General features: G+C 69.5%; 53 protein-coding genes, 1 pseudogene and 1 riboswitch (1 of these 55 only partly in view). Of the genes and pseudogenes, 39 read left to right on the top strand and 15 right to left on the bottom strand.

The features are described from left to right. The 10 genes in view from CEK66_RS10660 to CEK66_RS10615 are tightly spaced (at most 37 nt apart) and all read left to right on the top strand, a layout consistent with a single transcriptional unit that may run on beyond the window. Window positions 1–220, top strand: partial view of a sigma-70 family RNA polymerase sigma factor gene (locus tag CEK66_RS10660; RefSeq protein ID WP_017913785.1) — the 3' end only. 362 nt of this gene lie to the left of the window's left edge; the window shows 220 of its 582 coding nt (coding positions 363–582); its start codon lies beyond the left edge, outside the window; it ends in the stop codon at window positions 218–220. Next, entirely contained in the window at window positions 220–861 is a 642-nt protein-coding gene (locus CEK66_RS10655) for a zf-HC2 domain-containing protein (protein ID WP_150409100.1), read from the top strand. Before CEK66_RS10660 ends, CEK66_RS10655 begins: the two co-directional genes overlap by 1 nt. Next, on the top strand, window positions 858–2186 hold the full coding sequence (locus tag CEK66_RS10650; RefSeq protein WP_152236895.1) for a S8 family serine peptidase: 1329 nt from the start codon (window positions 858–860) through the stop codon (window positions 2184–2186). Before CEK66_RS10655 ends, CEK66_RS10650 begins: the two co-directional genes overlap by 4 nt. A gap of 8 nt (window positions 2187–2194) precedes the next feature. Further along, window positions 2195–3001: a heme ABC transporter permease gene (locus CEK66_RS10645; RefSeq protein WP_152236894.1), complete on the top strand. Its 807-nt coding sequence runs from the start codon at window positions 2195–2197 to the stop codon at window positions 2999–3001. Further along, entirely contained in the window at window positions 2998–3210 is a 213-nt protein-coding gene (ccmD, locus tag CEK66_RS10640; protein ID WP_152236893.1) for a heme exporter protein CcmD, read from the top strand. The genes CEK66_RS10645 and ccmD overlap by 4 nt, the downstream gene beginning before the upstream one ends. Then, window positions 3194–3673, top strand: a complete 480-nt coding sequence (ccmE, locus tag CEK66_RS10635; RefSeq protein ID WP_017914417.1) for a cytochrome c maturation protein CcmE — start codon at window positions 3194–3196, stop codon at window positions 3671–3673. The genes ccmD and ccmE overlap by 17 nt, the downstream gene beginning before the upstream one ends. 37 nt (window positions 3674–3710) lie before the next feature. After that, the gene (locus CEK66_RS10630) at window positions 3711–5681 is read left to right on the top strand and encodes a heme lyase CcmF/NrfE family subunit (RefSeq protein ID WP_152236892.1); all 1971 of its coding nucleotides are present in this window, start codon (window positions 3711–3713) and stop codon (window positions 5679–5681) included. Continuing rightward, window positions 5678–6220: a DsbE family thiol:disulfide interchange protein gene (locus CEK66_RS10625; protein ID WP_152236891.1), complete on the top strand. Its 543-nt coding sequence runs from the start codon at window positions 5678–5680 to the stop codon at window positions 6218–6220. The genes CEK66_RS10630 and CEK66_RS10625 overlap by 4 nt, the downstream gene beginning before the upstream one ends. After that, entirely contained in the window at window positions 6217–6687 is a 471-nt protein-coding gene (locus CEK66_RS10620) for a cytochrome c-type biogenesis protein (RefSeq protein WP_152236890.1), read from the top strand. The genes CEK66_RS10625 and CEK66_RS10620 overlap by 4 nt, the downstream gene beginning before the upstream one ends. After that, window positions 6684–7337 carry a tetratricopeptide repeat protein gene (locus CEK66_RS10615; protein ID WP_152236889.1) on the top strand — a complete coding sequence of 218 codons (654 nt, stop codon included), beginning with the start codon at window positions 6684–6686 and terminating at the stop codon, window positions 7335–7337. The genes CEK66_RS10620 and CEK66_RS10615 overlap by 4 nt, the downstream gene beginning before the upstream one ends. Before the next feature lie 37 nt (window positions 7338–7374). Here CEK66_RS10615 and CEK66_RS10610 read toward each other — a convergent pair whose 3' ends face one another. Further along, window positions 7375–7734: a response regulator gene (locus CEK66_RS10610; protein WP_152236888.1), complete on the bottom strand. Its 360-nt coding sequence runs from the start codon at window positions 7732–7734 to the stop codon at window positions 7375–7377. Window positions 7735–8049: 315 nt separating this feature from the next. On the opposite strand from CEK66_RS10610, the gene CEK66_RS10605 reads away from it, so the two are divergent. Genes CEK66_RS10605 through CEK66_RS10595 form a run of 3 tightly spaced genes read left to right on the top strand, consistent with a single transcriptional unit; the run spans window position 8050 to window position 10327 of the window. Beyond that, on the top strand, window positions 8050–8385 hold the full coding sequence (locus CEK66_RS10605) for a DUF3649 domain-containing protein (RefSeq protein ID WP_226977834.1): 336 nt from the start codon (window positions 8050–8052) through the stop codon (window positions 8383–8385). Next, window positions 8382–9998, top strand: coding sequence for a PepSY-associated TM helix domain-containing protein (locus tag CEK66_RS10600; protein WP_152236887.1), 1617 nt, complete (start codon window positions 8382–8384; stop codon window positions 9996–9998). The genes CEK66_RS10605 and CEK66_RS10600 overlap by 4 nt, the downstream gene beginning before the upstream one ends. After that, window positions 9995–10327 carry a DUF3325 domain-containing protein gene (locus tag CEK66_RS10595; RefSeq protein WP_152236886.1) on the top strand — a complete coding sequence of 111 codons (333 nt, stop codon included), beginning with the start codon at window positions 9995–9997 and terminating at the stop codon, window positions 10325–10327. Before CEK66_RS10600 ends, CEK66_RS10595 begins: the two co-directional genes overlap by 4 nt. A gap of 16 nt (window positions 10328–10343) precedes the next feature. On the opposite strand, the gene crcB is transcribed toward CEK66_RS10595, so the two are convergent. Then, on the bottom strand, window positions 10344–10763 hold the full coding sequence (crcB, locus tag CEK66_RS10590; protein ID WP_017909551.1) for a fluoride efflux transporter CrcB: 420 nt from the start codon (window positions 10761–10763) through the stop codon (window positions 10344–10346). Between the two features lie 110 nt (window positions 10764–10873). Further along, a riboswitch (Fluoride riboswitch) is annotated at window positions 10874–10943 on the bottom strand. 1 nt (window position 10944) lies between these two features. Continuing rightward, on the bottom strand, window positions 10945–12318 hold the full coding sequence (locus CEK66_RS10585; RefSeq protein ID WP_026144471.1) for a replication-associated recombination protein A: 1374 nt from the start codon (window positions 12316–12318) through the stop codon (window positions 10945–10947). Window positions 12319–12422: 104 nt separating this feature from the next. Here CEK66_RS10585 and dmeF point away from each other — a divergent pair, with 104 nt between their 5' ends. Continuing rightward, window positions 12423–13544: a CDF family Co(II)/Ni(II) efflux transporter DmeF gene (dmeF, locus tag CEK66_RS10580; RefSeq protein ID WP_152236885.1), complete on the top strand. Its 1122-nt coding sequence runs from the start codon at window positions 12423–12425 to the stop codon at window positions 13542–13544. A 51-nt stretch (window positions 13545–13595) separates the two neighbouring features. On the opposite strand, the gene lolA is transcribed toward dmeF, so the two are convergent. From lolA to CEK66_RS10565, 3 genes are all read right to left on the bottom strand, one after another. After that, window positions 13596–14222 carry an outer membrane lipoprotein chaperone LolA gene (gene lolA / locus CEK66_RS10575; RefSeq protein WP_152236884.1) on the bottom strand — a complete coding sequence of 209 codons (627 nt, stop codon included), beginning with the start codon at window positions 14220–14222 and terminating at the stop codon, window positions 13596–13598. A gap of 84 nt (window positions 14223–14306) precedes the next feature. Continuing rightward, window positions 14307–16106 carry a DUF3857 domain-containing transglutaminase family protein gene (locus tag CEK66_RS10570; protein WP_152236922.1) on the bottom strand — a complete coding sequence of 600 codons (1800 nt, stop codon included), beginning with the start codon at window positions 16104–16106 and terminating at the stop codon, window positions 14307–14309. 200 nt (window positions 16107–16306) lie between these two features. Next, the gene (locus tag CEK66_RS10565) at window positions 16307–18664 is read right to left on the bottom strand and encodes a DNA translocase FtsK (RefSeq protein ID WP_017913921.1); all 2358 of its coding nucleotides are present in this window, start codon (window positions 18662–18664) and stop codon (window positions 16307–16309) included. Window positions 18665–18951: 287 nt separating this feature from the next. Between CEK66_RS10565 and trxB the strand changes: the two genes are divergently transcribed. The 4 genes from trxB (at window position 18952) to infA (ending at window position 22230) form a co-directional block, all read left to right on the top strand. After that, a complete protein-coding gene (trxB, locus tag CEK66_RS10560) occupies window positions 18952–19920 on the top strand; it encodes a thioredoxin-disulfide reductase (RefSeq protein ID WP_010341722.1) in 969 nt (322 codons plus the stop codon). A gap of 114 nt (window positions 19921–20034) precedes the next feature. Then, on the top strand, window positions 20035–21159 hold the full coding sequence (locus tag CEK66_RS10555; RefSeq protein WP_152236883.1) for a GNAT family N-acetyltransferase: 1125 nt from the start codon (window positions 20035–20037) through the stop codon (window positions 21157–21159). A gap of 22 nt (window positions 21160–21181) precedes the next feature. Then, a complete protein-coding gene (aat, locus tag CEK66_RS10550; RefSeq protein WP_152236882.1) occupies window positions 21182–21919 on the top strand; it encodes a leucyl/phenylalanyl-tRNA--protein transferase in 738 nt (245 codons plus the stop codon). A 92-nt stretch (window positions 21920–22011) separates the two neighbouring features. After that, the gene (infA, locus tag CEK66_RS10545; protein ID WP_004425677.1) at window positions 22012–22230 is read left to right on the top strand and encodes a translation initiation factor IF-1; all 219 of its coding nucleotides are present in this window, start codon (window positions 22012–22014) and stop codon (window positions 22228–22230) included. 130 nt (window positions 22231–22360) lie between these two features. Here the strand turns inward: infA and clpA are convergent, their stop codons facing one another. Both clpA and clpS read right to left on the bottom strand, forming a co-directional pair. Next, window positions 22361–24643 (bottom strand): ATP-dependent Clp protease ATP-binding subunit ClpA, encoded by a 2283-nt coding sequence (gene clpA, locus CEK66_RS10540; RefSeq protein ID WP_017908259.1) that lies wholly within the window; start codon window positions 24641–24643, stop codon window positions 22361–22363. Between the two features lie 123 nt (window positions 24644–24766). Then, window positions 24767–25087 (bottom strand): ATP-dependent Clp protease adapter ClpS, encoded by a 321-nt coding sequence (gene clpS, locus CEK66_RS10535; protein ID WP_010341728.1) that lies wholly within the window; start codon window positions 25085–25087, stop codon window positions 24767–24769. A gap of 76 nt (window positions 25088–25163) precedes the next feature. Between clpS and CEK66_RS10530 the strand changes: the two genes are divergently transcribed. The 6 genes from CEK66_RS10530 (at window position 25164) to CEK66_RS10505 (ending at window position 29655) form a co-directional block, all read left to right on the top strand. Continuing rightward, window positions 25164–25667 carry a hypothetical protein gene (locus tag CEK66_RS10530; RefSeq protein WP_152236881.1) on the top strand — a complete coding sequence of 168 codons (504 nt, stop codon included), beginning with the start codon at window positions 25164–25166 and terminating at the stop codon, window positions 25665–25667. Further along, window positions 25667–26125, top strand: a complete 459-nt coding sequence (locus CEK66_RS10525) for an NUDIX hydrolase (protein ID WP_017908262.1) — start codon at window positions 25667–25669, stop codon at window positions 26123–26125. The genes CEK66_RS10530 and CEK66_RS10525 overlap by 1 nt, the downstream gene beginning before the upstream one ends. Next, entirely contained in the window at window positions 26122–27264 is a 1143-nt protein-coding gene (gene mnmA, locus CEK66_RS10520; protein ID WP_152236880.1) for a tRNA 2-thiouridine(34) synthase MnmA, read from the top strand. The genes CEK66_RS10525 and mnmA overlap by 4 nt, the downstream gene beginning before the upstream one ends. Next, on the top strand, window positions 27261–27875 hold the full coding sequence (gene hflD / locus CEK66_RS10515; RefSeq protein ID WP_017908264.1) for a high frequency lysogenization protein HflD: 615 nt from the start codon (window positions 27261–27263) through the stop codon (window positions 27873–27875). Before mnmA ends, hflD begins: the two co-directional genes overlap by 4 nt. A 159-nt stretch (window positions 27876–28034) precedes the next feature. Further along, window positions 28035–29225 carry a methyl-accepting chemotaxis protein gene (locus CEK66_RS10510; RefSeq protein ID WP_017908265.1) on the top strand — a complete coding sequence of 397 codons (1191 nt, stop codon included), beginning with the start codon at window positions 28035–28037 and terminating at the stop codon, window positions 29223–29225. Between the two features lie 130 nt (window positions 29226–29355). After that, window positions 29356–29655 (top strand): hypothetical protein, encoded by a 300-nt coding sequence (locus tag CEK66_RS10505; protein WP_017908266.1) that lies wholly within the window; start codon window positions 29356–29358, stop codon window positions 29653–29655. Between the two features lie 916 nt (window positions 29656–30571). On the opposite strand, the gene CEK66_RS10500 is transcribed toward CEK66_RS10505, so the two are convergent. The 3 genes from CEK66_RS10500 to CEK66_RS10490 form a co-directional block, all read right to left on the bottom strand. Beyond that, window positions 30572–31891, bottom strand: a complete 1320-nt coding sequence (locus tag CEK66_RS10500) for a nitrate/sulfonate/bicarbonate ABC transporter ATP-binding protein (protein ID WP_010341738.1) — start codon at window positions 31889–31891, stop codon at window positions 30572–30574. A 16-nt stretch (window positions 31892–31907) separates the two neighbouring features. After that, the gene (locus CEK66_RS10495; RefSeq protein ID WP_152236879.1) at window positions 31908–33665 is read right to left on the bottom strand and encodes an ABC transporter permease subunit; all 1758 of its coding nucleotides are present in this window, start codon (window positions 33663–33665) and stop codon (window positions 31908–31910) included. Between the two features lie 519 nt (window positions 33666–34184). After that, on the bottom strand, window positions 34185–36974 hold the full coding sequence (locus CEK66_RS10490) for a bifunctional diguanylate cyclase/phosphodiesterase (protein ID WP_026143349.1): 2790 nt from the start codon (window positions 36972–36974) through the stop codon (window positions 34185–34187). 163 nt (window positions 36975–37137) lie between these two features. Between CEK66_RS10490 and CEK66_RS10485 the strand changes: the two genes are divergently transcribed. Together CEK66_RS10485 and CEK66_RS10480 are read left to right on the top strand one after the other, a co-directional pair. Then, window positions 37138–39240, top strand: a complete 2103-nt coding sequence (locus CEK66_RS10485; RefSeq protein ID WP_226978571.1) for a PAS domain S-box protein — start codon at window positions 37138–37140, stop codon at window positions 39238–39240. Between the two features lie 4 nt (window positions 39241–39244). Beyond that, a complete protein-coding gene (locus CEK66_RS10480) occupies window positions 39245–40969 on the top strand; it encodes an EAL domain-containing protein (RefSeq protein ID WP_010341742.1) in 1725 nt (574 codons plus the stop codon). Window positions 40970–41127: 158 nt separating this feature from the next. On the opposite strand, the gene CEK66_RS10475 is transcribed toward CEK66_RS10480, so the two are convergent. From CEK66_RS10475 to flgA, 4 genes are all read right to left on the bottom strand, one after another. After that, window positions 41128–42351 (bottom strand): ATP-binding protein, encoded by a 1224-nt coding sequence (locus CEK66_RS10475; protein WP_017908564.1) that lies wholly within the window; start codon window positions 42349–42351, stop codon window positions 41128–41130. An 85-nt stretch (window positions 42352–42436) separates the two neighbouring features. Then, window positions 42437–42775 (bottom strand): flagella protein, encoded by a 339-nt coding sequence (locus CEK66_RS10470; RefSeq protein ID WP_026143350.1) that lies wholly within the window; start codon window positions 42773–42775, stop codon window positions 42437–42439. A gap of 2 nt (window positions 42776–42777) precedes the next feature. Next, window positions 42778–43095, bottom strand: a complete 318-nt coding sequence (gene flgM, locus CEK66_RS10465) for a flagellar biosynthesis anti-sigma factor FlgM (protein WP_026143351.1) — start codon at window positions 43093–43095, stop codon at window positions 42778–42780. A 66-nt stretch (window positions 43096–43161) separates the two neighbouring features. After that, window positions 43162–43806 carry a flagellar basal body P-ring formation chaperone FlgA gene (flgA, locus tag CEK66_RS10460; protein ID WP_148828688.1) on the bottom strand — a complete coding sequence of 215 codons (645 nt, stop codon included), beginning with the start codon at window positions 43804–43806 and terminating at the stop codon, window positions 43162–43164. Between the two features lie 113 nt (window positions 43807–43919). On the opposite strand from flgA, the gene CEK66_RS10455 reads away from it, so the two are divergent. The 13 genes and pseudogenes from CEK66_RS10455 to CEK66_RS20615 all read left to right on the top strand — a co-directional run. Then, entirely contained in the window at window positions 43920–44870 is a 951-nt protein-coding gene (locus tag CEK66_RS10455) for a chemotaxis protein (RefSeq protein WP_026143352.1), read from the top strand. A 172-nt stretch (window positions 44871–45042) separates the two neighbouring features. Then, window positions 45043–45441, top strand: coding sequence for a flagellar basal body rod protein FlgB (gene flgB / locus CEK66_RS10450; protein ID WP_152236878.1), 399 nt, complete (start codon window positions 45043–45045; stop codon window positions 45439–45441). Between the two features lie 2 nt (window positions 45442–45443). Further along, the gene (flgC, locus tag CEK66_RS10445; protein WP_017908570.1) at window positions 45444–45851 is read left to right on the top strand and encodes a flagellar basal body rod protein FlgC; all 408 of its coding nucleotides are present in this window, start codon (window positions 45444–45446) and stop codon (window positions 45849–45851) included. A gap of 41 nt (window positions 45852–45892) precedes the next feature. Beyond that, a complete protein-coding gene (locus tag CEK66_RS10440; RefSeq protein ID WP_017908571.1) occupies window positions 45893–46567 on the top strand; it encodes a flagellar hook capping FlgD N-terminal domain-containing protein in 675 nt (224 codons plus the stop codon). 29 nt (window positions 46568–46596) lie between these two features. Further along, a complete protein-coding gene (flgE, locus tag CEK66_RS10435) occupies window positions 46597–47820 on the top strand; it encodes a flagellar hook protein FlgE (protein WP_043091976.1) in 1224 nt (407 codons plus the stop codon). A 106-nt stretch (window positions 47821–47926) separates the two neighbouring features. Further along, window positions 47927–48682: a flagellar basal body rod protein FlgF gene (locus tag CEK66_RS10430; RefSeq protein ID WP_017908573.1), complete on the top strand. Its 756-nt coding sequence runs from the start codon at window positions 47927–47929 to the stop codon at window positions 48680–48682. 102 nt (window positions 48683–48784) lie between these two features. Beyond that, complete coding sequence (gene flgG / locus CEK66_RS10425) at window positions 48785–49570, top strand: flagellar basal-body rod protein FlgG (RefSeq protein WP_017908574.1); 786 nt, start codon at window positions 48785–48787, stop codon at window positions 49568–49570. A gap of 23 nt (window positions 49571–49593) precedes the next feature. Next, window positions 49594–50295 (top strand): flagellar basal body L-ring protein FlgH, encoded by a 702-nt coding sequence (flgH, locus tag CEK66_RS10420; protein WP_017908575.1) that lies wholly within the window; start codon window positions 49594–49596, stop codon window positions 50293–50295. 8 nt (window positions 50296–50303) lie between these two features. Then, window positions 50304–51422, top strand: a complete 1119-nt coding sequence (locus tag CEK66_RS10415; RefSeq protein ID WP_017912877.1) for a flagellar basal body P-ring protein FlgI — start codon at window positions 50304–50306, stop codon at window positions 51420–51422. A 1-nt stretch (window position 51423) separates the two neighbouring features. Beyond that, window positions 51424–52632: a flagellar assembly peptidoglycan hydrolase FlgJ gene (flgJ, locus tag CEK66_RS10410; protein WP_152236877.1), complete on the top strand. Its 1209-nt coding sequence runs from the start codon at window positions 51424–51426 to the stop codon at window positions 52630–52632. Between the two features lie 11 nt (window positions 52633–52643). Beyond that, entirely contained in the window at window positions 52644–54518 is a 1875-nt protein-coding gene (flgK, locus tag CEK66_RS10405; protein ID WP_152236876.1) for a flagellar hook-associated protein FlgK, read from the top strand. Next, the gene (gene flgL / locus CEK66_RS10400) at window positions 54515–55720 is read left to right on the top strand and encodes a flagellar hook-associated protein FlgL (protein WP_017914297.1); all 1206 of its coding nucleotides are present in this window, start codon (window positions 54515–54517) and stop codon (window positions 55718–55720) included. The genes flgK and flgL overlap by 4 nt, the downstream gene beginning before the upstream one ends. A 332-nt stretch (window positions 55721–56052) precedes the next feature. Beyond that, a pseudogene (locus CEK66_RS20615) lies at window positions 56053–56130 on the top strand (flagellin); the annotation flags it as partial.

The raw sequence follows: 56130 nt of genomic DNA, 5'->3' as shown, positions 1-56130 counted from the left end.
GCGCGACTGGCTGGGCAAGGGCCTGGAACGCCTGTCGGCAGACCAGCGCCTGGTGGTGGAACTGGTCTACGGCCTTGGCCACAAGCTGGAAGAGGTCGCCGCGATCATGCAGTGCCCGGTGGGCACCATCAAAGCCCGGTTGTTCCACGCCCGGGTCAAACTTCGCAACGTGTTGCCGGGATTGGCCGGCGATGCGTCCACGCTGACGGAGAGCGCGTGATGAAAACGGGCTTCAACGAGCCGGGCAACGAGTGCGCGCATGCCTGGGACCTGATGCCGTGGGTGCTGCAGGACAGCGCCACGGAAGCCGAAAACGAGTGGCTGGTCGCGCACCTGGCCAAATGCCGGCACTGCAGCGCCGAGTTCGCCCAGCAGAGCCGCCTGCGCATGGCCATGACCCTGCCCAGCGACGTGCCGGTGGACGCCGAGGCCGGGCTGCAGCGCCTGCTGCAGCGCCTGGACGCGCCGGTTCCGCAGGCGCCGCCGCAGCGCGGCCGCGCCAGCTGGACCACGCGGGCGCTGGTCGCCGCCGCGCTGCTGCAGGCGGTTGGCCTGGGCGTGCTGGGCATGCGCCTGTCCGCCGAGCACGAACGCAGCACCGCCTACCGCACCCTCAGCGATGCCGCGCAGCCGCTGGCGGCCGACGCGATCCGGGTGGTGCCGGACGCGCGCATGACCCTGGCCGACTGGGACGCGCTGTTGCGCAAGCTGCAGCTGCGGGTGATCGGCGGCCCCAACGCGGCCGGCGCCTACACCGTGGTGCCGACCCAGGCCGGGTCGCCGGCGCAGCCGCAGCGCAGCGTGCAGCAGTTGCGCGCCACCGCCGGCATCCGCCTGGCGGAGCCGATCGCCGCGCCATGAAGCTGCGTCTCGCCAGCCTGCTCCTCGCCTGCCTGGGCCTTGGCGCCTGCGCCCATGCCGCGCCGGCGGCCGTCGCCGATCCGGCGCCCGCCACGGACGCCAAGGCGCCCAGCCTGGATCCGTCGCCGGCGCTGGACAGCCAGCGCCAGATCGTCCTCGCCGTGGCCAACCCGATGGCCGCGCCGAGCCGCCACGCCGGCTCCAACCTGCTCGGCTACGCCTCCGCCCGCTACTACGGCGCCGGCACCCAGGCGGTCGCCACCCTGGACGCGCTGAACAAGCGCTACGGCCTGCGTCAGGTCGCCGGCTGGCCGATCAAGGCGCTGGGGCTGTACTGCGTGGTGCTGGAGCCGGCGCCGGGCAGCGACCGCGCCGCGCTGCTGGCGCAACTGGCCAAGGACGACCGGGTGGCGCTGTCGCAGCCGCTGCAGGACTTCGGCACCTATTCGACCGACAGCCAGGCTGCGGCCGCACCGGCGCAGCCGCTGCGCTACAACGATCCCTACGTGGACATGCAGCGCGGCTTCGCCGCCACCAACGCGGCCACCGCGCAGGCGCTGAGCCAGGGCCAGGGCGTGGACGTGGCGATCGTCGACACCGGCGTGGACACCGCGCACCCGGACCTGCGCGGGCGCCTGCGCAACACCCGCGACCTGGTCGCCGCCGACCCGGGCGCGTTCAATCGCGACCACCACGGCACCGAGGTCGCCGGCATCATCGCCGCCGGCAGCAACAACCACCAGGGCATCGTCGGCATCGCGCCGAAGGCGATGCTCGACGTGTACAAGGCCTGCTGGTATCCGCAGCGCCCCGGCGCCGGCGCCGGCTGCAACTCCTTCACCCTGGCCAAGGCGCTGGCGGCGATCGGCGACACCCGCACCCGCATCATCAATCTCAGCCTCGGCGGCCCGGCCGACCCGCTGCTGCGCAAGCTGCTGGAACAGCTGCTGCGCGAGGGCCGCATCGTGGTCGCGGCGATGCCGCCCAACGGCCGCCTGGACGGGTTTCCCGACGGCATTCCCGGGGTGATCGTGGTGCGCAGCAGTGCCGCCGCCCCGGCGCCGGCGGGCGTGCTCAGCGCGCCGGGCGAGGACATCCTCACCACCCAGCCCAACGGCGGCTACGACTTCACTTCCGGCTCGTCGATGGCCACTGCCCACGTCAGCGGCGTGGTCGCGCTATTGCTGGCGCTGGCGCCGCAACTGGACGCGCGCAGCGTGCACGACCTGCTGCTGCGCACCAGCCGCACGCGCGACGGCCTGCTGCAGGTCGACGCCGCCGCCGCGGTACAGGCGTTGCCGCGCAGCGCGCCCCTCGCCCGCTGAAGGCCACCATGCGTTCCTGGATCCCGCTCTGGTTGCACCGGCTCGGCGCGCCGCCGACCTTCTACCGCGCGGCCGGCGCCGTGCGCCCGTGGAGTCTGGCCGCGGCCTTGCTGCTCGGCGCCGTGGCGGGTTACGGCGGGCTGGTGCTGGCGCCGCCGGATTACCAGCAGCACGATGCCTACCGCATCATCTTCGTGCATGTGCCGTGCGCGTGGATGAGCTTGTTCGTCTACGCCGCGATGGGCCTGGCCGGCCTGGTCGCGCTGGTGTGGCGGGTGAAACTGGCCGAAATCGCCTGCATGGCCTCGGCGCCCATCGGCGCGGCCTTCACCTTCGTCACCCTGTGCACCGGCTCGCTGTGGGGCCGGCCGATGTGGGGCACCTGGTGGACCTGGGACGCGCGGCTGACCTCGGAACTGGTGCTGCTGTTCCTGTATCTGGGCGTGATCGGCCTGCACCGTGCCATCGACGATCCGCGCCAGGGCGCGCGCGCCGCCGCGCTGCTGGCGCTGGTCGGGCTGATCAACCTGCCGATCGTGCATTACTCGGTGGTGTGGTGGAACACCTTGCACCAGGGCTCGACGGTGCGCGTGCTCGGCCCGTCGACGATGCCGCTGTCGATGCTGTGGCCGCTGCTGACCGGCGTGGTCGCCAGCAAGTGCTACTACGTCGCCAGCCTGTGCGGGCGCATGCGCACCGACCTGCTGGCGCTGGAGCGCGGCAAGGCCTGGGTGCGTGCGATCGCGTTGCAGGCCGCGCCGGTGCCGGCGACGCCCGCCGATGTCGTGCCGCTGCCTGCGGAACACGCGGCATGAGCGGGTTCTGGGCGATGGGCGGCTACGCCGTCTACGTGTGGAGCGCGTACGCACTGGCCTTGCTGGTGCTGATTCTGGACAGCGTGCTGCCGCGCCGCCGCCAGCGCCGCCTGCTCGCCGGCATCCGTGCGCAAGTGGCGCGCGAACAGGCACGCCGTGCCCGCGGCAACGTTGCGACCAACGGAGCGCGCGATGCATCCCACCCGTAAGCGCCGCCTGCTGCTGGTGCTGCTGTTGCTCGGCGCCGCGGCGCTGGCCACCGGCCTGTTCGTGCTGGCCCTGCAGCACAACGTCAGCTACCTGTTCACGCCCAGCCAGGTGCAGGCCGGCGCGGCCAGGGACTACCGGGTGTTCCGGCTCGGCGGCATGGTCAAGGCCGGCTCGATCACGCGCAGCGCCGATGCGCTGCAGGTGCAGTTCACCGTGATCGACAAGGCCGGCGCCACCGCCGTGGCCTACACCGGCATCCTGCCCGACCTGTTCCGCGACAACCAGGCGGTGATCGCCACCGGCTCGATGCAGGGCGCGCGCTTCGTGGCCACCGAAGTGCTGGCCAAGCACGACGAGACCTACATGCCGCAGGAACTGAAGGACGCGATGGCGCAGGCGCATGCCGAGCGCGCCCACGTCGGCAACACCGCGGCGGCAGCTGCAGCGACGGCACGGCCATGAGGCCGAGCGCGCCACACCGCGCCGGGAACGACGCGCGATGAGCGCCGAACTCGGCCAGTGCGCGCTGATCCTGGCCCTGCTGCTGGCATTGGTGCAGGCCGTATTGCCGCTGCTCGGTGCCTGGCGCGGCCAGCGCGCCTGGATGGCGGTGGCGCGGCCGGCCGCCTACGCCCAGGCCGGCTTCGCCTGGCTGGCCTTCGGCCTGCTCGGCTACGTGTTGCTGCAACTGGATTTCTCGGTGCGCTACGTCGCCGCCAACGCCAACCTGGCGCAGCCCTGGTACTACCGGCTGGCCGCGGTGTGGGGCGCGCACGAAGGCTCGCTGCTGCTGTGGATCGCCATCCTCAACCTGTGGACGGTGGCGCTGGCGCGCAGCGGCCGGCATTTGCCGGAGGCGTTCGCCGCGCGCGTACTCGGCGTGCTCGGGCTGATCTCCAGCGGCTTCCTGGCCTTCGTCCTGTTCACCTCCAATCCGTTCGTGCGGCTCTCACCGATGCCGCGCGACGGCAGCGAGCTCAATCCGGTGCTGCAGGACCCGGGCATGGTGCTGCATCCGCCGGTGCTGTACACCGGCTATGTCGGCTTCTCGGTGGCCTTCGCCTTCGCCATCGCCGCCCTGCTCGGCGGCGAGCAACAGCAGGCCTGGGTGCGCTGGGCGCGGCCGTGGACCAACGTCGCCTGGGGCTTCCTCAGCGCCGGCATCGTCGCCGGCAGCTGGTGGGCCTATGCCGAGCTGGGCTGGGGCGGCTGGTGGTTCTGGGACCCGGTGGAGAACGCCAGCTTCATGCCCTGGCTGGTCGGCGCCGCGCTGATCCACACCCAGGCGGTCACCGAGAAACGCGGCGCGCTCGGCGCCTGGACCCTGCTGCTGTCGATCCTGGCGTTCTCGCTGTCGTTGCTGGGTACTTTTCTGGTGCGCTCGGGCGTGCTGACTTCGGTGCACGCCTTCGCCGCCGACCCGCGCCGCGGCCTGTACATCCTCGGCTTCCTGGTACTGGTGGTCGGCGGCTCGCTGCTGCTGTACGCGCTGCGTGCGCCGCGCCTGGCCGCCGGCAAGCCGTTCGCCGCGCTGTCGCGGGAGACCGCGATCCTGGTCGGCAATCTGATGCTCAGCGTGGCCGCGGCGATGGTGCTGCTGGGCACGCTGTTCCCGCTGCTCGGCGATGCGCTGCGGCTGGGCAAGATTTCAGTGGGGCCGCCCTACTTCGGCCTGCTGTTCCCGCTGCTGATGCTGCCGGTGGTGCTGCTGTTGCCGTTCGGTCCCTACCTGCGCTGGGGCCGCACCGAACCTGGCGCACTGCGCGCGGTGGCCGCGCGCGCCGGGCTGGCCGCACTGGCCTGCGCGCTGCTGGCGTGGCTGCTGAGCGCAGGCACGCTGCGCGCGGTGGCCGGCGTCGCCGCCGCGGCCTGGGTTGGCGTCGGCACTGCCCTTTATGCGCTGACCCGCTGGCGCAGCGCGCCGCGTGGCCGCCGCTTCCCCGCCGAACTGGCCGGCATGCTGCTGGCGCATGCCGGGGTCGCGGTGTTCGTGGCCGGTGTGCTGCTGTCGGACAGCCTGTCGGTGGAACGTGACGTGCGCCTGGATCCCGGCCAGAGCGCGCAGATCGGCGCGCACAGCTTTCGCTTCGATGGCGTGCAGTTGATCGATGGCCCCAACTGGAAGGCCGAACAAGGCACGGTGAGCGTGCTGCACGACGGCGCCGTCGTGGCGGTGCTGCACCCGCAGAAGCGTCTGTACAGCAGCGAACGCATCCAGACCGAGGCAGCGATCGACGCCGGCGTGCTGCGCGACCTGTATGTCGCGCTCGGCGAGCCGGTCGACGACCAGCACATCGAATACGGCTGGACCCTGCGCCTGTACGACAAGCCCTTCATCCGCTGGATCTGGGCCGGCGGCCTGCTGATGATGCTCGGCGGTTTCGTCAGCGCCGGCGCGCGCCGCTTGCGTGCGCAGCCGGCTGCGACAAGCGCTACCGCGCCGGCCGCGCTCGCCGGAGCCGCGCCATGAGCCGGCTGCTGCCGCTGGCCGCGTTCGCGCTGCTGGCCGCGCTATTCGGATTCGGCCTCTGGTGGAGCCGCAGCCACGACCCGCGCGAGGTCCCTTCGCCGCTGCTGGGCAAGCCGGTGCCGGCGTTCGCGCTGCCGCGCCTGGACCGCCCGGACCTGCGCAGCGGCAGCCAGGAACTGCGCGGCCGCCCGTATCTGCTCAACGTGTTCGGCAGTTGGTGCATGGCCTGCAGCGAGGAGCATCCGCTGCTTATTGCACAGGCCCGGCAACTGGGTGTGCCCCTGGTCGGCTACGCCTACCGCGACGCGCCGCACGACACCGCCGCCTGGCTGGCGGAGCGCGGCAATCCGTACGCGCTGGTGCTGGTGGACGCCGATGGCCAGCGGGCAATCGACCTGGGCGTGTACGGTGCGCCGGAAACCTTCCTGATCGATTCCGACGGCGTGGTCCGCTACAAGCACGTCGGCGTACTGACGCCGCAGGTGCTGGCCGACGAACTGCGTCCGGCGATTGCCGCGCTCGACGGAGCACGTCGATGAGCGTGCTGGTCGCACGGACGCGCAGGCGCACGCCGTGGTGGCGGCTGTTGGTGCTGCTGTGGCTATTGGGCGGTGCATTGCCGGCCTTCGCCCAGGCAGTGGACCCACTCCCGTTCAAGGACCGCGCGCAGGAACAGCGCTTCCAGCACCTGACCGCGCAGTTGCGCTGCCTGGTGTGCCAGAACGAGAACCTGGCCGACTCCGACGCGACGCTGGCGCGCGACCTGCGCCACCAGGTGTTCGCGCAACTGCAGGCCGGGCGCAGCGATGCGCAGATCAAGCAGTACATGGTCGATCGCTATTCGGCCTTCGTGCTGTACGACCCGCCGCTGGCGCCGGGCACCTGGCTGCTGTGGTTCGGGCCGGCGCTGTTGCTGCTGGGTGGTGCCGCGATGGTGCTGGCGACGCTGCGGCATCGCCGCCGCGCCCTTGGCGCCGTCACGACGGAAGCGGAGGACGCCTGGTGACGCCCGGCTTTCTGCTCTCCGCCGCCGCGATGCTGGGCATCGCCCTGTTCGCGGTGTTGCGCCCGTTGCTCGTCCAGCGTTCCGGCGCAGGTCGGCAACGCGGCGTCGCGCTGCTGCTTGCGCTGCTGCTGCCATTGCTGGGTGCCGGCCTGTACTGGCGCGTCGGCACACCTACGGCCCTGGCCGGCGTCCCGCTGCAACCGCTGCCGCCGCCCGCGCCGGACCAGACCGCGCAACTGCTGCAAGGCTGGCTGCAGCAGGCCTGGGATGCGCAACAGGCGCAGCGCCCGCACGAAGCGCAGCAGGCCTATGCGCAGGCGCTGCGGATCGCCCCGGACAACGTCGAGGCCCTGCTCGGCTGGGCCGAGACCGACATGGCGCAACGCGCCGATCTCACGGTGGGCAGCGCCGCACGCGCCATGCTCGACCGGGTGCTGGCGCAGCAGCCGGACAACCAGCGCGCCCTATGGATGCGTGGCATCGCCGCCTTCCAGCAGCAGCGCTATGCCGATGCAGCCGGCGACTGGCACCATCTGTCGACCTTGCTGCCGGCGTCGTCGCCACTGCGCGAGGCGGTGACGCAGAAGATCGCCGCTGCAGAAGCGATGGTCACCACGCCCGTCCCAGCGGCTAGCACCGAGCCGCGTTGAAATCGTCGCATCGACCGAATGGACGCCGGCGGTCCGTTCAAACGAAATAGTCCAGGGTCTGCTTCAACGTGTCCGCCGTGAACGGCCTGACGAGGTACGCGCTCACTCCGGCCTCGCGGATTGAGATAATTTTCTCGCTGCGATCGTCCATTACTAGCATCACGAACGGCGTGTCTTTCAGTCCTGCGTCGTAGCGAACCCACTGCAACAACTCTAGGCCGCTCATCGGCTCCGTATTTGCGTCGGCAATGACCAAATCAATCCGTTGCGCGCGCATTGCTGCCAGCGCTGCCTCGCCATCGCTCACTTCCACCACGTCCTCGTAGCCGAGCTGGCGCAATAGATGGCGAGTGATGCGCCGCATCGTTCGGTTTTCACCGACTATCAAAATTTTCATGACATGCACCCGTTTGGTAAATGGCGTTGTCGATGGTGCAGAAGTCCGGCGGACACCGCCATCGTCAACTGGCTGGTCGCCCGTGCATATGCGCCGCACGTGCGCATCAACGAGGCGCGATCACGGGACACGCAACGATGCATCCCTGCCCGGCGGCGTACCGCGACCTCTGTGTTGCCGCATTCGCTACCGGGACGGTGTTCACTCCACATTTGCGCCGCAATAATAAGAATGAGTATCATTAACAAACTGCCATCCACCACCGTCGCCACGCGCTGCCTCGCTGCCCAGCCGGTGCCTTTACCACGGGCCTGCATGTCTTCTTCCACTTCGCTTCGCGATCTTGACGCTTCGGCCAAGCCGCCAGGGCGCACCTGGCCGCCCTGGCTGCGCGTGCTGGCGCGGACCCTGGCCGCGATCGTCGGCGGCTATGCGCTGGCCGCGGCCACCTCCGTGCTGCTGCCGATGCTGTGGCCATCGGTGCGTGCGCAGGCGGTGTTGAGCGGCATGATGCTGGGCATCCTGGTCTGCGCCTGCACCGCGCTGTGGGCGTTCGCCGCGCGCAGCGCCGGGCGCGCCTGGCTGGGTATCGCCGCGCTGCTGGCGCCGATGGCGCTGGCCATCGCCTGGCTGCAGCAGCACGCGCCATGAAGCAGGGATTCCGCCAATCGATGGCCTGGCTGCACACCTGGAGCGGCCTGCTGGTGTCGTGGGTGCTGCTGCTGATCTTCATGGCCGGCACCGCCAGCTATTTCCGCAACGAGATCAGTCGGTGGATGCGTCCGGAACTGCCGCGTGCGCAGCCGAGCACCGACGTGGTCGCCGCCCGCGCGGTGGCGCTGCTGCAGCGCGAGGCGCCACGGTCGCCGCAATGGTTCGTGTCGCTGGCCAACCCGCGCGCGCCGTTCACCGACCTGTTCTGGCGCAATCCGCCGCCGGCCGACGGCAGCCGCCCGAGCCGCAAGGAACTGTTCGGCAACGCACTGCTCGACCCGGTCAGCGGCGAGGCCAGCCAGACCCGCGAGACCCGCGGCGGCGACTTCTTCTACCGCCTGCACTTCGACCTGCACTACATCCCGGCGCTGTGGGCGCGCTACATCGTCGGCTTCTGCGCGATGTTCATGCTGGTGGCGATCATCAGCGGCGTGATCACCCACAAGAAGATCTTCAAGGACTTCTTCACCTTCCGCCCGGCCAAGGGCCAGCGCTCGTGGCTGGACTTCCACAATGCCAGCGCGGTGCTCGCCCTGCCCTACCACGCGATGATCACCTACACCGGGCTGGTCACGCTGATGCTGATGTACCTGCCCTGGGGCATCCAGACCGCCTATCCGGACGCCGAGCAGGCGTTCTACGCCGAGGCCTTCCAGGAGCCGCAGAACCTGCGCGAGGCCAGCGGCACGCCGGGGCACATGCTGCCGATCGCGCAACTGCTGGACGTGGCCCGCCGCGAATGGGGCGCGCAGGCGCCGATCGCCGGCTTCTCCGTGTACAACGCCGGCGACGCCGCCGCGGCCATCCAGATCCGCCAGGGCGACGGCCAACGCCTGGGCTACAGCACACCGTCGCTGCTGCTGGACGCGGCAAGCGGGCAGATCCTCGGCCGCAGCGGCGAACTCGGCGCCGCCGCGGAAACCCGCAGCACCCTGTACGGCCTGCACCTGGCGCACTTCGCCGGTCCCTGGCTGCGCTGGCTGTTCTTCGGCTGCGGCCTGCTCGGCTGCCTGATGGTGGCCAGCGGCGCGATCCTGTGGGCGGTCAAGGAGCGGCCCAAGCACGCCAAGGCCGGCCGCATCGGCCTGGGCCTGCGCCTGGTCGACGCGCTCAACATCGGCACCGTGGCCGGGCTGCCGATCGCCTTCGCCGCCTATTTCTGGGGCAACCGGCTGCTGCCGCTGCACCTGGAATCGCGCCCGGAAAGCGAAGCGGCGGTGTTCTTCCTGGCCTGGGCCGCGGCCCTGGTCGCCGCACAGGTGTGGCCGAAGCGCGCGATGTGGGCCTGGCAACTGTACGCGGGCGCGGCACTGTTCGGCCTGCTGCCGCTGCTCAACGCCGTCACCACCGATGCGCACCTGGGGGTGAGCTTGCTGGCCGGCGACTGGGCGCTGGCCGGATTCGACCTGGTCTGCCTGTTCCTCGGTATCGCGCTGGCGCTGGCCGCGCGGCGCATGCAGCGCTGGCAACCGCCGCTGTCGGCGGCCGAACGCCGCACCCGCGCCCGCGGCGGATCCGGCAAGCCGGTCCTGGCCACGGAGGGCGCATGACCGTGCTCAGCCTGTGCCTGGCCTTCTCCGGTTTCGTTGCGCTGTGCCTGGGCATGGAGAAACACCAGCTCGACCTGTACGGCGCACGCCGCGCCGCCGCGCCGCGGATGCGGCAACTGCAGGCCGCCGGCTGGCTGCTGCTGGGCACGGCGTTCGCCTGCTGCGTGGCCGCGCGGGGCTGGGGCATCGGCCCGGTGCTGTGGGTGGGCTCGCTCAGCGCCAGCGCGGCGCTGCTGACCCTGGGCCTGCTGCCGTACCGGCCGCGGCTGATCGTGCCGTTGGCGTTGCTGGCGCCGCCGCTGGGCGTGGGCGCCGCGTTGTTGGGATAAGCGCGCGCCCGGCTGTTCAGCGGTCGGCGGTCACCGTCGGTGCCCGCAGTTCGGCCGCGGTGCGCGCGCCGGCGAACACCAGCACCAGCCCCGCCGCCAGGGTGATCGCCAGGTACAGCGGCACCATGCCGAGGCGGCCGTTGCGCACGAACACCATGCTTTCCATCATCAGCGAGGAGAACGTGGTCAGCCCGCCGACCAGGCCGACGATCAGCAGCGCCCGCCAGTACGGTGCGCTGGCGCCGCGGCCCTCGATCCACACCAGCAGGAAGCCGCCGACGAAGGCGCCGGCCAGGTTCACCGCCAGCGTGCCCCACGGGAAGCCGGCACCGTAGCGCTGCAGCAGCGCACTGCCGACCGCGAAGCGCAAACCGGAGCCGACCGCGCCGCCGGCCATCGCCAGCAGCAGTTGCTGCCACCACAGGGTCAGGTTCATGCGCGCCTCCGCGAGACGAACGCCGGAGCGGCAGCAGAAAAACGAGAAGGAACGGGCATCGGATTCTCCACAAGGACGATGCCGGGGCGCACGCCTGCCACCCCGGCGGGGGTTGGGCAGGCATCATCAGCGCGCAATGCTGCGGGCGGTTCGAGGAGGAATGCCATCTCCTGTACGCCGATTATGAAGCCGATCGCCCGGCCTTGTCAGCCCGCGCCTGCTCGCGCGCGGCGCGCAGGCGATCCAGCTTGTCCTTGAGCTTGATCTCCAGGCCGCGTTCCACCGGCCGGTAGTAGACGCGCTCGCCCATCGCATCGGGAAAGCCGGTCTGGTCCAGGGCGATGCCGCCCTCGGCATCGTGGTCGTACTGGTAGTCGGCGCCATAACCCAGGGTCTTCATCAGCTTGGTCGGCGCGTTGCGCAGATGCAGCGGCACTTCCTGGGTGCCGGTCTCGCGCACTTCGGCCTTGGCCTGGTTGAACGCGGCATAGCCGGCATTCGACTTGGCAGTGCTGGCCAGGTACAGCACCAGTTGCGCGAAGGCCAGTTCGCCTTCGGGGCTGCCCAGGCGCTCGTAGATGTCCCAGGCTTCCAGTGCCATCGACTGCGCGCGCGGATCGGCCAGACCGATGTCCTCGATCGCCATGCGGGTCAGCCGCCGTGCCAGGTAGGACGGGTCGCAGCCGCCATCGAGCATGCGCGTGAGCCAATACAGCGCCGCGTCCGGATTGGAGCTGCGCACCGACTTGTGCAACGCCGAGATCTGGTCGTAGAACTGCTCGCCGCCCTTGTCGAAGCGGCGGGTGCGGTCGGCCAGCACCTGCTGCAGGGTCTGCGCGGTGATCTCGCCGCCCTCGTCCTGGGCCAGTTCGGCGGCGATTTCCAACAGGGTCAGCGCGCGCCGCACGTCGCCGTCGGCGGCGCCGGCGATCTCCAGCAGCGCCGCATCGGACACCCGCAACGGCTCGGCGCCAAGCCCGCGTTCGGGATCGTGCAGCGCCCGCTGCAGCGCCTCGGCGATGTCCTGCGGCGACACCGCCTCCAGCACGTGCACGCGGCAGCGCGACAGCAGCGCCGAATTCAGCTCGAACGAGGGATTCTCGGTGGTGGCGCCGACGAACAGGATGGTGCCGCGTTCGATATGCGGCAGGAACGCGTCCTGCTGCGCCTTGTTGAAGCGATGTACCTCGTCGACGAACAGCACGGTGCGGCGGCCATCGGCGAAACGCTGCGCGGCCTCGGCCAGCACCAGCCGCACCTCCGGCAGGCCGGACAGCACCGCCGAGATCGCCTTGAACTCGGCCTCGGCGTACTGCGCCAGCAGCAGCGCCAGGGTGGTCTTGCCGCAGCCCGGCGGCCCCCACAGGATCATCGAATGCACCCGGCCGGACGCGACCGCGCGGCGCAGCGCACTGGTCGGCGCCAGCAGGCGCTTCTGCCCGACCATCTCGTCGAGCGTGCGCGGGCGCATGCGCTCGGCCAGCGGGCGCATGGCCTCGCGGTCGACGCTCAACAGGTCGGGGGTATCGGAAGCGAAGGGTCTGCGTTTGGCCATCTGCCCATTCTATCGCCGCGGCCCGTGGACGCCGTGCCGCAGGACTGCGTGGCACCGATGCCAGCGCTAGAATCGCGGCGCCTCCCTGCCCGGCCGACCCCGCCATGAGCCACCACGACACCCTGGACGCCTTCACCCATCAGCACGACTTCCTCGGCACCCGCCACGAGCGCAACGCGCGCCGCACCTGGTCGGTGGTGGCGCTGACCGCCGCGATGATGCTGGTGGAGATCGTCGCCGGCTGGTGGACCGGCTCGATGGCGCTGCTGGCCGACGGCCTGCACATGGCCACCCACGCCGGGGCGCTGTCGCTGGCGGGCTTCGCGTACTGGTTTGCGCGCCGGCACCGGCACAACCCGCGCTTCACCTTCGGCACCGGCAAGGTCGGCGATCTGGCGGGCTTTTCCAGCGCGCTGATCCTGGCGCTGATCGCCCTGGGCATCGGCGTGGAGTCGGCGCTGCGCCTGGCGCAGCCGGTGCACATCGCCTACGACGAAGCGCTGTGGATCGCGGCGCTGGGCCTGCTGGTGAACCTGCTCAGCGCCTGGATGCTCGGCGCCGATCACCACCACGATCACGGGCATGGGCATAGCCATGGCCACGGGCACGGGCACGGGCATCATCACGACCACGCTCATGCCGCGCACCGGCATGGCGACCATGCGCACGCGCACCAAGATGGGCACGACCACGACCACGATCACGCGCACGGTCAAGGCCATCACCACCCGCACGATCACCACGGGCATGCGCACGCCCATGCCGCGCCTGCGCCGACGCACAGCCACGACCGCCACGCGCACGCCGATCACAACCTGCGCTCGGCCTACATGCACGTGCTGGCCGACGCGCTGACCTCGGTGATGGCGATCGTCGCCCTGTTGCTGGCCAAGTACCTGGGCTGGACCTGGACCGATGCGTTGATGGGTATCGTCGGCGCCATCGTCATCGCCCGCTGGTCGCTGGCGCTGCTGCGCGACACCGGCGCGGTGCTGCTCGACGCCTCGGCGCCGGCGGCGCTGCAGGCGCAGATCCGCGACCGCCTGCAGCAGGACGACGAGCGCATCGCCGACCTGCACGTGTGGCGGGTCGGCCCCGGCCAGCATGCGGCGATCGTGTCGCTGGTGACGCACAAGCCGCGGCCGGCGGCGTTCTACCACGCCCGCCTGCAGGGCGTGGCCACGCTGGGCCACGTCAGTATCGAAGTACAGACCTGCCCCAACTGAGCGGAAAGGCCGCCGCGCACCGACCCGGCGCGCGGCGGCGGGGCGGCTGGCTCAGCGGTCGCCGACCACGTCCACGTCCTTGTCCGGGACGTAGCGGAAGGTGCCGGCGGCGAAGGCCGGATTGCGCTTCCAGTCGCTGAAGCTGATGTCGGTGCGCTGGCCGACCGGATCGACCACTTCCATACGCGCCAGGCCGTTGCGGTCGAAGCCGAGCTTGGCCATCTGGAAGCTGGCCTCGGTGTCCACCTTCGGGGTCATGGTCAGCCACTGCAGCCCGTCGCGGGCCACCGCCTCCTCGCTGACGTCGTACTGGCGGTCGAGCTTGCCTGGGTCGATCAGCGCGGTCAGCGGGCTGTTCTGCTCCTCGCTGCCCTGTGCGCGCACCGTGGCCTGCTTCAGGTCCGGGTCGTAGACCCAGACCTTGCTGCCGTCGGCGACGATCAGCTGGGTATAGGGCTTGCGGTACTCCCAGCGGAACAGGCGCGGCGCCGACAGCGCGACGCGGCCGCTGGAGCTTTCCTTCAGCGTGCCCTTGCCGTCGTAGACCTTCTGCGCGAACTGGCCGTCCAGGCCCTTCAGCCCGCGGGTGAAGGCGGTGAGGTCCTCGCGGGCGCCAGCGAAGGCGGAGCCGGCCAGCAGCGCGGTGGCGAGGACGGTGTAGCGGAGTGTGCGAAGCATGCGGATGGGTTTCCGGATGGAGTGTGGGAAGTGTGACGCGCCGCGCCTGAATAGGCGATCAGAGGATGGCCGGCCGCGCCAGGTCTACGGCCCGGTCTGCATCCGGCCGAGGTCGCCGTACAGGATCTGGCCGCGGAAGCCGCGCCGCACCTGCTGGTACAGCTCGCGGAAGGCGGCGTAGTCCTGCGGCTGGCACAGCGCCGCCGGGCCGTGGATCGCGCGGCGGTGCAGCGTATGCGTGGCGGTCACGGTCTGCCCGTCGCGCACCCAGGTCGCGGCGTACTCGCCGGCGGCGTTGCGGAAATGCGTGTCGGCCGGAATCGCGATGATCGGCACGCTGTCCGGGAAGGTCAGCCGGTAGGTCTCGCTGCGCGCGTTGTCGTTGCAGTAGAACGGGGTCAGGTTGCGCTCGGCCGAGGCGGTGCTGTAGACCCCGCGCACCGAATCGGCGCCGGGCATCAACGGCAGGCTCATGCCGCCGACTACGCCGAAGTCGACGTAGTCGTGGGCCTGGAAGCGGTAGGCGTAGCCGAACGGCCGGCTCAGGTCCTGCGGCGTGCCCTGCAGCAGCAACTCGCCGCTGCCGTCGAAGCCGGACGCGGCGACGATCGACTCCTCGATGCGGGTGCGGTTCTGCGCGTTGAGCTGCACGAACATCGTGCGCAGGCCGACCTCGCCGACGTCGCCGCTATCCAGCCGGGTGATGCCGCTGACGCCGCCGTCGGCGTCGAAGCGGTAGTCGGTCTCGGCCAGGTAGCGGTTGCGCTTGGCGTCGTCCGGCGGCGTGCGCGCCACGGTGCCGTCGGCCGTGTGCAGCACCGGCGCGCCCAGATCGCCGGCAGGCAACTGGCCGAAACGCGCGTATGGGCTGGTCGAATCCACGTACAGCTTGAACTCGGGCAGATAGGTGATGGCGTGGTTGAACCGGCCCAGCACCGGCACCTCCGGCAGGGTCGGCCCGCCCTGCGCGCCGATCAGCACCGGCGTACTGGCGATGCCCTTGGCCGCCAGCAGCGCTTCCAGCACCACGGTGTGGTCCTTGCAGTCGCCGTAGTGGTTGTCGAGGATGCTGTCGGCGCTGTTCGGCTGCAGCCCGCCGTTGCCCAGGTACACCGCCACGTAGCGGATGTTGCGCGCCACCCACTCGTACAGCGCCGCGGCCTGCGCGCGGCGATCGACGATGCCGGCGGTGATCTGCTCGGCGCGGGCGCGCACCTTGGGCGTGACCTGCGCGGCGGCGGCACTGCTGTGCTGGTAGGCCTGGGCCATCTGCGACCAGCGGCGGAAACTGCTGGCCATGATGGTCGGGCTGAATTCCCAGGTGGCCGCCGACCAGTTCTGGCTCTTCATCGGCTCGCGGCGGCTGTAGCGCCACTCCCAGCGGGCCTGTTCGCCGTCGATCGTCGGCGTATCGCTGCCCTGCACGCCGCGCGTGTACAGGTGCATCTGCAGGCGCCGCGGCGCCACCAGGGTCACCGTGGCGTCGTCGTACTGGGAGAACACGCTGAAGGTCTCCCACAGGCTGAAGTAGCCGGGGAAGTACGGCACGTTCTGGGTGCGCCGCACCCGGTACACCAGGCGCGCGCCGGGCATCAGGTTGGGGAACACCACCACCTTGACCTTGCGGTCGGCGTACATCGCCGCCGTCGCGCTGGAATAGCTCTCCTGGGTATAGATCTTGTCGGCCGGCACGTCGTGGCGCAGCCCGTCCGGGGTCAGCGTGTAGGCGGCCAGCACCTCCAGCGTCTCCAGCTTCTCGCTGTAGCCCAGCCGCACCTGGCTGAACTGGTCGACGCCGGCCTTGGTCTTGAGCAGCAGCTCGTACTCGTCGGTCTCGACGCTGGTGGCGTCCTCGCGCACCTCGTAGTCGGCGCGGTAGCGCACGTAGCTGTAGTTGTTGCTGACCACGGGGGCAGTCGCCGCGCCCGCGGTCTGGTCGGCATTGGAATGCGCGGCCGGCGCCGGTTGCGCGCCGGCGAGGCCGGACAGCGCCAGCAGCGCCGCGCCGAACAGCCAGCGCGCGGTGCGCACAGGCCTCCGGTCAGGCAGACGCCGGCCACGGCCGGCGGACGGCGCGGTGCGCGTCACTTCGGCGGCGGCGGCGCCAGCACGCTGCGGTCGCCGTTGTGTTCGGGCGGGCTGACCACGCCGGCGGCTTCCATCGCCTCGATCAGCCGCGCGGCGCGGTTGTAGCCGATCTTCAGCCGCCGCTGCACGCCGGAGATCGAGGCGCGACGGGTCTCGGTGACGATGCGCAGGGCCTCGTCGTACAGCGGGTCGGATTCGTCGCCGCCACCGCCGCCGGCTTCCGGCAGTCCGGTGGCGCCGATCACGGTGCCGTCGCCCATGGTCTGCACCTCGTCCAGCACGCCCTCGATGTAGTCGGCCGGGCCGCTGGCCTTGAGGTGCTCGACCACCCGGTGCACTTCCTCGTCGCTGACGAAGGCGCCGTGCACGCGGTCCGGCATCGCCGTGCCCGGCGGCAGGTACAGCATGTCGCCATGGCCCAGCAGGGTCTCGGCGCCGGACTGGTCGAGGATGGTGCGCGAGTCGATCTTGGAGCTGACCTGGAAGGCGATGCGGGTCGGGATATTGGCCTTGATCAGGCCGGTGATCACGTCCACCGACGGGCGCTGGGTGGCCAGGATCAGGTGGATGCCGGCGGCGCGGGCCTTCTGCGCCAGGCGCGCGATCAGCTCTTCGACCTTCTTGCCGACGATCATCATCATGTCGGCGAATTCGTCGATGAAGATGACGATGAACGGCAGTGTGTCCAACGGCCTCGGCGCCTCGGCCAGGTCCGGGTTGGGCTTGAACAGCGGGTCCATCAGCGGCTGCCCGGCGTCCTGCGCATCCTTGACCTTCTTGTTGAAGCCGGCCAGGTTGCGCACGCCGACCGCGCTCATCAGCTTGTAGCGGCGCTCCATCTCCGCCACGCACCAGCGCAGGCCGTTGGCGGCCTCCTTCATGTCGGTGACCACCGGCGCCAGCAGATGCGGGATGCCCTGGTAGACGCTCAGTTCGAGCATCTTCGGGTCGATCATCAGCATCCGCAGGTCCTTGGCCGAGGCCTTGTACAGCAGGCTCAGCACCATGGCGTTGACCGCCACCGACTTGCCCGAGCCGGTGGTGCCGGCGACCAGCAGGTGCGGCATGCGCGCCAGGTCGGCCACGGTCGGACGCCCGGCGATGTCCTTGCCCAGGGCCAGGGTCAGCGGACTGGCCGACTTGTCGTATTCCTTGGAGCGCAGCAGCTCGCTGAGATAGATCATCTCGCGGCTGACGTTGGGGATCTCCAGGCCGATCACCGACTTGCCGGGGATCACGTCGACCACGCGCACCGACTTCACCGACAGGCCGCGGGCGATGTCCTTGTCCAGCGAACTGATCTGGCTGACCTTGATGCCCGGCGCCGGTTCGATCTCGAAGCGGGTGATGACCGGGCCCGGATAGGCGCCGACCACCTGCGCCTCGATGCGGAAGTCCTTCAGCTTGAACTCGATCTGCCGCGACAGGGTTTCCAGGGTCTCCTCGGAATAGCCCTTGGCCTGCGGCTTGGGGTCGTCCAGCAGGGCCAGCGGCGGCACCCCGGACGGGTCGCTGCCGGTGCCGTGGAACAGCGGGATCTGCTGCTCGCGCTTGGCGCGCTCGCTCTTCTCCACCACCGGCGCCGGCGGCGGCTCGATCTTGACCGGCTCGCGCTTGGCGCGCTGCACCGCGTCGACCTTGCGCACTTCCTCGCGTTCCTCGCGCATGGCGCGGGTCTGCTGCCATTCGTTGGCCTGCTGGGTGCCGCGCCGGGCCAGCGCCGGCAGGGTCATCACCGCCTTGCCGATGCGCTCCATCACCGCGAACCAGGACAGCCCGGTGGCCAGGGTCACCGACACCAGCAACAGCACCAGCACGAACAGGTTGGCGCCGAGCGCGCCGAACCCGGCGCCCAGCGAATTGCCGACCAGCTTGCCGAGGATGCCGCCGGCGCCGGCCACGTCGCCGGCGAACAGGCGCAGGTGCAGCAGCCCGGTGGCGGCGATCAGGAAACCGACGATGCCGACCAGGCGCAGCGCCGGGCCGAGGTCGGCCTCGCCATCGCCGTCCTGGTCCATGCCGAACAGCGCGATCCAGGAGATCGCGCCGATGACCACCGGCAGCAGGAAGGCCACGTAGCCGAACAGTTGCAGCAGCACGTCGGCGATCCAGGCGCCGAACTTGCCGCCCATGTTGTGCACCGGCGCGACCACGCTGCCGGTATGCGACCAGCCCGGATCGGTCGCCGAGTACGTGGCCAGGCTGGCCAGCAGGTACAGCAGCAGCGGCGCGATCGCGATCAGCGCCAGATCGCGCCACAGCTTCTGCCGGCGTGGGTTGGGCGCGGCGCCCTGCTTGCGTGCCGCCGCATTGGCGCCCTGGGTTTTGCCGCGTTCCGGAACCTGCTTCGCCACGCTATGACCAGACCTTAGAAATGCATCGTTAGTGATTGATAATAAACGACTCGCCCTTGCATTTCAGCAGGCGGCACCTGAATCGTCCGGTCTTTCGCAGACCTGGCCCGGCAGCGCCCAGTGAAGGCGGGCAACGACACACGCGGGAAGCCGGTGGTGGCGACGGGCCGCAGCGTTTCCGCCACGCGGCTTGATTCGTTCCAGGCCGGCCGCCACTCTATGCGCCTTCGCCGGAACCCGCGCAATGCCGCGTTTCCGCCGCCATTTCACCCTGTTCGCGAGTATACATGAGCCCCTCTGCCGCCAATTCCGCCAAGCATTCCCGCCTGCTGATCCTGGGTTCCGGCCCGGCCGGCTGGACCGCCGCGGTCTACGCCGCGCGCGCCAATCTCAAGCCGGTGGTGATCACCGGCCTGCAGCAGGGCGGCCAGCTGATGACCACCACCGAGGTCGACAACTGGCCCGGCGACCCCCACGGCCTGATGGGCCCGGACCTGATGGCGCGCATGCAGGCGCATGCCGAGCGCTTCGAGACCGAGGTGATCTTCGACCACATCCATACCGCCGACCTGTCGCAGCGCCCGTTCCGGCTCAGCGGCGACAGCGGCGACTACACCTGCGACGCGCTGATCATCGCCACCGGCGCCACCGCCAAGTACCTGGGCATTCCCTCGGAAGAGGCGTTCAAGGGCCGCGGCGTGTCCGCCTGCGCCACCTGCGACGGCTTCTTCTACAAGGACCAGGACGTGGTCGTGGTCGGCGGCGGCAACACCGCCGTGGAAGAGGCGCTGTACCTGTCCAACATCGCCCGCAAGGTCTATCTGGTGCACCGCCGTGACACTCTGCGCGCGGAAAAGATCATGCAGGACAAGCTGTTCGCCAAGGTCGCCGCCGGCAAGATCGAGACCGTCTGGCATCACCAGGTGGACGAGGTGCTGGGCAACGAGGCCGGCGTCACCGGCGTGCGGGTCAAGTCGGTGCAGGACGGCAGCACCCGCGACCTGGAGGCGCACGGCTTCTTCGTCGCCATCGGCCATCACCCGAACACCCAACTGTTCGACGGCCAGTTGGCGATGCACAACGGCTACCTGGAGATCCGCTCCGGTCTGGGCGGCGCCGCCACCGAGACCTCGGTGCCGGGCGTGTTCGCCGCTGGCGACGTCGCCGACCAGCACTACCGCCAGGCGATCACCTCGGCCGGCTTCGGCTGCATGGCCGCGTTGGACGCCGAGCGCTATCTGGACAAGGGTGCCTGAGTCCGCGCACGCCTTGAACTGCCGGCGTCAGGCCGGCAGCGGCCGTGCGCCCGCGCGCGCGGCCGGTGACGCCAGCCGCCGCTGCGCCGCCTTCCACCGCGAGCAGCGCCGGCGATGAGCCGGATCCGCTGGCTGCACCAGCTCGATACGGTCGCCGCCGCCGACTGGGACGCCCTGCACGACGGTCGCAATCCCTTCGTCGCCCACGCCTTCCTGGCCGGCCTGGAACAGCACGGCTGCCTGCGCCCGGACTGGGGCTGGAGCCCGCTGCATCTCACCGTGTGGGACGGCGAGACGCTGGTCGCGGCGGCGCCCGGCTACGTCAAAAGCAACTCGCACGGCGAATTCGTGTTCGACCATGCCTGGGCGCATGCCTACGCGCGCTACGGCCAGGACTACTTCCCAAAGTGGCTGTGCGCGGTGCCGTACTCGCCGGTGACCGGGCCGCGGCTGCTCGCCCGCGACCTGGCGGCGCAGCAGGAACTGCTCGCGGCCATGCAGGCGCTGACCGAGCGCACCGGCCTGTCCTCGGCCCACGTCAATTTCCACCGCGCCGACGAGGACGCCGCATTCGGCGCCGACTGGCTGGAACGCAACGACGTGCAGTACCAGTGGCACAACGACGCCGGGTGGACCGGCTTCGACGATTACCTGGGCGCGATGGACCACAAGCACCGCAAGAACATCCGCCAGGAGCGGGCCAAGGTGCAGCGCGCCGGCATCGGCTTCCGCGTGCTGCACGGCGACGAGGCCAGCGCCGCCGACCTGCAGGCGATGTACGGCTTCTATCTGCGCACCTTCGACGACTACGGCAATTCGCCGGCGCTGACCCTGGACTTCTTCTCGCATCTTGCGCGCACGATGCCGCGCAACCTCTTGATCTTCCTCGCCATCCATGACGGCACGCCGGTGGCCGGCGCGTTCTGCCTGCGCGGCGGCGACACCTTGTACGGCCGCTATTGGGGCGGCGAGCCCCTGCCCGGCCTGCACTTCGAGACCTGCTACTACCAGGGCATCGAGTACTGCCTGCGCGAGGGCCTGACCCGCTTCGAGCCGGGCGCGCAGGGCCAGCACAAGATCGCCCGCGGCTTCCTGCCGCGGCTGGTACGCAGCCGCCACTGGATCGCCGACCCGGGCTTCCGCGTGCCGTTGGCCGAGTGGTGCGCGCAGGAGCGCGCCGAGGTGCGCCAGCACGCGGCGGCGCTGCAGCGCCACTCGCCGTTCCGCCACGACGCCTGAGGCATCGGCTACGCTGCCGGCGATGCGTCGTCTCCCTGCCCTGCTCGCGGCCGATCCCGCCGCCCCGTTCCCGCCGCCGTCCAGCGCCCTGCGCGAGCCGGACGGCCTGCTCGCGGTCGGCGGCGACCTGTCGCCGACGCGCCTGCTCGCGGCCTACGCCCAGGGCATCTTCCCCTGGTACTCCGACGGCGAGCCGATCCTGTGGTGGAGTCCGGACCCGCGCACCGTGTTCCGCAGCGACGGCGTGCGCCTGTCCTCGCGCTTCCGCCGCAGCCTGCGCCACTGTCCGTGGACCGTGCGCGCCGACACCGCCTTCGCCCAGGTCATCGATGCCTGCGCGCAACTCCCCCGCCGCGGCCAGGACGGCACCTGGATCACCGCGCCGATGCGCGACGCCTATCTGGCCCTGCACCAGGCCGGCCACGCGCATTCGGTGGAAGTGTTCGACGGCGACGAGCTGGTCGGCGGCATCTATGGGGTGGCGCGCGGGCGCATGTTCTTCGGCGAGAGCATGTTCAGTGCGCGCAGCGGCGGCTCCAAGGTCGCGCTGGCGGCACTGGCGCGGCGCCTGCACGGCTGGGGCTGGCCGCTGATCGACGCGCAGGTGGAGAACGACCACCTGCTCAGCCTGGGCGCCGAGCGCTGGCCGCGTGCGCGGTTCCTGGACACCATCGCGCCGCTGGTGGCGGCGACTGCCGAGACCGCGCCGTGGACGCTGCGCTTCGGCACGCTGGCGGCCGCGGAACTGGCCCAGGGCTGAGCGGGATTAACGCAAACTTTGCATGGCGCGGCCCAGGCGAGTAAAATCCTCGCTCTTCAGGCCTTTGGCCGTTCCGAATCGCACAGGATTACATGTCGAAAGACGACTCCATCGAATTCGAAGGCACCGTCAGCGAGACGTTGCCCAATACCACGTTCCGGGTCAAGCTGGAAAACGGGCACGAAATCATCGCCCACATCTCCGGCCGCATGCGCAAGAACTACATCCGCATCCTGACCGGCGACCGGGTGAAGGTCGAAATGACCCCGTACGACCTGACCAAGGGTCGCATCACCTACCGCATGAAGTAATCCGCCCCGGGCGGACATGAAGAAGGCGGCCACTGGCCGCCTTTCGCGTCTGCAACGATGGAACGACGGTGACCTCGCCAGGCGGCTGCAGCCTCTGCAGCCGCCTTTCGTCGTGCCTGTCGGCCCGGCCTCAGTCCACCGTCGCCGGCAGCAGGCGCTCCGGCTCGGCCTGGGTATCGACCACCAGCTCGCCGTCGCGCACGTCGATGGTGACGCGGCCGCCGTTGACCAGCTTGCCGAACAGCAGTTCGTCGGCCAGCGGGCGCTTGACCTTGTCCTGGATCACCCGTGCCATCGGCCGCGCGCCCATCAGCGGGTCGAAACCGTGCTGGGCCAGCCAGTCGCGCGCGGTCGGGGTCGCCGACAGCGACACGTGCTTCTCCTGCAGCAGCATCTCCAGTTCGATCACGAACTTGTCGACCACGCGCAGGATGTGGCTGAAGGCCAGCGGCTGGAACTGCACCACCGCGTCCAGGCGGTTGCGGAACTCCGGGGTGAAGCTGCGGCGGATGATCTCCATCGCATCGGTGGAATGGTCCTGCTGGGTGAAGCCGATCGAGCGCCGCGAGGCCTGGGTGGCACCCGCATTGGTGGTCATCACCAGGATCACGTTCTTGAAGTTCGCCTCGCGCCCGTTGGTGTCGGTGAGCACGCCGCGGTCCATGACCTGCAACAGGATGTTGAAGATGTCCGGATGCGCCTTCTCCACCTCGTCCAGCAGCAGCACGCAGTGCGGAGTCTTGACGATCTTCTCGGTCAGCAGGCCGCCCTGGTCGAAGCCGACGTAGCCCGGGGGCGCACCGATCAGGCGGCTGATCGAATGCGGCTCCATGTACTCGGACATGTCGAAGCGCACCAGCTCGATGCCCAGTTGCAGCGCCAGCTGCTTGGTGACCTCGGTCTTGCCCACGCCGGTGGGGCCGGCGAACAAGAAGTTGCCGATCGGCTTTTCCGGATTGGCCAGGCCCGAGCGCGCCAGCTTGATCGACGAGGCCAGCGTCTCGATCGCCGGATCCTGGCCGAAGATCACCATCTTCAGGTTGCGCTCCAGGTGCTGCAGCACGTCCTTGTCGGTGGCGCTGACCTGCTTGGCCGGGATCCGCGCCATCTTGGCGACGATGGTCTCGATCTCCTCAATGTCGATCAGTTCCTTGCGCTGGCCTTCCGGCAGCAGCCGCTGGCGCGCGCCGGCCTCGTCGATCACGTCGATCGCCTTGTCCGGCAGCAGCCGGTCGCCGATGTGCTTGACCGACAGGTCCACCGCCGCCTGCAGCGCGTCGTCGGCGTAGGTCACGCCGTGGTGCGCCTCGTACTTGGGCTTGAGGCCCTGGAGGATCTCGAAGGTCTCGCCCACGGTCGGCTCGACGATGTCGATCTTCTGGAAACGCCGCGCCAGGGCGCGATCCTTCTCGAAGATGCCGCGGTATTCCTGGAACGTGGTCGAACCGATGCAGCGCAGCTCGCCCGAAGACAGCGCCGGCTTGATCAGGTTGGAGGCGTCCATGGTGCCGCCGGAGGCGGAGCCGGCGCCGATGATGGTGTGGATCTCGTCGATGAACAGCACCGCGTTGGGCACCTTCTTCAGCGAGGTCAGCACGCCCTTCAGGCGCTTCTCGAAGTCGCCGCGGTATTTGGTACCGGCGACCAGCGCGCCCAGGTCGAGCGAGAAGATCACCGCGTCGGCCAGCACCTCAGGCACCGTGCCCTCGACGATGCGCTTGGCCAGGCCCTCGGCGATGGCGGTCTTGCCGACGCCGGCCTCGCCCACGTACAGCGGGTTGTTCTTGCGGCGGCGGCACAGGACCTGGATGGTGCGCTCGATCTCGTCGGCGCGACCCACCAGCGGATCGATGCGGCCATTGCGGGCCTGCTCGTTCAGATTGGTGGCGTACTCGGCCAGGGCATCGCCCTTGGGCTCGCCCTCGCCCGCCTCGCCCTTGGGCTCGCCGTCGGACGGCGCGGCGTGCTCGCCGTCCTCGCCCATCTTGGCGATGCCATGGGACAGGTAGTTGACGATGTCCAGGCGGGTGATGTCCTGCTGGTTCAGGAAGTACACCGCGTGCGAGTCCTTCTCGCCGAAGATCGCCACCAGCACGTTGGCGCCGCTGACTTCCTTCTTGCCCGAGGACTGCACGTGGTAGACGGCCCGCTGCAGCACCCGCTGGAAGCCCAGGGTGGGCTGGGTGTCGCGGCCATCGTCGTCGGCCAGGCGCGCCACCGAGGCTTCGATGGCCTGTTCCAGGTCGCCGCGCAGGCGGTCGACGTCGGCGCCGCAGGCCTTGAGCACGGCCTGGGCGGAGGGATTGTCGAGCAATGCCAACAGCAGGTGCTCCACCGTCATGAACTCATGACGGGCTTCCCGGGCGCGCTTGTAGCACTGGCCGATGGTCTGCTCGAGATCTTTGCTGAACATGGTGTACTCCGACGTCTGTTGCCGACAATATGTGGCTTGAGTTGCGAATTTCCACAACCCTATCGGATCAGTGTGTTCACACCGCGTTAGTCCGGGCAAACCGGTGACCGACGCCTCCCACTATCAGGCTTTTTCCATCGTGCACAACAGGGGATGCTGGTTCATCCGCGAGAACTCGTTCACCTGAGCCACCTTGGATTCAGCCACCTCGCGGGTATAGACCCCGCACACCCCGCGGCCGCGGGTATGCACGTGCAGCATCACCTGGGTGGCGCGCTCCAGGTCCAGGGAGAAGAACTGCTGCAGCACGGTCACCACGAAGTCCATCGGGGTGTAGTCGTCGTTCAGCAGCAGCACCTGATACATGGGCGGGCGGGCGACTTCCGGCTTGCCGGTCTCCACCATGACGCCATGATCGTGCTCGGGGGAATTCTTGCGGGGCATCCGCCCATTATATACGGGGCCTGCCGGCCAGGATTGGACGATCGCCGGCCCTGCCCGCACAATTCCCCTCCTTTCGATGGCGCTCCGCATGCATTCGACGATGTTCCCCAAGCTTCCGCTGCTCGCCGCGCTGCTCGCCGCCACCCTGCCGGCCGCCGCCGAGACGCCGGATGCGGCGCTGGGCAAGCGCCTGCAGGCGCTGGGCTACGACGTACAGGCGGACGAGGACGGCGACTATCAGGTGCTGTTCGGCCTGCGCGACCACGGGCAGGAGCGCAAGCAGCTCACCTATGTGCGCTCGCCGGTGGAGACCTTCGGCAGCTACCGCATCCGCGAGGTGTGGTCGCCGGCCTACCAGGCGCAGGGCGACAGCCTGCCCGCCAAGGTCGCCAACCGGCTGCTGGAGGATGCGCAGTCGGACATCCTCGGCGGCTGGGTGCGCCAGGGCGGCACCGCGGTGTTCGTGGTCAAGATCCCCGCCGATGCCGACGATGCGGCGCTGCGCGAAGCACTGGAGGCGGCCGCGCGTGGCGCCGACGCGATGGACGCCGAACTGAACGGCGGCAAGGATCTGTTCTGATGACGGCGGCCGCGGAACCCTGGCAGCCGGACGTGACCGTGGCCACGGTGGTGGTGCGCGACGGACGCCTGCTGCAGGTCGAGGAAGCCATCGCCGGTGCGCTGGTGTTGAACCAGCCGGCCGGCCACCTGGAGCCGGACGAGAGCCTGATCGAGGCCGCGGTGCGCGAGACGCTGGAGGAAACCGGCTGGCAGGTGCAGCCGACCGCGTTCATCGGCGCCTACCAGTGGAAGGCCGACACCGGCCGCCACTACCTGCGCTTCGCCTTCGCCGCCGATCCGGTCGCGCACGATGCGCAGCGGCCGCTGGACACCGGCATCGTGCGCGCGCTGTGGATGACCCCGGCCGAACTGGAGGCCGAAGCGCCGCGCTGGCGCAGCCCGCTGGTGTGGCAGGTGGTGGCCGACTACCTGGCCGGGCGCCGCTACCCGCTGGATCTGCTGCGGCAGGTGGCATGAGCGGCGCAGCGGTCATGGTCGGGGTCTCCGGCGGCGTGGATTCGTCGGTGGCGGCCTGGCAGCTGGTCCAGCAGGGCGCGGCGGTGTCCGGCCTGTTCATGCAGAACTGGGCCGACGACGGCAGCGGCGACTGCCGCGCCGACGACGACCGCCGCGATGCGGTGGCGGTGTGCGGGCGACTGGGCATCCCCTTCCATTTCCGCGACTTTTCGCAGGAGTACTGGCAAGGCGTGTTCGCGCACTTCCTGGCCGAATATGCCGCCGGGCGCACGCCCAACCCGGACGTGCTGTGCAACCGCGAGGTCAAGTTCAAGCATTTCCTGGACGCGGCGCGCGAGCTCGGCGCCGAGCGCATCGCCACCGGCCACTACGCGCGGGTGGACAGCCTCGGCGGTCGCTGGCGGCTGCTGCGCGGGCTGGACCGCAACAAGGACCAGAGCTACTTCCTGCACCAGCTGGGCCAGGCGCAACTGGCCGCGACCCTGTTCCCGGTCGGCGAACTGCCCAAGGAACAGGTGCGCCGCATCGCCCGCGAAGCCGGCCTGCCGACCCACGCCAAGAAGGATTCCACCGGCATCTGCTTCATCGGCGAACGCGATTTCCGCGAATTCCTTGGCCGCTACCTGCCGGCGCGGCGAGGCGAGATCCGCGACCCGCACGAGCAGGTCGTGGCCGAGCATCCGGGGGTGTTCTACTTCACCCTGGGCCAGCGCGAGGGCCTGAACATCGGCGGGGTGCGCGGCCGCGCCGCGGCGCCGTGGTACGTGGTCGGCAAGGACGTCGCCCGCAACGTGCTGTACGTCGACCAGGACCGCGACAGCCCCTACCTGATGGCCAACGGGCTGCAGTCCGAGGCCGCCCACTGGATCGCCGGTGCGCCGCCGGCACGGCGCTTCGAGTGCACCGCGCAGACCCGCTACCGCCAGGCCGACGAGCCCTGCACGGTCGAGGTCGGCGACGACGGCACTCTGTCGGTCCGCTTCGCGCGCCCGCAGCGCGCCGTCACCCCCGGGCAGTCGCTGGTGCTGTACCTAGGCGAGGAATGCCTGGGCGGCGCCGTGATCGCCACCACCGATGCCCCGCTGGAGCGCCGCCTGGCGCAGCAGGCCCCCGCCGTACACGAGGACCCCATTCGATGACCGATTCCATGGACGCGCGCATGCTGGCGCTGGCGGGCATGGCCCAGGCCCTGCAGCAGGTGCGGCGCATCGCCGAGACCGGCCAGTCCGAGGCGTCGCTGGTGCGTACCCTGCTCGACAGCGTGTTCCGCATCGACGCGCCCAGCCCCGAAGCGGTCTATGGCCGCCGTGCCGACCTGGCGCCGGGCCTGCGCCTGCTGCACAACTACTTCCGCAACCAGGGCCAGGACGAGGTGCTGCCGCGGCTGGCGCTGGCGGTGATCCAGCTGGAACGGCGCTTCGCCGGCGATGCCGAGACCGACGCCAAGGTCGATGCCGGCCTGGCCCGGATCGCGCCGCTGCTGGAGCGCCATGCCGACAGCACCCACCCCGAGGTGATCGCGGCGTTGGGCCAGCTCTACGCCGACACCATCAGCCACCTGCGCCCGCGGGTGATGGTGCAGGGCAACCCGCATTACCTGGGTCAGGCCGGGGTGGTGGCGGAGATCCGCGCACTGCTGCTGGCGGCGGTGCGTTCGGCGGTGCTGTGGCGGCAGATGGGCGGCAGCCTGTGGGATTTCCTGCTGGCCAAGCGGCGCATGCGCGAGACCGTGGACCGCGCCTTGCGCTGAGTCCCCGGGGTGCCGGCGCCGGGCCGGCAGCGCCGCCCGCGGTGGTTCTGCGACGCGGATCGTACGAATGTCGGCAGGTTTCGATGATCCGCGCACCACGTTGCTAAAGACCCGGGGGGGGCGGCCGATACAGCAATCGTGAATCTGCCGAGAACTTCCATGTACTCACGCCTCCTGATCCGTCTGGCCGCCCCGCTCGCCCTGACGCTGCTGTTCCCCATCGCCGCCGGCTTCGATTGGCCGGCCCCGGTCCGTTGGGCCATCCTCACCACCATGACGCTGAGCTGGCTCGGTTTCGCCGGCTGGACCGCGTACAGCCAGAGCCGGCGCTCGCCGGAGCAGGCCAAGGTCATGCGCGAGCAGGACCACCTGCTGACCGAGCTGCGCAGCTTCGTCGGCAACGAGATCGAGGGCTCGCGCTCGGAGATCGAACGTGCCCGCGAACTGATCCGCCAGGCGGTCAGCGGCCTGGGTGGCAGCTTCGAGGCGATGAACCGCAAGTCGCGGCAGCAGAGCGTGGCGCTTGCCCGCATCGTCGACCGCGCCGGCGAAGACGGCGGCGCCGGGGTGGACGTGGCCCGCTTCGCCCAGCATGCCAGCCAGCGCATGGAGCAGCTGGTGGAGGCGCTGGAGCAGGTCAGCGGCCAGAGCAGCACCACGGTGCACTACATCGACGACATGTCCCAGCACCTGGACGGCATCTTCGCCCTGCTGGAGGACGTCAAGTCGATCGCCGACCAGACCAACCTGCTGGCACTGAACGCGGCGATCGAAGCGGCGCGCGCCGGCGAGGCGGGCCGCGGCTTCGCGGTGGTGGCCGACGAGGTGCGCAACCTGTCCGAGCGCTCGACCACCTTCAACGAGCAGATCCGCAAGCTGGCGCACAGCTCCAAGGACGCCATCGCCAAGGTCCGCGAGACGGTCTCGAACATGGCCTCCCGCGACATGGACCGCTCCCGCGAGGCGCGGGCTGAGGCCGCGGCGATGCTGGACAACGTGGCCGCGATCAACCACTCGCTGGGCGACGGCATGCGCGAGATCTCCGAGTGCGGCCGCGCCATCGACAGCAGCGTCGCCGAAGCGGTGCGCGCCCTGCAGTTCGAGGACATCGCCACCCAGGCCCTGGGCGGCGTGCACACCCACCTGGACCGCCTGACCGCGATCAACCGCGAGGCCGTGGCGCTGCAGGAACTGCTGCACCGCAATGGCGGCGTGTTCGACCACGAACTGCTCGACGCCCTGCAGCGGGTCGGCAACCGCCTGCGCGACATGCGCACCGAGTGGGAGCGTCCGCCGCACAAGCCGGTGGCGCAGCAGAGCATGGGTGCCGGCACGGTCGAGTTGTTCTAAGTCCGCCTTGTCGCGCTCCGCGCCATGAACCGACGAGTCCCCGGCCCCTGCCGGGGCTTGTCGTCTCTGCCCTTCCCGTCCGGCCCCGTCGATGTCGATGCATCTCCAGTCCCTGTCCCGAGTTGCGGCCATGTCCTGCGATGACAGCAGCGGCGCGCACGTGCCTGCGTCCGAGCCGGTGGCCGCACCCGGCATCCGGCCGGTGACCGCACCGCGCCAGCCCGGCCACGCCCTGCGACGGCTGGAAACGCTGGCCCAGGCCGAACTGCGGCAGTTGCTGATCGCACGCGCACCGGCGCAGCAGGACGCGCGCATCGCCGACCCGGTCTGGGCCGGCCTGGCCTGGGACATGGGCCTCAACGGCAGCGCGGTCGCCGCTGCCGGCACGCCGGCGCCGCTGGTGCACTTTCCGCTGTACGACGGCGATTGAGTCGATCGCGGCGGTTGCGTTGGCATCGCGCGGTGCCTAATGTGGCAGCGCGCTCGGGGCGCCGCGCTAGAGAGTCACCCGGCCCCAATCTCTCGATTTTGCTTGCTGCAGGAGGCCGGGCAGCCCGTGCATTCTTCGCGGCTGCAGGAGCGGCTTCAGCCGCTAAAGGCGATACCGGAAATGCTCCTGTCGCGGCTGAAGCCGCTCTTGCGAGGCGACGGCTGGTTTCACTGAACCACGACAACAAGCAGCGATGCGCGATGCCATTCGGTCGCGAAACGCGAGCGACACGTGCCTGGCCGGCCGCATGCAGTCGGGACTGAAGTCCCTCCCACAACGACTCCGACCAGATCGCGACATCGTTGCTGCAAAGGCGCATTCGGCGGCGAGCTACGACACATCGACCGACCGGCGTCGCATCCAGGCGCGTGCCTGAACCCTTCTCCCAATAGCGAGCGCCCGGCCGTGGGCAAGCGTCATTGTGGGAGCGACTTCAGTCGCGACGCGTGATGCCGTCCGGCGCTTCGATGCGCCTGCAGTCGGGACTGAAGTCCCTCCCACAACGACTCCGACCAGATCGCGACATCGTTGCTGCAAGGCGCATTGGGCGGCGAGCTACGACACATTGACCGACCGACGTCGCATCCAGGCGCGCGCCTGAACCCCTCTCCCACCGGCCGTGGGCAAGCGTCACTGTGGGAGCGACTTCAGTCGCGACGCGCGATGCCGTCCGGCGCTTCGATGCGCCTGCAGTCGGGACTGAAGTCCCTCCCACAACGACTCCGACCAGATCGCGACATCGTTGCTGCAAGGCGCAGTGAGCGGCGAGCAAGGCCATGCCTGACGCCGTTCCTGCAATGTTGGCCGTCGGGTCGCGGCTGAAGCCGAAACTGCGCACAGCCTGAAATCCCCGCGATCAGCTCGGATTCTCCAGCGAGAACAGGTCCGCCTGCTTGTCGTAGGCGAAGTATTCGGCGTAGCGCGCCCAGCTGGTGACCGCCTGCACGGTCTCCGCCGCGTAGGCCTCGGACATGTGGTCTTCCAGTTCGTCGCGGAAGCGGCGCGCCGGTGCGTGATGCGCCGGGCGTTCGTCGAGCACGCGGCGGATGTGCGCGGCCAGCGGCACGTAGGTGGCCAGGTGCTGGGCGAACAGTTGCTTGCGCGCGTCGGTCCCGAGTTCGGCGAAGCGCTGCCCGGCCGGGGTCAGCTGCAGGTCGCCCTGTTCGAACACGGCGAAACGCAGCAGTTGCAGGGTCTCGGCGATCGGGAACAGTTCGTCCACTTCCAGCTGCAGGCCGGCCGCCAACGGCGGCAGGTCGGCACGGCCGTGGTAGGGCTCGGCCGCCACCGCTTCGATCAGGCCGGCCAGCAGGTTGCTCGAGACGCGCGGCAACACCATGGCGATGCCGCTGCCCGGGAACACGCCCTCGCGGGTCTGCGGCCGCTGCGGGCTGGCAGTCATGCGCGCATAGATGTCGTCGACCAGGGCGCGGAACGCCGGCGCCAGGCGATTGCGCGGCTGCGGCAGGGTCACTTCGATCTCGCCGATCACCCGACCCGGATTGGCGCCGAAGATCACGATGCGATCGCACATCAGCACCGCTTCTTCGATGTTGTGGGTAACCATCAGGATCGATTCGATCGGCATGCGCCCTTCCGACCACAGGTCCAGCAGGTCGGTACGCAGGGTCTCGGCGGTCAGCACGTCCAGCGCCGAGAACGGTTCGTCCATCAGCAGCAGCTTCGGCCGCACCACCAGCGCCCGCGCCAGGCCCACGCGCTGGCGCATGCCGCCGGACAGTTCCTTCGGGTAGGCGCCCTCGTAGCCGTCCAGACCGATCAGGTCGATCGCCGCCAGGGCGCGCCGGCGACGCTCGTCGGCGGCCACGCCGCGCGCCTCCAGGCCCACTTCCACGTTCTGCAGCACGGTCAGCCATGGGAACAGGGCGAAGCTCTGGAACACCATGGCGATGTCGTCGGCGACCTGGCCCGGCGCGGCATCGCGGAAGGCGATGCTGCCGGCGCTGGGCTGCAGCAGCCCGGCGATGGCGCGCAGCAGGGTCGACTTGCCCGAGCCGGAACGGCCGAGCAGGCCCACGATCTGCCCCGAATGCAGGGTCAGGTCGACGTCCTCCAGCACCACCAGCGGCGTCGCCCCGCCCTTGTCGTAGGTCTTGCGCACACCCTGCACGCGGACCAGCGGGGCGCGCTCGGGCACGCTTGCGGAATAGCTCATGGTCGGTCTCCAGGAATCAGTCGAAACGCAGGCGGCGTTCGGCGAAGACGTACAGACGTCGCCAGACCGCACGGTTGAAGAGGGTCACGAACAGCGACATCACCGCCACCCCGAGCAGCACCCGCGGGCCGTCGCCGGCGGCGGTGGCGCGGGCGATGTAGGCGCCGAGGCCGTAGGCCTGCACCTGGGTGTGGCCCCAACTGGCCAGTTCGGCCACGATGCTGGCGTTCCAGGAACCGCCCGACGCGGTCAACGCACCGGTGATGTAGTACGGGAAGATGCCGGGCAGGATCACCCGCCGCCACCAGGTCCACGAGCGCAGGTGGTAGATGGTGGCGGCCTCGCGCAGATCGGTGGGAAACGCGCTGGCGCCGGCGATCACGTTGAACAGGATGTACCACTGGGTGCCGAGAATCATCAGCGGCGACAGCCAGATGTTGGGATCGGCGCCGGTGCTGACGATGGCCAGCACCGCGAACGGGAACAGCACGTTGGCCGGGAACGCGGCCAGGAACTGCGCCAGCGGCTGCACCCGCTGCGCCACCTTCGGGCGCAGCCCGATCCACACCCCGATCGGCACCCACACCACGCTGGCCAGGGCGATCAGCACCACCACCCGCAGCAGCGTGGCCAGGCCGCCGCCGAAGGCCTCGGCCAGGTCGTGCAGGCCCAGGTGGCGGCGGCCATAGTCGTAGGCGAACCACGCCGCGGCCGCACCGGCCAGGGCCAGCGCCGCGCTCCACAGCCGATCGCCCCACACCCCGCTGCGGCCCGGTGCGCGCGGCGCCGCCACGGGCTGCGGCTGCTGCCGCGGCGCCCAGCGCACCAGCATGGCGCGCTGCCAGACCCAGGCCAGCGGCGCGACCAGGCGCTTGGCCAGGCGCGTGCGCCGCAGCAGGTCGTACAGCCACGACTGCGGCTTGTCCTGCGAGGCGGTGAGTTCGGCGCGGAACTTGTCCGACCAGGCCACGATCGGGCGGAACAGCAACTGGTCGTACAGGGCGATCAGCACCGCCATCGCCACCACCGCCCAGCCGACCGCGGCGAAGTTGCGCTGCGCGATCGCCAGCGCCAGATACGAGCCGATGCCGGGCAGTTCCAGGGTGTGATCGCCGACGCTGATCGCCTCGGAGGCGACCACGAAGAACCAGCCGCCGGACATGGACATCATCATGTTCCAGATCAGCGAGGGCGTGGCGTACGGCGCCTCCAGCCGCCAGAAACGCTGCCAGGCGCTGAGCCCGAAACCGCGCGACACCTCGTCCAGGTCGCGCGGCACGTTGCGCAGCGACTGGTAGAACGAGAACGCCATGTTCCAGGCCTGGCTGGTGAAGATGGCGAAGATCGAAGCCAGTTCGGCGCCGATCTGCCGGCCGGGGAACAGGCCCAGGAAGAAGGTCACGGTGAAGGTAAGGAAGCCCAGCACCGGCACCGACTGCAGGATGTCCAGCGCCGGCACGATCACCCGCTCGGCGCGCCGGCTCTTGGCGGCCAGGGTCGCCACCACGAAGGTGAACACCAGCGAGGCGGCCATCGCCGCGAACATGCGCAAGGTGGTGCGCAGGCCGTATTCGGGGAGCTGCCACAGGTCCAGCGACACCGCGGCGGTGCCGGCCGGCGGCAGCGGCGCGCGCATGTCGGATGCGCCATGCAGCAGCAACGCACCCAGGCCCAGCAGCAGCGCGAACACCGCAAGATCGTGCAGGTTGGGCAGTACGCCGGGGCGTGCGGCGAGCTGTCCGGGCGCGGAGCGGTCGCGGGCGAATGGCAGCATGGGAAGATCCGGCAGGAGCGGCAGCGAACGCCGCAGGAAAAAGGACGCTGGCGCGGGTCGCGAAGCGGACCGCCCAGTGTGACCGGGGAAGATGTACGCCGTGCGTCAGCCGCTGCCGGCCGCGCGGGTGTCCCCAGACAATGCGGTGCACGCACGCCGTCGCCACACGACGCAACCGCGCAGCGACGGACGGCTCAGGGAGGATGGCGATGGCAGGCGCATGGGCGGCTCCGACGATGGGAACGCCAGGGGCTACGCTCGGAGTCCTCGCGGATCGGGCTTGCGCATTCTCGGAATCAAGGCCAGCCGCGCGGGGCTGGCGAACGATCCCGTCCTGAGCGGACGGGACCCATCTGGGACGACCCAGACCGTGGCGGTCCTGTCAGCTCTGTCGCTGCAGCGTCGGTCTAGGATGACTGTCCAAGGAAGGTGGCCTCTGGCCGGAAAACGATGGGCGCGCGCAGTATAGCCAGCTGCTGCGTCGCCGCAAGTCCGTGCGGCGCACGCGGCGCCGCACATTCACTGCGCAGCCAGCACCAGCCGCGGGTGCGTGGCCGGCGCCACCTGCTGGCGCGCGCGCAACCAGGCGGCCAGCTCGCGCGGCGGCAGCGGCCGCGAGTGCAGATAGCCCTGGATCTCGTCGCAGCCCTGCTCGCGCAGCAAGGCCTCTTCCTGCACCGTTTCCACGCCCTCGGCCACCACCTGCATGCCCAGCGCGTGGCCGAGCTGCACGATCGCCTGGGTGACCTTGGCGGTGCCGCTGTCGTGCAGCATGTCCTGCACGAAGCTGCGGTCGATCTTCAGGCGCTGCACCGGGAAGCGATTGAGGTAATGCAGGTTGGAGAAGCCGGTGCCGAAGTCGTCGACCGCCAGCAGCACGCCTTCCTGCTCGAACAGTTCGAAGCAGCGGCGCAGCGATTCGCTGTCGCGGATCAGCGCCGACTCGGTCAGCTCCAGCTCCAGCCGCTTCGGCGACCAGCCATTGCGCTGGCACAGCTCGATGACCCGTTCGGCGAAGCCGCGGTCGCGCAACTGCATCGCCGAGACGTTCACCGAGACCCGGTCGAAGCTCAGCCCCGCCGCATCCCAGGCCGCGGCCTGGCGGCAGGCCTCGCCGATCACCCAGTCGCCCAGGCGCACGATCTCGCCGCATTCCTCGGCGATCGGAATGAACTCGGCCGGGTTGCAATGGCCGTGGCCGGGGCGGTGCCAGCGCAGCAGCGCTTCCACCGCCGGCGCGCGCTCGCCCGCCGCGTGCACCAGCGGCTGGTACACCAGCGAGAACTCCTCGCGGTCCAGCGCGCCATGCAGCGCATGCTCGATCTCCAGGCGCCGCTGCGCGCGCAGCAGCACGTCCTGGCTGTAGTAATGGCAGGTGTTGCGTCCGGACTCCTTGGCCGCGTACATCGCCGCGTCGGCGGCGCGCAGCAGGCCGTCGAAGTCCTGGCGCCCCTCCTCCATCAGCGCGATGCCGATGCTGGCGCCGATCTTGATCACGTTCTCGCCGCTGTGCAGCGGCTCGGCCAGCGCCGCGATCAGCTTGCGCGCCACATGCCCGGCGTCGCCCGGCTCGGCCAGGTCGCGCAGCACCACCACGAACTCGTCGCCGCTGAAACGGCCGAACAGGTCGCTGGTGCGCAGCTGCTGGTGCATGCGGGTGGCCGCCAGCTTCAGCAGCGCGTCGCCGGTGGCGTGGCCGAAGGAATCGTTGATGCTCTTGAAGCCGTCCAGGTCGACGAACAGCATCGCCAGCGTGGTGCCGCGCTCCACCGCCTCGTGCATCGCCTTCTCGGCCTGCTCGCGCAGCAGCTGCCGGTTCGGCAGGCCGGTCAGCAGGTCGTAGTGGGCCAGCAGCTCGATGCGCTCGCTGGCCTCGCGTTCGCGGGTGATGTCGCGGAACAGCACCACGAAGCGCGGCGGCAGGCCGTCGCGTTCGTCCAGCTCGATCAGCACCTGCACCCAGATGCGCTGCCCGGACGGGCGGTGGAAGCACAGATCCAGTTGCTCCGGCAGGCCGCCCTCGGTGATGCGCACCAGCGCCGACTCGAACGCATCGCGCGAGTCCTGGGTGTACAAGGCCAGCGCGTGATCCAGATCGATGGCCTCCTTGCGCAGGCCATGGATGCGGTAGCACTCCTCGGTCCACTGCATGCGCCGGGTGCCGACCTCGATCTCGCAGCCGCCGATCTTGCCCAGCGCCGAGACGCGGTTGAGCAGTTCGGTGCGCCAGCGGATCAGGGCGTCGGTCTGGCGCTGCTCGGTGATGTTCTGCACCTGGCCGAGCACGCGCTGGATGCGGCCGTCGGCCTCCACCTGCGGCTGCGCCCACACCCGCAGGTGCAGCGGCGACTCGCTGCCACACACCAGCTCGACCTCGAAGTTGGCCGGCTTGGCCTCGCGGGCCATGCGCCGCCAGACCGAGATCAGCTGCGCCATCGAATCGCGGCTGAGCAGGCGCAGCCACCCGCGGCTGCTCGGCGCCTGCTGTTCGTCCAGCCCGGTGACGCGCAGGAATTCGCGCGAGCACCACACCCGGTCGCGCAGCGGATCCCAGGACCAGCTGCCCATGCGGGTCATGCGCTGCGCCTCGCGCAGCAGGGTCTGCTGGTCGCGCAGGCGCTGCTCGAGCAGCTTCTGCTCGTGGATGTCGGTGTGCGTGCCGATCATGCGCAGCGGGCTGCCGTCGGCGGTGCGCGCGACGATGCGGCCGCGGTCCAGGATCCAGTGCCACTGCCCGTCCTGCCGGCGCAGGCGGAACTCGCACATATAGGTTTCGGTGCGGCCCTCGAAATGCGCGCGGATCGCCTGGCGCAGGCGCTCCTGGTCGTCGCCGTGGACCAGCGGCAGCAACGCGTTCAGGCCGTCGGCCGGAGCATCGCCGGCGTAGCCGAGCATCCGCTTCCAGCGCTCGGAGCGGAAGATGGTGTCGCTGGGAATGTCCCAGTCCCACAGCCCGTGCTCGGCGCTGTCCAGGGCGATCTCCCAGCGGGTGGCGCCGTCGCTGCCGACCGGTTCGGGCACGCTGAGGGTGTAGGCCAGCAGGCCGCCGCTGTCGTCGCGCACCGCGCGCAGCCAGCCGTCCAGGCGTCGCCCGGCGGTGCCGGGCAAGGCGCAGGCCAGCATGGTCTCGCCGCCGAACAGGCGCTCGCGGGCCGCACGCAACAACTCGGCGTACGCCTCCACGGTGCGCGGCAGCTCCAGTGCCTGCGCTGCCCGGTTCGCCGCCAGCGGCCTGCCGTCGGCGTCCAACAGAACGAGCGCCGAGGTGAGCGGGTGCTGCAGCAAGCTTGCGATGACGCCTTGATCCACGCCGAGATGCTCCGTTTCGCCGCCCTGAAGGCCAGCGGTCGAAGGTGATAACGGCACCCGGCGGCATTAATTGAGCGCCCGCACCGCCCGACCATGGGCCGCGGCGGCCGTCAGCGGCTAAGATGTCCGCCGGACACGGACCACCGCAGCAGGCTGCCGGGGCATGCAACCACAACGCGACAGCTCCCTGCCCAATCAGGCGACCTCCGGCATGCGCCTGGCGCAGCGCCTGGACCGCGGCATCTGGAGAGTGGTGCTGCTGTACGTGCTGCTGGGACTGGCGCTGTCGATCGGCAGCGACCTGGTTTTGGCGCATTTCGTAGACGATCCCCGCACGTTGATCGTCCTGCAGTTGGTCAACGACGCCCTGTTTCTGACCCTGACCGCAATCGCCCTGTACTACCTGCTGCGCCCGCTGGTGCGCGCCGCCGTGCAGGCGCACACCCGGCTGGCGCTGTCGGAGGCCGGCTACCGGCAGATGTTCCACGCCAATCCCAGCCCGATGCTGGTCTACGACCTGGAAAGCCTGCGCATCCTCGACGTGAACCCCACCGCGGTCGCCTTCTTCGGCTGGTCGCACGACGAGTTCGTCGGCCTGGAGCTGGCGCGGCTGTGGCCGCCCAGCGCCAGCGCCCGCCTGGCCGAGGTGATCGAGACGATCCGGCAGACCCCGTCCAAGACCTGCGTGGTGGCCGAGCCGCTGCGCCTGCGCGACGGTAGCCAGTGCATGGCCGAGGCGCGCAGTACCAGCCTGGACTACCACGGCCGGCAGGCGCGGCTGGTGGTCATCAGCGACCGCAGCGCCGAGTACGACGCGCAGCGCCGCCGCGACCAGGCCCTGCAGCATCTGCAGGAGGCGCAGTCGATCGCGCGGCTGGGCTCCTGGCAACTGGACCGGGCCAGCGGCCTGGGCAGTTACTCCGAGCAGGTCTACCGGATGCTCGGCCGGCGCGTGCCGGACCAGCCGCGCCAGCACCGCCTGGAAGAGCTGCTGGTCCCGCCCGACGTGGCCTCGCAGGCGCGCATCCAGCGGGTGATCGAGGACCTGTGCGGCAGCGCGCCGCTGCAACTGGACATGCTGCTGCCGGTGCTGGCCGCCGACGGCCAGGCGCGCATGCTGCATCTGCGCGCCGAATCGTCCAGCGACGACGCAGGCGGCGCCTGCGTGCACGGCACCCTGCAGGACGTGACCGAGCACGAGCGCTCGCGGCGCCTGCTGCACGAGCGCGAGGAGCAGTTCCGCGAACTGGTGCGGGTGCTGCCGGACGGTGTGGCGATCCTGCACCAGGAACACGTGCTGTACGCCAACGCCGCCTGCGCCGGGCAGTTCGGCTTCGAGGGCGAGAACCTGCTCGGCGAGCCGCTGCAGGGCCTGGTCGACAGCGCCGACCTGGCGCTGGTACGGCAACGGATGGGCGCGGCCGGGGCCAAGGGCGAACGCGGCGCCACCGCGCGCATGTGCCGCCGCGACGGATCGCTGTTCCATGCCGGGCTGTCGTTCGGCAACGTCCGCTACAGCGGCCGCGACTGCAAGCTGCTGATCGTGCGCGACCTCAGCGAACCGGAACGCATGCGCGACGCGCTGGCGCAGAGCAACCGCGAACTGCAGGCGATGGCGCGGCGCCTGTTCTCGCTGCAGGAAGACGAGCGCCGGGCGATCTCGCGCGACCTGCACGACGACATCGGCCAGGCGATCACCGCGATGAAGCTGTCGGCGCACGCGGCGCTGGACGAGACCGACGCCGAGCGCCGCCGCGAGGACCTCAGCGAGATCGTGAGCCTGGCCGACAGCAGCATCACCAAGCTGCGCAACCTCTCCACGCTGCTGCGGCCGCCGCAACTGGACGCGCTGGGCCTGGAAGCGGCGTTGCGCTGGCAGGCCGGCATGCTGTTCCGCGCGTCGCCGGTGCGCCTGCACCTGGACATCGCCACCCTGCCCGAGCGCCCCAGCGGCGAGGTCGAACAGGCCTGCTTCCGCATCGCCCAGGAGAGCCTGACCAACGTGCTGCGCCATGCCAGCGCCGGCGAGGTGCGGATGACCCTCGGCGACGAGGAACGCCAGCGCCTGCGCCTGGAAGTGGTCGACGATGGCGACGGTTTCGATCCGGCCGGGCCGCGCGGCCTGGGCCTGATCGTGATGCGCGAGCGCGCGCAGAGCGCCGGCGGTACCCTGCAGATCGACACCGCGCCCGGCGCCGGCACCCGGGTGACGCTGTGCCTGCCCTACACCACCGCGGCACCACCGTCGCCCCCGCCTGGAACCTGAGCCGATGTGGAATCCCGCCAGCGCCGTACCCGTGGACGACGAACTGCCGTCGCGCCTGGGCGCGGGCCATCCCGCCCTGACCGGCATGATCGCCGAGGCGCTCGCCGGCGGGCCGGGGGTGATGCTGCTGCACATCGACATCGACCACTTCGCCTCGATCAACGAGAACATGAGCCCGGAGGTCGGCGACCAGGCGCTGGCCCTGCTCGCGCACCGGCTGCAGGCGCACCTGCGCGGCCGCGGCCTGTTGTGGCGCCACGGCAGCGACGAACTGGTGATGGCGGTACCGCGCACCGCCGACGTGCCGCCGCCGGAAGCCTTCGCCGAGGAGATCCGGCAGCAGATCGAACTGCCGCTGTCGGTGCTGCCGTACACCCTGTTCATGACCGGCAAGATCGGCGTGAGCCTGTGCCCGGAGCATTCCACGCGGCTGTCGACCCTGCTCGACTTCGCCGAGGATGCGGTCTATCAGGCCGCGCGCGAAGGCGGCAACCTGGTGCGCCTGTACGCCGCCGACGGCCCGCCCAGCGCGCACAGCGAGAGCATCATCTCGCGGCAGATCGTCGACGCCATTCCCAACGGCGAGCTGCGCCTGCGCTACCAGCCGATGGTCAGCGCCCGCGACGGCCGCGTGGTCGGCATGGAATCGCTGCTGCGCTGGCAGTCGCCGACCCTGGGCATCCTGGTGCCGGAGCGCTTCATGCGCACCGCCGAGCGCCTGGGCGTGATCGTGCAGATCGGCACCTGGGTGATGGAAGGCGCGCTGCGCCAGGCGCGGCTGTGGCGCGACCAGGGCTTCGACGACTTCACCATCGCGGTCAACGTCTCCACCCTGCAACTGCTGCGCCCGACCTTCTTCAACGAGGTGATGTCGGCGCTGCAGGCGGCCGGGGTGCCACCGCAGATGGTGGTGCTGGAGATCAACGAGAGCGCGCTGACCAACAACGTCAACTTCGTCCACGAGACCTTGGCTAATCTCTGCCGCGAAGGCATCAGCCTGAGCTTGGACAACTTCGGCACCGGCGATTCCAGCCTCAGCGCACTGGTGCGCTACCCGGTGGACAAGCTGAAGATCGACCGCAGCTTCATCAAGAGCGCGCCGGCCGGCAACCGCGAGGCGGCGATCGCCCGCGCGATCATCGCCATGGGCCACCAGCTGGGCATGGTGGTGATCGCCAACGGCGTGGAATCGCAGGCGCAGCTCGGCTTCCTGCGCCGCAACGATTGCGACATCTTCCAGGGCTATCTGTTCGGCGAACCGATGTCCGCCGAAGCGGCGGGCATGGCCCTGCGACGGCGCTACCTGCGCCCGGAATCGTTCACCGAGACCCGCCCGGACCGCACCCTGCTGCTGCTCGACGACGAAGAGAACGTGCTGCGCTCGCTGGTGCGGCTGTTCCGCCGCGACGGCTACCGCATCCTCGCTGCCGGCAACGTCCGCGACGCCTTCGACCTGCTCGCCACCAACGACGTGCAGGTGATCCTGTCCGACCAGCGCATGTCCGACATGAGCGGCACCGAGTTCCTGGGCCGGGTGAAGATGCTCTACCCCGACACCATCCGCCTGGTCCTGTCCGGCTACACCGACCTGGCCACCGTCACCGACGCGATCAACCGCGGCGCGATCTACCGCTTCCTGACCAAGCCCTGGAACGACGACGAACTGCGCGAACACATCCGCCAGGCCTTCCGCACGCACGACGAACAGCGGCGGGATGCGGGACCCTGAGGGGCTGGGAGTGGGGAATCGGGAATGGGGAATGGGAAAAGCCGCATCGCGGCTTTTCTTTTTTCAGGTCAGTTCACTGAAACGACATCGGGTGCGGAAAGCGGCAGCGGCAGTGTACCCGCTGTTCCGATTCCCCATTCCCGATTCCCCATTCCCAGCTACTTGGGCTGCCTAACCGGAATCACGATCCGGAACGTCGAGCCCTCGCCCACGACGCTGCTCACGTCGATGCGGCCGTGGTGCTTGTTGACGATGCCGTAGGAGATCGACAGGCCCAGGCCGGTGCCGCTGCCGACCGGTTTGGTGGTGAAGAACGGGTCGAAGATGCGCTGCAGCAGGTCCGCCGCAATGCCGGCGCCGGAGTCCTTGAACTCGATCCACACCTCCTCGCCGTCCTGGCCGGTGCTGACCACGATGGTGCCGCGCTCGCCGATCGCCTGGCCGGCGTTGAGCAGCAGGTTCATGTACACCTGGTTGAGCTCGGACGGCAGGCACTCCACCAGCGGCAGATTGCCGTAGTGGCGCTCCAGGGTGACCTTGTACTTGAGCTCGTTCCAGATGATGTTGATCGTGGATTCCAGGCCCGAGTGCAGGTCCACCAGCTTCCACGACTCCTCGCGGCCGGAATAGGAGAAGTCCTTGAGGTCGCGGACGATGCGGGTCACCCGCTCGATGCCTTCGCGCGACTCGGCCATCAGTTGCGGCAGGTCGCGGCTGATGAAATCGATGTCGAAGCGGTTGCGGATGTCGTCGATCTCCGGGATCAGCGCCTTCGGATCCGGCGCGCGCAGGGCGCGCTCGTAGGCCTCGATCAGGGTGAACAGGCTGCGCAGGTATTCCTGCAGGCTGCCCAGGTTGGAATGGACGTAGCCGATCGGGTTGTTGATCTCATGGGCGACGCCGGCGGCGAGCTGGCCGATCGAGGCCATCTTCTCCGACTGCAGCAGTTTTTCCTGGGCGCCGTTGAGGCGCAGGTAGGCCTGGCGCAGCTCGGCGTGGCGTTGCTGCAGTTCCTGCTCGTAGTCCTGCTGGCCTTCGATGCCCTGGATCAGCATCAGGTAATGGCCGCCGTCCGCGTCGGCGTGGAAGTACAGGTGCGCCAGCACCACGTGCTGTTCGGTCGGCAGGCTGCCGCTCCAGCGGCCACTGCTGCGCGCCTGCGACAGCGCGTCGCCCGGCAGCCACTGCGCCAGATGCGAGGCCAATGCGCCGGTGTCGGCGCTGGAGGAGAGATGGCGGCGCGCGGCGCTGTTGGCGAGCAGCAACTGGCCGTCGGCGCGGAACAGCACCACGCCTTCGTACAGCAGTTCGCTCAGGGCGAGCAGGTTCTCGCGTGCGGGCAGGACGAGCGGTGCGTTGGGATTGATTTCGGCGAAATTCACGACAGGCGGCGGGCGATCGATGGATGCCCAATATACGCCGTTGCCGCCGGCGGATGCGCGTCCCGCAGTGGGACTGCGCCGCGGCTTAGGCGACCGCCAGCGGACGCTGGGAGAGCGGCGTGCTGGACTCGCCGTTGGCGTCGTAGGACGACGCGCTCTCGCTGCGGCCGAGGTGGCGCAGCGCCCAGTTGACCTCGCGTCGGCGCCGCGACAGCAGCGCGCCGTTGGCGCGATTGGCGTCGGCCAGCTCACGCAGCCGCAGTTCGGCCTCTGCGCCGGCGGGCACGTCGGCCTCGAGTGCGCGCAGTGCCGCCAGCTTGGCGCTGGTCGCCTGCATGAGGCCTTCCACGTTGTGATCCAACAACGCCTGGCGCTCGCCGGCGAGCGCGTCGCTGAGCTGCTGCAGGGGGTTGGTCACGGACATGTTCATGCGCCGAGTTGCCGATCCATGTCGATCATGCGGCTGGCGATCGCGTCGGGGTTGATCTTGTAGCTGCCGTTCTGCAGCGCCGAGCGCACCGCATCGACGCGGCTGCTGTCCACCGCCGGCGCGGCCGACAGTTGGCGTTGCAGGGTCTGCAGACCGGACGCTTCGCCGGTCAGGCGCAGGCTATCGGTGGCTGCGGCCGCACCGACCGCACGCTCCTTGCCTTCCTCGGACGCGCCGGAGGCGGCCTTGGTCGAGACGGACGACGTGCGAAGGGTGGCCGGGCTCGGCAAACTCCCTTCAATTTTCTGGGTCATGACGGACATCCTGTTACGGGTTCGGTGTAGGTAACGGCACAGCGTCGGAGAACTTTAGCCGGATTCTTAGCGCGTCACTAAAACGTCGCCATTTTGTGACACAGTTCCCTGAACGATGCGCTTGGACGACAGGTTTTCGACGGTCACCCGCTCGTTTTCGCCCGCATCGCCCAGTGCACGGCCGGACATGCGCACTTCCAGGCCGCCACTGCGTGCCACCAGCGCCACATTGTCGCCGCGCCGGACCAGCCGCGGCGCGACCAGGTCGGTGGCGGACAGCAGGGTGCCGGCCGGCAAGGTTCGCCGCACCACCTTGCCGATCGCCGCTTCCGGCTCGGTCATCGCGGCGCCGACGATGCGCGCCGCGTCGCGCTTCTCGGGGACGATATCGGCCGCGCCGATGGTTTCTCCAGCGGACAGGCCGCGCGCCAGCACCAGCACATGCTGCATGCGCCGCACCTTGACCGGGACGAACAGCCGCCAGCCGGTCTCACGCGGGCAACTCACCTCCACGGTCGTGGTGCCGGTCGGCTGCGCCTGCAGCGGCACCGGGCACAGCGGCACCCGCACCGAGGGGTCCAGGGTCGCCTCGGCATCGGCGTCGGCCCCGGCCAGCGACAACGCCGCGGCACGGATCGACTCCACCGGCTGGAAGTCCGCAGCCCAGGCCGGCGTCGCCGCCAGCAGGACCAGCAATAGGATCGGGCGCATGGCCGTCTCTCTGGGAAAGGTCGCCGGCACCATGCAAAGGCCGTGCCGCAAACCGCACGACCGATCCGGACCGCGCCCTCAAGTTCCGCCGCGCAGGCGCCGATATGAACGCCATGAGTCATGACCTTCTCAACCGAATCGACCAGCGCACCCGCTTGGCGGGCCACAACCGGCTTGCCCTGCTGCTGTTCCGGCTGGGCGGTCGTCAGCTTTTTGGCGTGAACGTCTTCAAGGTGCAGGAAGTGCTGCGCCGGCCGGAGCTGTTCCAGGTGCCGGGGCTGCCGCTGCAATTCTCCGGCGTCGCCGACGTGCGCGGGCGCTCGGTGCCGGTGCTCGACCTGGGCCTGGCCATCGGCCATCCGGAGCGCGAGCCGAACGCGGACACCGCCCCAGGCTATCTGGTGGTGACCGAGTTCAACCGCTCGGTCCAGGGCTTCCTGGTCAGCGGCGTGGAACGCATCGTCAACATCGCGGTGGAGGACATCCATCCGCCGCCGGAACTGGGCGCCGAGTCCAGCTACCTGACCGCGGTGACCCGTTTCCAGGGCGAGTTGATCCAGGTGATCGACGTGGAAAGCGTGCTGGCCGACATCGCCCAGACCCGGGTCGAGGCCAACCTGGACCCGTCGCTGGCGCTCACCGGCCCGCAGCTGCAGGTGCTGGTGGTCGACGACTCGCGGGTGGCGCGGCAGCAGATCCGCAGCGTGCTGGACCAGCTCGGGGTCGGCGCGACCCTGCTGTCGGACGGCCGCCAGGCCCTGGACCATCTCTTGCAGATCCACGCCGCCGGAGAGAATCCGGCCGAACGCTACGCCATGGTGATCTCGGACATCGAGATGCCGGCCATGGACGGCTACACGCTGACGACGGAAATCCGCCGTCACCCCGGGCTGGCCGGCCTGTACGTGCTGTTGCACACCTCGCTGTCGGGCGTGTTCAACAATGCGATGGTCGAGCGCGTGGGCGCCAATGCCTTCGTGGCCAAGTACAGCCCCAACGAGTTGGCCGAGTACGTGCTGACCCGGCTGCGGGTGGTCGCCGCGGCAGCGCAAGCGGCCGCCTGACCCGGGCAGCCCGACCCAGGCGCCGCGCCCCGTCAAGCGGCCGGGCTGACGCCCTATAGAAAGCGCGGACGCTGCCGGCGTCCCGCGACCGACCATCTGATCTTCCGGGCCCCGCGCCCCCTTTGGCACGCGCCTTGCCTGTGGTTTCGGCAACGAACCGCGGGATCGTGCCATGTCCAATCCGATCACAGCCTACTTCGGCGTCCATGGCGACGCCCTGCCACTGCGCGAGCAGCGCATGAAGCTGATCGCCAGCAACCTCAGCAACGTCGACACGCCCGGGTACAAGGCCCAGGACCTGGATTTCGACGCGGCGATGCGTGCCGCGCAGGGACAGCGCGAAGGCACCCAGCTCACGGTCGACGACAGCCGCCACATCGCCGTCGGCGGCGATGGCCTGAATCCGTTCCAGATCACCCGGGCCGCCAGCCAGCCCAGCATGGACGGCAACACCGTCGACCCGGACGCCGAACGCGCCGCCTACGGCCGCGCCGCGCTGGAGTACCGCGCCTCGCTGAGCTTCCTCGAATCCAAGGTGCGCAGCATGCTCACCGCGATCACGGGCCAATAAGCATGAGCAACCTGCCGATCTTCGACGTCGCCGGCTCCGCGCTGCAGGCGCAGTCGGTGCGCATGAGCACCATCGCCAGCAACCTGTCCAACGCCGATTCGGTGGCCGGTTCGGCGGAGGCGGCCTACAAGCCGATCGAGCCGATCTTCCAGGCGGTGCGCAACCCGCACGACAGCAGCCTGACCTCGGTCAACGTCAAGGAAATCGCCCAGACCAACGCACCGCCGATCAAGCGCTACGAACCCGGCCATCCGCTCGCCGACGCCGAGGGCTACATCTATTCGCCCGATGTGGACCCGGTCTCGCAGATGGTCAACCTGATCTCCGCCTCGCGCAACTACCAGGCCGGCGTGGAGGTGCTCAACACCGCCAAGGAACTGGCGCTGGCCACTCTGACCATGGGCCGCTGATCCGCCCTCCTTCCGCCGCGTCACGTCCCAGGACCGCTTCCATGAGCAGCGTCACCACCTCCACCGACACCTATTCCAGCCTGGGCCTGAGCGCCTCGGCCAACACCAGCACCACCAAGAACAAGGCGCTGCAGCAGGCGGACTTCCTGAAGCTGATGACCGAGCAACTGCAGCACCAGGATCCGCTCAAGCCGATGGACAACAGCCAGATGGTCGCGCAGATGGCGCAGCTGTCCACCGTGCAGGGCATCGGCGACCTCAACAAGACCGTCACCGCGCTGTCCTCGTCGATGAGCACCGACCAGGTGCTGCGCGGCGCCAACCTGATCGGGCACAAGGTGCTGGTGCCGTCGGCGACGCTGCCGCTGGGCGCCGAGGGCAGCACCGGCGGCCTGGTCGCTGCCAAGGCCGCCGGCGTGGTCGACGTCACCGTCAGCGACGCCACCGGCCAGCCGATCAAGAAGATCAGCCTCACCGCCGACAAGGCCGGCCAGCTCGATTTCGCCTGGGACGGCACCGACGCCAGCGGCAAGCGCATGCCGGCCGGCAGCTACAGCATCACCGCTGGGCAGACCGATGCCCAGGGCAACCAACTGTCCCTGTCCACCTACGTCCAGGCGCCGGTCGAGAGCGCCATCATCGGATCGGACGGCATCTATCTCGATCTGACCGGGCTCGGCACCACGCCGCTGACCAACGTCCTCCGCGTCAGCTAACGCCACGCCGACATCCACAGGAGTCCACCATGGGTTTCAATACATCGCTGTCCGGCCTCAGGGCGGCCAATACCGACCTCAACGTCACCGCCAACAACATCGCCAACGCCAACACCACCGGCTTCAAGGGCTCGCGCGCCGAGTTCGCCGACCAGTTCACGCTCAACGGCTACGGCCTGGCGCGCAACGCGGTGGGTTCGGGCGTGCGCGTCAGCAACGTCGCCCAGCAGTTCTCGCAGGGCACCATCGATCCGACCGGACGCAGCCTGGACCTGGCCATTTCCGGCTCCGGCTTCTTCACCCTGTCCAACAACGGCGCCCGCGTGTACTCGCGCGCCGGCAACTTCCAGACCGACGCCAACGGCTATGTGGTCAATCCGCAGGGCGCGCGGCTGCAGGTGTTCCCGCCGGCGAGCAACGGCAACGGCTTCGCCGCCGGCACCCTGACCGACCTGCAGCTGCTGACCACCGACAGCCCGCCCAAGCAGACCAGCACGGTCAACCTGACCTTCACCCTGCCCGGCAACACCCAGCCGCCGACGGTGACCACGTTCGATCCGAACGACGCCAACAGCTACAACAACTCCAGCGGCGGCACCACGGTGTACGACTCGCTGGGCGTGGCCCACGTGCAGACCTCGTACTTCGTCAAGACCTCCACGCCCAACCAGTGGACCGTCTACAACTACGTGGACGGCGTCGCCGCCGGCGGTGCCAGCACGCTGCAGTTCTCCAACAGCGGCGCGCTGGTCAGCCCGGCCGACGGCAAGATCGCGCTGGGCACCTTCACGCCCTCCACCGGCGCCGGCACCCTGTCGCTGACCCTCAACGTGTTCGGGTCGACCCAGTACGGCGAAGCCTTCGCCCTGCGCGGCGCGACCCAGGACGGCTACGCCAGCGGCAAGCTCAACTCGATCAGCATCGACGAGAAGGGCATCGTCTACGCGCGCTACTCCAACAACGCCGACAAGGCGCTGGGCCAGATCGCAGTGACCAACTTCGTCAATCCGCAGGGCCTGAGTTCGCTCGGCGACAACGCCTGGGCGGAAAGCTCGGCGTCGGGCATCGCCCGCACCGGCTCGCCTGCGACCTCGGACTTCGGCAGCGTGCAGTCCGGCGCACTGGAATCCTCGACCGTCGACCTGACCGAGCAGCTGGTCAACATGATCGTGGCCCAGCGCAACTTCCAGGCGAACTCGCAGGTGATCTCGACCCAGGATCAGGTCACGCAGACCATCATCAATATGCGTTGATGACCACCGGGAATCGGGAATGGGGAAACGGGAATCGTAAACGCGGTTCCCGCCACCGACCTCCCGCTTTCCGCCATTCCCGATTCCCCATTCCCGGTTCCCTCCAATGGACAAAGCCCTCTACGTCGCCATGACCGGCGCCCGCGCGTCGCTGCAGGCGCAGGCCACCGTGTCGCACAACCTGGCCAACGTCGAGACCTCCGGGTTCAAGGCGGCGCTGGCCAATACCGAGGCCTATCGGATTCCTGGCGCCGGTTATCCGTCGCGGATCGATGCGCTGCACATCGACCAGGGGTTCAACCGCGACGTCGGCGCCCAGCACCAGACCGGCAATCCACTGGATCTGTCGCTGGATGCCGATCGCTGGCTGGCGGTGCAGTCCGCCGACGGCAAGGAGGCCTATACGCGCGGCGGCGAATTGGCGCTGACCCCGAACGGTCAACTGGTCACCGCCAGCGGCCATGCGGTGCTCGACGACCAGGGCAATCCGGTGGCGATTCCGCCGCACCAGTCGCTGGAGATCGGCAACGACGGCACGGTGTCGATCGTGCCGCTGGGCGAAGCTCCCACCGCGATGAGCACCATCGCCACGCTGAAGGTGGTGCAGGCACCGGCGGACCAGCTCACGCGCAGGCCCGACGGCCTGATGCGCAATGTCAGCGACGATCCGGCCAAGGCCTTTGCGCCGGCCACCGGCAATTCGCTGCGAACCGGGGTACTCGAGGGCAGCAACGTCGATGCCGCCGGCGCGCTGGTGCAGATGATCCAGTTGCAGCGCCAGTTCGAAATGCAGGTGAAGGTCATCAAGAACGGCGACGAGAACGCGCAGTCGGCCAACACCCTGCTGCGTCTGAACGGCTAAGGCACGCCGCGGCGCCAGCGGCGCCGGTTTGGCACGGCACGTGCATCACTCCCTGCGCCCCCGGCGCGTCGTGCCGGGGCCACCATCAGAGGAACTCGGGTCATGAATCAGGCTTTGTGGGTCGCCAAGACCGGACTGGATGCGCAGCAGACGCGCATGTCGGTCGTCTCCAACAACCTGGCCAACACCAACACCACCGGTTTCAAGCGCGACCGCGCCAACTTCGAGGACCTGCTGTACCAACAGCTGCGGCAGCCAGGCGGCGCCAGCTCCTCGCAGACGCAGCTGCCCTCGGGCCTGCAGGTGGGTACCGGCGTGCGCGTGGTCGCCACCGCCAAGGATTTCGAGCAGGGCAGCCAGCAGCAGACCGATCGCGCCCTGGACGTGATGGTCAACGGCCGCGGCTTCTTCGAAGTGCAGATGCCGGACGGCACCTCGGCCTACACCCGCGACGGCAGCTTCCAGATCGATGCGCAGGGCCAACTGGTCACCAACAGCGGCTACCCGATCCAGCCGGGCATCCAGATTCCGGAAGGCGCGCAGTCGGTGACCATCGGCTCCGACGGCACGGTGAGCGTGCAGGTCGCCGGTACCGCCGCGGCACTGCAGGTCGGCGCGCTGACCCTGACCGACTTCATCAATCCCTCCGGCCTGCAGGCCCAGGGCCAGAACCTGTATGTGGAAACCGCCGCCTCCGGGCCGGCGACGAACGGCACGCCCGGCCTCAACGGCCTCGGCAAGATCGCGCAGGGCGCGCTGGAAGGCAGCAACGTCAATGTGGTGGAAGAGCTGGTGAGCATGATCGAGACCCAGCGCGCCTACGAGATGAACGCCAAGGCCATCTCCACCACCGACTCGATGCTCGGCTATCTGAACAACAACGTCTGATCCCCTCGCCTCCGGAATCCGCCATGTCGCGCCTGTCCTCTCTCTCCTTCTCCGCCGCGCTGCTGCTGCCGGTCCTGCTCGGCGGTTGCGCCGGTCTGGGCGTGGCCGCCGGCGACGTGCGTCCGTACGCGCCGATGGCGCCGATCGTGCCGGTGATGGCGCCGCAGGCGCAGCCGACCGCAGGTGCGATCTACGCCGCCGGCCCCGGCCTGCAGCTGTACTCCGATCGCCGCGCCCGCGACGTCGGCGACCTGCTGACCATCACCCTGGTCGAAAGCACCAACGCCAGCAGTACCGCCAACACCAGCATCAGCAAGAAGGACGCGGTGACCATGGCCACGCCGACGCTGCTGGGCGCGCCGCTCACCGTCAACGGCACCAACATCCTCAACAACTCCACCAGCGGCGACCGCAGCTTCGCCGGCAAGGGCAACACCGCGCAGAGCAACACCATGCAGGGCAGCATCACCGTGACCGTGATGCAGCGCCTGCCCAACGGCAATCTGGTGATCCAGGGCCAGAAGAACCTGCGGCTGAACCAGGGCGACGAACTGGTGCAGGTGCAGGGCGTGGTCCGCGCCGCCGACATCGCCCCGGACAACACCATTCCCTCCAGCAAGGTGGCCGAAGCGCGCATCGCCTACGGCGGCCGCGGCGCGGTCGCGCAGTCCAACGCGATGGGCTGGCTGAGCCGCTTCTTCAACTCGCGCATCTCGCCGTACTGAGGCCCGCCATGACTCTTCTGTCCCTGCCCTGCCGCCTGCTCGCCGCCGTCGCCCTGTGCGCCGGTCTGGCCGCGCCGGCCGCGGCCGAACGCATCAAGGACCTGGCCCAGGTCGGCGGCGTGCGCAACAACGCGCTGGTCGGCTACGGCCTGGTCGTCGGCCTGGACGGCAGCGGCGACCGCACCAGCCAGGCGCCCTTCACCGTGCAGAGCCTGAAGAACATGCTCGGCGAGCTGGGCGTCAACGTGCCGGCCAACGTCAATCCGCAGCTGAAGAACGTGGCCGCGGTGGCGATCAGCGCGCAGCTGCCGGCGTTCGCCAAGCCGGGCCAGACCATCGACATCACCGTCTCCTCGATCGGCAACGCCATCTCGCTGCGCGGCGGCACCCTGCTGATGGCGCCGCTGAAGGGCGCCGACGGCCAGGTCTATGCGGTCGCGCAGGGCAACCTGGTGGTCGGCGGCTTCGGCGCGCAGGGCAAGGACGGTTCGCGGATCTCGGTGAACGTGCCCAGCGTCGGCCTGATCCCCAACGGCGCGACGGTGGAACGTGCGCTGCCGGACGTGTTCGGCAACACCGGCGAGATCACCCTGAACCTGCACCAGCCCGATTTCACCACCGTCTCGCGCATGGTCTCGGCGCTGGAAAGCACCTTCGGCCCCGGCAGCGCGCATGCGGTGGACGGGTCCACCGTGGCGGTGCGTTCGCCCACCGACCAGAGCGCGCGCATCGGCCTGCTGGCACGGATCGAGAACGTCGAGCTGTCGCCGGGTGCGGCACCGGCCAAGGTGGTGGTCAACGCCCGCACCGGCACGGTGGTGATCGGCTCGCAGGTCCGGGTCAGCCCGGCGGCGATCTCGCACGGCTCGCTGACGGTGACCATCAGCGAAGGCACCCAGGTCAGCCAGCCCAATGCGCTGAGTGGCGGCCAGACCGTGGCCACGCCCAAGTCCACCATCACCGCCACCAACGAAGGCAGCCGCATGTTCAAGTTCGAGGGCGGCACCTCGCTGGATCAGATCGTGCGGGCGGTCAACGAGGTCGGCGCCGCGCCTGGCGACCTGATCGCGATTCTGGAAGCGCTCAAGCAGGCTGGTGCCCTGAGCGCGGAGCTGGAGGTGATCTGACATGCGTATCTCGGCCGCTCCCTTCGACCTGCACGCCTCTACCCAGAACGATCCGGCCAAGATCGACAAGGTCTCGCGCCAGCTCGAAGGGCAGTTCGCCAACATGCTGGTCAAAAGCATGCGCGAGGCCAGTTTCGGCAATTCGCTGTTCCCCGGCGAGAACCAGACCTTCCGCGACATGTACGACCAGCAGCTCGCCAAGGGCCTGACCGACGGCAAGGGGCTGGGCCTGGCGGCGATGATCTCCAAGCAGCTCGGTGGCGGCCAGCCGGCGGCGACCACGCCGGCCAATACCTCGCTGGGCGCGGCCAAGGCGGCCAAGGCCTACTCGCTGGTGTCCGGCCAGTCCGGCAACGGCCCGATGGCGCTGCAGGGCGAAGCCGCGCTTGCCGCCGGTGCCACGGCCGGCGCCGGCGTCGGCCCGTGGAGCGGCGCCGAGGCGACCGCCGCCCCGCAGCAACAGGTGCTGGACATGATCGCCGGCCGCGAGAGCAGCGCCATGCACCAGGCCATTGGCAGCAGCCCGGCCGACGGCAGCGCCGGCCTGTCCTGGGCCGGTGCCGACGACCGCTGGTCGAACGTGCAGGCGGCCGCCGACAGCGGCACCGCCATCGATCCCAGCGCCGCCGCGGCCGCCAACGCCGCCGCGGCCAGCCTCGGCGAGCGCACACCGGAAGGCTTCGTCGCCAAGATCTGGAACCATGCGCAGAAGGCCGCGCAGGAATTGGGCGTGGACGCGCGCGCCCTGGTCGCGCAGGCAGCGCTGGAAACCGGCTGGGGCCGCCGCGGCATTTCCCGCGGCGACGGCGCCAGTTCCAACAACCTGTTCGGGATCAAGGCCACCGGCTGGAACGGCGACCGCGTGACCACCGGCACCCACGAGTACGTGGACGGGGTCAAGCAGTCGCAGACCGCCGATTTCCGTGCCTATTCCTCGCCGGCGGAAAGCTTCGCCGACTACGTGCGCCTGCTGAAGACCAATCCGCGCTACCAGCAAGCACTGAAGGCCGGCACCGACATCCGCGGCTTCGCCCAGGGCCTGCAGCGCGCCGGCTACGCCACCGACCCCGCCTACGCAGCCAAGATCGCCGCCATCGCCGGCGGCCCGACTATCGGCCGTGCGGTGGCCGCGATCGGCAGCGCCGCCGCCGGCGGCATCGAGCGCGTGCTGGCCAGCACCGTCGATCCGTCCGGCCTCGTGCGCCGTTGAGGTAGCCGTCCATGTCCATCCTCTCCACCGGTACCGGCGCCCTGCTCGCCTTCCAGCGGGCCCTGTCCACGGTCAGCCACAACGTCGCCAACATCAATACCGACGGCTACAGCCGGCAGCGGACGACGTTCGCGACCACGGTCCCGAGCCAGTACGGCAGCGAGTTCATCGGCAACGGCACCCAGATCACCGACGTCTCCCGCGTCGCCGACCAGCTGGCGATCTCGCGCCTGTTCGACAGCACCGGCGAAGTCGCCCGGCTGAAGCAGCTCTCCAGCCTGTCCAGCCGCGTCGACGGGCTGTTCTCGGACAAGGCCACCAGCATCGCCGGGCAGTGGTCGAACTTCTTCGACGCCACCACCGGCCTGTCCTCCAACGCCTCGGCCAGCGCCAACCGGCAGAACCTGCTGGACGCCGGCAATTCGCTGGTCACCCGCTTCAAGCAGCTCAACGGCCAGCTCGATTCGCTCGGCAGCGAAGTCAACAACGGCCTGCTGGCCGGCACCGCCGAGGCCAACCGCCTGGCCACCGAGATCGCCAAGCTCAACGGCCAGATCGGCTCCAACGCCAATGCCGCCGCACCGGACCTGCTCGATCGCCGCGACCAGATGATCGGCCAGCTCATCGGCTACACCGGCGGTAGCGTCATCCAGCAGGACGGCGGGATGATGAACGTCTACACCTCCGGCGGCCAGGCGATGGTGGTCGGCACCAATGCGTCGACCCTGGTCACCAGTCCCGATCCCTACCAGCCGGAAAAGCTGCAGATCGCGCTGAAGACGCCGGGCGGCTCGACGCCGCTCACCAGCAAGGCGCTGGGCGGGCAGATCGGCGGCTTCCTGGAGTTCCGCAGCAACGTCCTGGATCCGACCAAGGCCGAACTCGGCCGCATCGCCACCGGCGTGGCCAGCAGCTACAACCAGCAGCACCGCGCCGGCATGGACCTGTACGGGCAGATGGGCGGCGATTTCTTCAACCTGCCGGCGCCGACCGTGGACGGCAACAGCGCCAATACCGGCACCGCGGCATTCACCGCCAACGTCAGCGACCTGAGCAAGCTCGACGGGCAGAACCTGCTACTGACCTACAACGGCACCGCCTGGAGCGCCAGCCGCGCCGACACCGGCGCCAGCGTCCCGATGAGCGGCTCCGGCACCAACGCCGATCCGTTCGTGGTCAACGGCGTGACCCTGCAGGTCTCCGGCACCGCCGCCAGCGGCGACAAGTTCCTGCTGCAGCCCACCGCCAATGCCATCAGCAAGCTGTCCGTGGCCATCAGCGACCCCTCGCGCATCGCCGCGGCGACGCCGATCCAGGCCAGCGCCACGCTCAGCAACCAGGGCACCGGCAAGGTCAGCAACGTCGCCGCGACCAACGCCAGCAATGCCAACCTGCTGACGCCGGCGAACATCGCCTTCATCGATTCCACCCACTACTCGATCAACGGCGGCGCGCCGCAGACCTACACCGCCGGCCAGACCATCAGCGCCAACGGCTGGAGCCTGACCATGGACGGGGTCCCGTCCGCCGGCGACAGCTTCGCGGTGGGCCCGACCGGGGTCGGCTCGAGCAACAACGGCAACGCCCTGCTGCTGTCCAACCTGGACGATGCCAAGGCCTTCAACGGCGGCACCATCACCCTCAACGGTGCGGTGGCCGGTCTGACCACCACGGTCGGCTCGGCGGCGCGCCAGGCCAAGTACGCGGCCGATGCGCAGGACGTGATCCAGAGCAGCGCACAGGACGCGCGCGACTCGCTGTCCGGCGTCAACCTCGACGAGGAAGCGGCGGACATGCTGCGTCTGCAGCAGGCCTACCAGGCGGCCTCGCGCCTGATCTCCACCGCCGACACCCTGTTCCAGTCCATCCTGAGCGCGGTCCGATGAGCAATCGCATCTCCAGCGGCATGATCTTCAATCAGTCGCTCAACACCATGCTCGGCAAGCAGGCGACGATCTCGCACCTGCAGCAACAGCTCTCCACCGGTCAGCGCATCGTCAGTGCGGCCGACGATCCGGTCGCCGCGGGCACCGCGGTCAGCCTAGACCGCACGGTGGCCGCGCTGGCGCGCTTCGGCGACAACGCCAACAACGTGCAGAACCGGCTCAACCTGCAGGAAAACTCGCTGGCGCAGGCCGGCGACCTGATGGCGCGGGTCAAGGATCTGACGGTGGAAGCCAATAGTTCGGCGCTGACCACGCCCGACCGCAAGGCCATCGCCGCGGAGCTGAAGACCCTGCACGACAGCCTGCTGAGCCTGTCCAACAGCACCGACGGCTCCGGCCGCTACCTGTTCGGCGGCACCGCCGACGATGCGGCCCCGTTCGCCGTGGTCTCGGGCAACGTGGTCTACAGCGGCAACCAGACCCAGCGCAGCGTGGAAGTGGCACCTGACACCAAGGTCTCCGACACCCTGCCCGGCAGCGAGATCTTCATGCGCGTGCCCACCGGCGACGGCACCGTGGACGCGCATGCGGCCGCCGGCAACACCGGCACCGGCCTGCTGCTGGATTTCAGCCGCGACGGCTCCGGCAGCGCCTGGAACGGCGGCAGCTACAGTGTCGTGTTCACCGCCGCCACCACCTACGAGGTGCGCGACAGCAGTGGCGCGGTGGTCAACACCGGCACCTATGCCGCCGGCGAGAGCATCGGCCTGCCCGGCTTGAAGATGCGCGTGGACGGCGCCCCCGCCGCCGGCGACAGCTTCCAGATCGGCGCCTCGACCACCAAGAACGTGTTCTCCACCATCAGCAACCTGGTCAACCTGCTCAACACCGATCCGATCACTCCGGCCGCCAAGGCTGCGCTGCAGAACGGTCTGCAGTCGTCGATGCGCGACATCACCCAGGCCTCGTCGAAGATGATCGACGCGCGCGCCGCCGGCGGCGCCCAGCTCGCGGCGATCGACAACGCCACCGACCTGCGCGCCTCCAACGACGTGACCCTGAAGACCACCCTGTCCTCGCTGCGCGACCTCGACTACGCACAGGCGATCTCCCAGTACCAACTGGAACAGTCGGCGCTGAAAGCGGCACAGACCATCTTTACCCAGATGCAGAGGATGTCGCTGTTCGACCGGCTCGGCTGATCGGCGATATACCGGATATACAGAAAGGCCCGGAGCGCGGCGACGCTTCCGGGCCTTTCGCGTTATACAAAGATCGTCATCGCCGCTGGATAAGTAGACAACGCGCAGGCAGCCCTAAAGTTTGCCGAAGTGCGGCCGAGAAAGGCTCTCCGCGGTATTCCTGGTGTTTTGCGCATCGCCGGAACGGCAAATTTTCTGCAGTAAATCGCTAAAGGTTGCGAGCCTGTCGCCGTTACTTATATCACCAGCCGCACTGGCCAAATTGATGGCCCCCTGCGGAGACTCCAGGCACCAACCGGTTGCCGGACAAATCGCTTAGAGGAGATATCAAAATGGCACAGGTCATCAATACCAACGTAATGTCGCTGAACGCTCAGCGGAACCTCAATACCACCAGCGCCAGCCTGGCG

Origin of the sequence: Xanthomonas sp. LMG 12460, assembly GCF_009192895.1 — a bacterium.
GTDB lineage: Bacteria > Pseudomonadota > Gammaproteobacteria > Xanthomonadales > Xanthomonadaceae > Xanthomonas_A > Xanthomonas_A sontii.
This window is presented reverse-complemented; position numbering and strand designations above follow the sequence as displayed.

Bases quoted from the DNA above. Each gene is read 5' to 3' on its own strand.
- CEK66_RS10655 (WP_150409100.1), top strand. From the start codon at position 220: ATGAAAACGGGCTTCAACGAGCCGGGCAACGAGTGCGCGCATGCCTGG.
- CEK66_RS10650 (WP_152236895.1), top strand. From the start codon at position 858: ATGAAGCTGCGTCTCGCCAGCCTGCTCCTCGCCTGCCTGGGCCTTGGC.
- CEK66_RS10645 (WP_152236894.1), top strand. From the start codon at position 2,195: ATGCGTTCCTGGATCCCGCTCTGGTTGCACCGGCTCGGCGCGCCGCCG.
- ccmD (WP_152236893.1), top strand. From the start codon at position 2,998: ATGAGCGGGTTCTGGGCGATGGGCGGCTACGCCGTCTACGTGTGGAGC.
- ccmE (WP_017914417.1), top strand. From the start codon at position 3,194: ATGCATCCCACCCGTAAGCGCCGCCTGCTGCTGGTGCTGCTGTTGCTC.
- CEK66_RS10630 (WP_152236892.1), top strand. From the start codon at position 3,711: ATGAGCGCCGAACTCGGCCAGTGCGCGCTGATCCTGGCCCTGCTGCTG.
- CEK66_RS10625 (WP_152236891.1), top strand. From the start codon at position 5,678: ATGAGCCGGCTGCTGCCGCTGGCCGCGTTCGCGCTGCTGGCCGCGCTA.
- CEK66_RS10620 (WP_152236890.1), top strand. From the start codon at position 6,217: ATGAGCGTGCTGGTCGCACGGACGCGCAGGCGCACGCCGTGGTGGCGG.
- CEK66_RS10610 (WP_152236888.1), bottom strand. From the start codon at position 7,734: ATGAAAATTTTGATAGTCGGTGAAAACCGAACGATGCGGCGCATCACT.
- CEK66_RS10605 (WP_226977834.1), top strand. From the start codon at position 8,050: ATGTCTTCTTCCACTTCGCTTCGCGATCTTGACGCTTCGGCCAAGCCG.
- CEK66_RS10600 (WP_152236887.1), top strand. From the start codon at position 8,382: ATGAAGCAGGGATTCCGCCAATCGATGGCCTGGCTGCACACCTGGAGC.
- CEK66_RS10595 (WP_152236886.1), top strand. From the start codon at position 9,995: ATGACCGTGCTCAGCCTGTGCCTGGCCTTCTCCGGTTTCGTTGCGCTG.
- crcB (WP_017909551.1), bottom strand. From the start codon at position 10,763: ATGAACCTGACCCTGTGGTGGCAGCAACTGCTGCTGGCGATGGCCGGC.
- CEK66_RS10585 (WP_026144471.1), bottom strand. From the start codon at position 12,318: ATGGCCAAACGCAGACCCTTCGCTTCCGATACCCCCGACCTGTTGAGC.
- dmeF (WP_152236885.1), top strand. From the start codon at position 12,423: ATGAGCCACCACGACACCCTGGACGCCTTCACCCATCAGCACGACTTC.
- lolA (WP_152236884.1), bottom strand. From the start codon at position 14,222: ATGCTTCGCACACTCCGCTACACCGTCCTCGCCACCGCGCTGCTGGCC.
- trxB (WP_010341722.1), top strand. From the start codon at position 18,952: ATGAGCCCCTCTGCCGCCAATTCCGCCAAGCATTCCCGCCTGCTGATC.
- CEK66_RS10555 (WP_152236883.1), top strand. From the start codon at position 20,035: ATGAGCCGGATCCGCTGGCTGCACCAGCTCGATACGGTCGCCGCCGCC.
- aat (WP_152236882.1), top strand. From the start codon at position 21,182: ATGCGTCGTCTCCCTGCCCTGCTCGCGGCCGATCCCGCCGCCCCGTTC.
- infA (WP_004425677.1), top strand. From the start codon at position 22,012: ATGTCGAAAGACGACTCCATCGAATTCGAAGGCACCGTCAGCGAGACG.
- clpA (WP_017908259.1), bottom strand. From the start codon at position 24,643: ATGTTCAGCAAAGATCTCGAGCAGACCATCGGCCAGTGCTACAAGCGC.
- clpS (WP_010341728.1), bottom strand. From the start codon at position 25,087: ATGCCCCGCAAGAATTCCCCCGAGCACGATCATGGCGTCATGGTGGAG.
- CEK66_RS10530 (WP_152236881.1), top strand. From the start codon at position 25,164: ATGGCGCTCCGCATGCATTCGACGATGTTCCCCAAGCTTCCGCTGCTC.
- CEK66_RS10525 (WP_017908262.1), top strand. From the start codon at position 25,667: ATGACGGCGGCCGCGGAACCCTGGCAGCCGGACGTGACCGTGGCCACG.
- mnmA (WP_152236880.1), top strand. From the start codon at position 26,122: ATGAGCGGCGCAGCGGTCATGGTCGGGGTCTCCGGCGGCGTGGATTCG.
- hflD (WP_017908264.1), top strand. From the start codon at position 27,261: ATGACCGATTCCATGGACGCGCGCATGCTGGCGCTGGCGGGCATGGCC.
- CEK66_RS10510 (WP_017908265.1), top strand. From the start codon at position 28,035: ATGTACTCACGCCTCCTGATCCGTCTGGCCGCCCCGCTCGCCCTGACG.
- CEK66_RS10505 (WP_017908266.1), top strand. From the start codon at position 29,356: ATGTCCTGCGATGACAGCAGCGGCGCGCACGTGCCTGCGTCCGAGCCG.
- CEK66_RS10500 (WP_010341738.1), bottom strand. From the start codon at position 31,891: ATGAGCTATTCCGCAAGCGTGCCCGAGCGCGCCCCGCTGGTCCGCGTG.
- CEK66_RS10495 (WP_152236879.1), bottom strand. From the start codon at position 33,665: ATGCTGCCATTCGCCCGCGACCGCTCCGCGCCCGGACAGCTCGCCGCA.
- CEK66_RS10485 (WP_226978571.1), top strand. From the start codon at position 37,138: ATGCAACCACAACGCGACAGCTCCCTGCCCAATCAGGCGACCTCCGGC.
- CEK66_RS10480 (WP_010341742.1), top strand. From the start codon at position 39,245: ATGTGGAATCCCGCCAGCGCCGTACCCGTGGACGACGAACTGCCGTCG.
- CEK66_RS10470 (WP_026143350.1), bottom strand. From the start codon at position 42,775: ATGTCCGTGACCAACCCCCTGCAGCAGCTCAGCGACGCGCTCGCCGGC.
- flgM (WP_026143351.1), bottom strand. From the start codon at position 43,095: ATGACCCAGAAAATTGAAGGGAGTTTGCCGAGCCCGGCCACCCTTCGC.
- flgA (WP_148828688.1), bottom strand. From the start codon at position 43,806: ATGCGCCCGATCCTATTGCTGGTCCTGCTGGCGGCGACGCCGGCCTGG.
- CEK66_RS10455 (WP_026143352.1), top strand. From the start codon at position 43,920: ATGAGTCATGACCTTCTCAACCGAATCGACCAGCGCACCCGCTTGGCG.
- flgB (WP_152236878.1), top strand. From the start codon at position 45,043: ATGTCCAATCCGATCACAGCCTACTTCGGCGTCCATGGCGACGCCCTG.
- flgC (WP_017908570.1), top strand. From the start codon at position 45,444: ATGAGCAACCTGCCGATCTTCGACGTCGCCGGCTCCGCGCTGCAGGCG.
- CEK66_RS10440 (WP_017908571.1), top strand. From the start codon at position 45,893: ATGAGCAGCGTCACCACCTCCACCGACACCTATTCCAGCCTGGGCCTG.
- flgE (WP_043091976.1), top strand. From the start codon at position 46,597: ATGGGTTTCAATACATCGCTGTCCGGCCTCAGGGCGGCCAATACCGAC.
- CEK66_RS10430 (WP_017908573.1), top strand. From the start codon at position 47,927: ATGGACAAAGCCCTCTACGTCGCCATGACCGGCGCCCGCGCGTCGCTG.
- flgG (WP_017908574.1), top strand. From the start codon at position 48,785: ATGAATCAGGCTTTGTGGGTCGCCAAGACCGGACTGGATGCGCAGCAG.
- flgH (WP_017908575.1), top strand. From the start codon at position 49,594: ATGTCGCGCCTGTCCTCTCTCTCCTTCTCCGCCGCGCTGCTGCTGCCG.
- CEK66_RS10415 (WP_017912877.1), top strand. From the start codon at position 50,304: ATGACTCTTCTGTCCCTGCCCTGCCGCCTGCTCGCCGCCGTCGCCCTG.
- flgJ (WP_152236877.1), top strand. From the start codon at position 51,424: ATGCGTATCTCGGCCGCTCCCTTCGACCTGCACGCCTCTACCCAGAAC.
- flgK (WP_152236876.1), top strand. From the start codon at position 52,644: ATGTCCATCCTCTCCACCGGTACCGGCGCCCTGCTCGCCTTCCAGCGG.
- flgL (WP_017914297.1), top strand. From the start codon at position 54,515: ATGAGCAATCGCATCTCCAGCGGCATGATCTTCAATCAGTCGCTCAAC.